The organism is Sphingobium cloacae (assembly GCF_002355855.1).
GTDB classification, from domain to species: Bacteria; Pseudomonadota; Alphaproteobacteria; order Sphingomonadales; family Sphingomonadaceae; genus Sphingobium; species Sphingobium cloacae.
On the sequence record NZ_AP017655.1, the window covers coordinates 1,827,501 to 1,881,320 of the forward strand.

The 53,820-nt window shown below is 66.5% G+C and carries 64 protein-coding genes (2 of these 64 running past the window's edge); 27 read left to right on the forward strand and 37 right to left on the reverse strand.

Features of this window, described 5'->3' with window-relative positions; all coding sequences use genetic code 11:
• The 4 genes in view from SCLO_RS08935 to cobU are tightly spaced (each overlapping or abutting the next) and all read left to right on the forward strand, a layout consistent with a single transcriptional unit that may run on beyond the window.
• Nucleotides 1-1,802: the 3' portion of a TonB-dependent receptor plug domain-containing protein gene (locus tag SCLO_RS08935; RefSeq protein ID WP_066514787.1), read on the forward strand. Its footprint begins 133 nt before the window's first position; 1,802 of the gene's 1,935 nt are visible here — the last part of the coding sequence; the start codon falls outside the window, past its left edge; the stop codon is at nt 1,800-1,802.
• Nucleotides 1,802-2,209 (forward strand): DUF1636 domain-containing protein, encoded by a 408-nt coding sequence (locus SCLO_RS08940; RefSeq protein WP_066514789.1) that lies wholly within the window; start codon nt 1,802-1,804, stop codon nt 2,207-2,209. The genes SCLO_RS08935 and SCLO_RS08940 overlap by 1 nt, the downstream gene beginning before the upstream one ends.
• Nucleotides 2,206-3,222, forward strand: coding sequence for a nicotinate-nucleotide--dimethylbenzimidazole phosphoribosyltransferase (gene cobT / locus SCLO_RS08945; RefSeq protein ID WP_066514790.1), 1,017 nt, complete (start codon nt 2,206-2,208; stop codon nt 3,220-3,222). The genes SCLO_RS08940 and cobT overlap by 4 nt, the downstream gene beginning before the upstream one ends.
• On the forward strand, nt 3,219-3,746 hold the full coding sequence (gene cobU / locus SCLO_RS08950; protein WP_066514791.1) for a bifunctional adenosylcobinamide kinase/adenosylcobinamide-phosphate guanylyltransferase: 528 nt from the start codon (nt 3,219-3,221) through the stop codon (nt 3,744-3,746). The genes cobT and cobU overlap by 4 nt, the downstream gene beginning before the upstream one ends.
• On the opposite strand, the gene SCLO_RS08955 is transcribed toward cobU, so the two are convergent.
• Nucleotides 3,679-4,761, reverse strand: coding sequence for a hypothetical protein (locus SCLO_RS08955; protein ID WP_066514795.1), 1,083 nt, complete (start codon nt 4,759-4,761; stop codon nt 3,679-3,681). The two genes, cobU and SCLO_RS08955, sit on opposite strands and share 68 nt — an antisense overlap.
• Before the next feature lie 86 nt (nt 4,762-4,847).
• Here SCLO_RS08955 and cysD point away from each other — a divergent pair, with 86 nt between their 5' ends.
• The 4 genes from cysD to SCLO_RS08975 all read left to right on the forward strand — a co-directional run bounded on the left by cysD (nt 4,848) and on the right by SCLO_RS08975 (nt 8,990).
• Nucleotides 4,848-5,777: a sulfate adenylyltransferase subunit CysD gene (cysD, locus tag SCLO_RS08960; protein WP_066514796.1), complete on the forward strand. Its 930-nt coding sequence runs from the start codon at nt 4,848-4,850 to the stop codon at nt 5,775-5,777.
• Nucleotides 5,777-7,693 carry a sulfate adenylyltransferase subunit CysN gene (cysN, locus tag SCLO_RS08965; RefSeq protein WP_066514798.1) on the forward strand — a complete coding sequence of 639 codons (1,917 nt, stop codon included), beginning with the start codon at nt 5,777-5,779 and terminating at the stop codon, nt 7,691-7,693. The genes cysD and cysN overlap by 1 nt, the downstream gene beginning before the upstream one ends.
• A gap of 99 nt (nt 7,694-7,792) precedes the next feature.
• Nucleotides 7,793-8,401, forward strand: coding sequence for a 5'-methylthioadenosine/S-adenosylhomocysteine nucleosidase (locus SCLO_RS08970; RefSeq protein WP_066515146.1), 609 nt, complete (start codon nt 7,793-7,795; stop codon nt 8,399-8,401).
• A 241-nt stretch (nt 8,402-8,642) separates the two neighbouring features.
• Nucleotides 8,643-8,990: a hypothetical protein gene (locus SCLO_RS08975; protein ID WP_066514800.1), complete on the forward strand. Its 348-nt coding sequence runs from the start codon at nt 8,643-8,645 to the stop codon at nt 8,988-8,990.
• 159 nt (nt 8,991-9,149) lie between these two features.
• Here SCLO_RS08975 and SCLO_RS08980 read toward each other — a convergent pair whose 3' ends face one another.
• From SCLO_RS08980 to petA, 4 genes are all read right to left on the reverse strand, one after another.
• The gene (locus SCLO_RS08980; RefSeq protein WP_066515148.1) at nt 9,150-9,686 is read right to left on the reverse strand and encodes an adenine phosphoribosyltransferase; all 537 of its coding nucleotides are present in this window, start codon (nt 9,684-9,686) and stop codon (nt 9,150-9,152) included.
• 75 nt (nt 9,687-9,761) lie between these two features.
• The gene (locus SCLO_RS08985) at nt 9,762-10,610 is read right to left on the reverse strand and encodes a cytochrome c1 (protein ID WP_066514802.1); all 849 of its coding nucleotides are present in this window, start codon (nt 10,608-10,610) and stop codon (nt 9,762-9,764) included.
• A 15-nt stretch (nt 10,611-10,625) separates the two neighbouring features.
• A complete protein-coding gene (locus SCLO_RS08990) occupies nt 10,626-11,918 on the reverse strand; it encodes a cytochrome b (protein WP_066514804.1) in 1,293 nt (430 codons plus the stop codon).
• An 11-nt stretch (nt 11,919-11,929) separates the two neighbouring features.
• Nucleotides 11,930-12,496, reverse strand: a complete 567-nt coding sequence (gene petA / locus SCLO_RS08995) for a ubiquinol-cytochrome c reductase iron-sulfur subunit (protein WP_066514805.1) — start codon at nt 12,494-12,496, stop codon at nt 11,930-11,932.
• A 206-nt stretch (nt 12,497-12,702) separates the two neighbouring features.
• Here petA and SCLO_RS09000 point away from each other — a divergent pair, with 206 nt between their 5' ends.
• From SCLO_RS09000 to SCLO_RS09010, 3 genes are read left to right on the forward strand one after another with little or no spacing between them, the layout of a single operon-like run.
• The gene (locus SCLO_RS09000; RefSeq protein WP_066514806.1) at nt 12,703-13,161 is read left to right on the forward strand and encodes a tRNA (cytidine(34)-2'-O)-methyltransferase; all 459 of its coding nucleotides are present in this window, start codon (nt 12,703-12,705) and stop codon (nt 13,159-13,161) included.
• The gene (hemF, locus tag SCLO_RS09005; protein ID WP_066514807.1) at nt 13,158-14,009 is read left to right on the forward strand and encodes an oxygen-dependent coproporphyrinogen oxidase; all 852 of its coding nucleotides are present in this window, start codon (nt 13,158-13,160) and stop codon (nt 14,007-14,009) included. Before SCLO_RS09000 ends, hemF begins: the two co-directional genes overlap by 4 nt.
• Before the next feature lie 5 nt (nt 14,010-14,014).
• Nucleotides 14,015-14,599, forward strand: a complete 585-nt coding sequence (locus SCLO_RS09010; protein ID WP_066514809.1) for a GNAT family N-acetyltransferase — start codon at nt 14,015-14,017, stop codon at nt 14,597-14,599.
• An 8-nt stretch (nt 14,600-14,607) separates the two neighbouring features.
• Here SCLO_RS09010 and SCLO_RS09015 read toward each other — a convergent pair whose 3' ends face one another.
• Nucleotides 14,608-15,396 (reverse strand): hypothetical protein, encoded by a 789-nt coding sequence (locus SCLO_RS09015; protein ID WP_066514812.1) that lies wholly within the window; start codon nt 15,394-15,396, stop codon nt 14,608-14,610.
• Nucleotides 15,397-15,469: 73 nt separating this feature from the next.
• On the opposite strand from SCLO_RS09015, the gene lipB reads away from it, so the two are divergent.
• The 3 genes from lipB (at nt 15,470) to SCLO_RS09030 (ending at nt 17,294) form a co-directional block, all read left to right on the forward strand.
• A complete protein-coding gene (gene lipB / locus SCLO_RS09020; protein ID WP_066514813.1) occupies nt 15,470-16,174 on the forward strand; it encodes a lipoyl(octanoyl) transferase LipB in 705 nt (234 codons plus the stop codon).
• A 59-nt stretch (nt 16,175-16,233) separates the two neighbouring features.
• Nucleotides 16,234-16,527: a hypothetical protein gene (locus SCLO_RS09025; RefSeq protein WP_066514818.1), complete on the forward strand. Its 294-nt coding sequence runs from the start codon at nt 16,234-16,236 to the stop codon at nt 16,525-16,527.
• 74 nt (nt 16,528-16,601) lie between these two features.
• Nucleotides 16,602-17,294, forward strand: a complete 693-nt coding sequence (locus tag SCLO_RS09030) for a hypothetical protein (RefSeq protein ID WP_066515150.1) — start codon at nt 16,602-16,604, stop codon at nt 17,292-17,294.
• 54 nt (nt 17,295-17,348) lie between these two features.
• On the opposite strand, the gene queE is transcribed toward SCLO_RS09030, so the two are convergent.
• The 25 genes from queE to SCLO_RS09155 all read right to left on the reverse strand — a co-directional run bounded on the left by queE (nt 17,349) and on the right by SCLO_RS09155 (nt 38,834).
• Nucleotides 17,349-17,996, reverse strand: a complete 648-nt coding sequence (gene queE / locus SCLO_RS09035) for a 7-carboxy-7-deazaguanine synthase (protein ID WP_066514820.1) — start codon at nt 17,994-17,996, stop codon at nt 17,349-17,351.
• 12 nt (nt 17,997-18,008) lie between these two features.
• Nucleotides 18,009-18,701 carry a 7-cyano-7-deazaguanine synthase QueC gene (gene queC, locus SCLO_RS09040; protein WP_066514821.1) on the reverse strand — a complete coding sequence of 231 codons (693 nt, stop codon included), beginning with the start codon at nt 18,699-18,701 and terminating at the stop codon, nt 18,009-18,011.
• 38 nt (nt 18,702-18,739) lie between these two features.
• Nucleotides 18,740-19,147: a DUF3617 domain-containing protein gene (locus SCLO_RS09045; RefSeq protein ID WP_066514822.1), complete on the reverse strand. Its 408-nt coding sequence runs from the start codon at nt 19,145-19,147 to the stop codon at nt 18,740-18,742.
• Nucleotides 19,148-19,277: 130 nt separating this feature from the next.
• Nucleotides 19,278-20,186, reverse strand: coding sequence for an Hsp33 family molecular chaperone HslO (gene hslO / locus SCLO_RS09050; RefSeq protein WP_066514824.1), 909 nt, complete (start codon nt 20,184-20,186; stop codon nt 19,278-19,280).
• Nucleotides 20,187-20,289: 103 nt separating this feature from the next.
• Nucleotides 20,290-21,219, reverse strand: a complete 930-nt coding sequence (gene argF, locus SCLO_RS09055) for an ornithine carbamoyltransferase (protein WP_066514826.1) — start codon at nt 21,217-21,219, stop codon at nt 20,290-20,292.
• 101 nt (nt 21,220-21,320) lie between these two features.
• Nucleotides 21,321-22,517 (reverse strand): aspartate aminotransferase family protein, encoded by a 1,197-nt coding sequence (locus SCLO_RS09060; protein ID WP_066514829.1) that lies wholly within the window; start codon nt 22,515-22,517, stop codon nt 21,321-21,323.
• A gap of 154 nt (nt 22,518-22,671) precedes the next feature.
• On the reverse strand, nt 22,672-23,067 hold the full coding sequence (locus tag SCLO_RS09065; protein ID WP_066514832.1) for a flagellar export chaperone FliS: 396 nt from the start codon (nt 23,065-23,067) through the stop codon (nt 22,672-22,674).
• An 18-nt stretch (nt 23,068-23,085) separates the two neighbouring features.
• Nucleotides 23,086-24,492, reverse strand: a complete 1,407-nt coding sequence (fliD, locus tag SCLO_RS09070) for a flagellar filament capping protein FliD (RefSeq protein ID WP_066514836.1) — start codon at nt 24,490-24,492, stop codon at nt 23,086-23,088.
• A 104-nt stretch (nt 24,493-24,596) separates the two neighbouring features.
• The gene (locus SCLO_RS09075) at nt 24,597-25,055 is read right to left on the reverse strand and encodes a hypothetical protein (protein WP_066514838.1); all 459 of its coding nucleotides are present in this window, start codon (nt 25,053-25,055) and stop codon (nt 24,597-24,599) included.
• An 88-nt stretch (nt 25,056-25,143) separates the two neighbouring features.
• Nucleotides 25,144-26,277: an EscU/YscU/HrcU family type III secretion system export apparatus switch protein gene (locus SCLO_RS09080; RefSeq protein WP_066514840.1), complete on the reverse strand. Its 1,134-nt coding sequence runs from the start codon at nt 26,275-26,277 to the stop codon at nt 25,144-25,146.
• A 3-nt stretch (nt 26,278-26,280) separates the two neighbouring features.
• The gene (fliR, locus tag SCLO_RS09085) at nt 26,281-27,063 is read right to left on the reverse strand and encodes a flagellar biosynthetic protein FliR (RefSeq protein ID WP_066514842.1); all 783 of its coding nucleotides are present in this window, start codon (nt 27,061-27,063) and stop codon (nt 26,281-26,283) included.
• The gene (fliQ, locus tag SCLO_RS09090) at nt 27,060-27,332 is read right to left on the reverse strand and encodes a flagellar biosynthesis protein FliQ (protein ID WP_066514847.1); all 273 of its coding nucleotides are present in this window, start codon (nt 27,330-27,332) and stop codon (nt 27,060-27,062) included. Before fliQ ends, fliR begins: the two co-directional genes overlap by 4 nt.
• 10 nt (nt 27,333-27,342) lie before the next feature.
• On the reverse strand, nt 27,343-28,077 hold the full coding sequence (fliP, locus tag SCLO_RS09095; RefSeq protein ID WP_174521942.1) for a flagellar type III secretion system pore protein FliP: 735 nt from the start codon (nt 28,075-28,077) through the stop codon (nt 27,343-27,345).
• Nucleotides 28,078-28,117: 40 nt separating this feature from the next.
• On the reverse strand, nt 28,118-28,381 hold the full coding sequence (locus tag SCLO_RS09100; protein ID WP_066514852.1) for a FliO/MopB family protein: 264 nt from the start codon (nt 28,379-28,381) through the stop codon (nt 28,118-28,120).
• Between the two features lie 84 nt (nt 28,382-28,465).
• Entirely contained in the window at nt 28,466-28,801 is a 336-nt protein-coding gene (fliN, locus tag SCLO_RS09105) for a flagellar motor switch protein FliN (RefSeq protein WP_066514855.1), read from the reverse strand.
• A complete protein-coding gene (locus tag SCLO_RS09110; RefSeq protein WP_066514860.1) occupies nt 28,798-29,682 on the reverse strand; it encodes a flagellar motor switch protein FliM in 885 nt (294 codons plus the stop codon). The genes fliN and SCLO_RS09110 overlap by 4 nt, the downstream gene beginning before the upstream one ends.
• A gap of 50 nt (nt 29,683-29,732) precedes the next feature.
• Nucleotides 29,733-30,365: a flagellar basal body-associated FliL family protein gene (locus SCLO_RS09115; RefSeq protein ID WP_066514861.1), complete on the reverse strand. Its 633-nt coding sequence runs from the start codon at nt 30,363-30,365 to the stop codon at nt 29,733-29,735.
• Nucleotides 30,366-30,391: 26 nt separating this feature from the next.
• Nucleotides 30,392-32,026 carry a flagellar hook-length control protein FliK gene (locus tag SCLO_RS09120; protein ID WP_066514863.1) on the reverse strand — a complete coding sequence of 545 codons (1,635 nt, stop codon included), beginning with the start codon at nt 32,024-32,026 and terminating at the stop codon, nt 30,392-30,394.
• A 1-nt stretch (nt 32,027) separates the two neighbouring features.
• Nucleotides 32,028-32,453, reverse strand: coding sequence for a hypothetical protein (locus tag SCLO_RS09125; protein WP_066514864.1), 426 nt, complete (start codon nt 32,451-32,453; stop codon nt 32,028-32,030).
• A complete protein-coding gene (locus SCLO_RS09130) occupies nt 32,450-33,778 on the reverse strand; it encodes a FliI/YscN family ATPase (protein WP_066514865.1) in 1,329 nt (442 codons plus the stop codon). Before SCLO_RS09130 ends, SCLO_RS09125 begins: the two co-directional genes overlap by 4 nt.
• A 13-nt stretch (nt 33,779-33,791) precedes the next feature.
• On the reverse strand, nt 33,792-34,442 hold the full coding sequence (locus tag SCLO_RS09135) for a FliH/SctL family protein (protein WP_066514867.1): 651 nt from the start codon (nt 34,440-34,442) through the stop codon (nt 33,792-33,794).
• Nucleotides 34,429-35,448: a flagellar motor switch protein FliG gene (gene fliG, locus SCLO_RS09140; RefSeq protein WP_066514869.1), complete on the reverse strand. Its 1,020-nt coding sequence runs from the start codon at nt 35,446-35,448 to the stop codon at nt 34,429-34,431. The genes SCLO_RS09135 and fliG overlap by 14 nt, the downstream gene beginning before the upstream one ends.
• Nucleotides 35,441-37,192 carry a flagellar basal-body MS-ring/collar protein FliF gene (gene fliF / locus SCLO_RS09145; RefSeq protein WP_066514871.1) on the reverse strand — a complete coding sequence of 584 codons (1,752 nt, stop codon included), beginning with the start codon at nt 37,190-37,192 and terminating at the stop codon, nt 35,441-35,443. The genes fliG and fliF overlap by 8 nt, the downstream gene beginning before the upstream one ends.
• Before the next feature lies 1 nt (nt 37,193).
• Nucleotides 37,194-37,562, reverse strand: coding sequence for a flagellar hook-basal body complex protein FliE (fliE, locus tag SCLO_RS09150; protein WP_066514874.1), 369 nt, complete (start codon nt 37,560-37,562; stop codon nt 37,194-37,196).
• A 12-nt stretch (nt 37,563-37,574) separates the two neighbouring features.
• On the reverse strand, nt 37,575-38,834 hold the full coding sequence (locus SCLO_RS09155) for a sigma-54 interaction domain-containing protein (protein WP_066515153.1): 1,260 nt from the start codon (nt 38,832-38,834) through the stop codon (nt 37,575-37,577).
• Nucleotides 38,835-39,152: 318 nt separating this feature from the next.
• Between SCLO_RS09155 and SCLO_RS09160 the strand changes: the two genes are divergently transcribed.
• The 3 genes from SCLO_RS09160 (at nt 39,153) to mdoH (ending at nt 43,612) form a co-directional block, all read left to right on the forward strand.
• Nucleotides 39,153-39,971, forward strand: coding sequence for a flagellin N-terminal helical domain-containing protein (locus tag SCLO_RS09160; protein WP_066514875.1), 819 nt, complete (start codon nt 39,153-39,155; stop codon nt 39,969-39,971).
• Nucleotides 39,972-40,175: 204 nt separating this feature from the next.
• On the forward strand, nt 40,176-41,660 hold the full coding sequence (locus SCLO_RS09165; RefSeq protein ID WP_066514876.1) for a glucan biosynthesis protein: 1,485 nt from the start codon (nt 40,176-40,178) through the stop codon (nt 41,658-41,660).
• Between the two features lie 59 nt (nt 41,661-41,719).
• Complete coding sequence (mdoH, locus tag SCLO_RS09170; protein WP_066514883.1) at nt 41,720-43,612, forward strand: glucans biosynthesis glucosyltransferase MdoH; 1,893 nt, start codon at nt 41,720-41,722, stop codon at nt 43,610-43,612.
• A 7-nt stretch (nt 43,613-43,619) separates the two neighbouring features.
• Here the strand turns inward: mdoH and SCLO_RS09175 are convergent, their stop codons facing one another.
• The 6 genes from SCLO_RS09175 to SCLO_RS09200 form a co-directional block, all read right to left on the reverse strand.
• Entirely contained in the window at nt 43,620-43,961 is a 342-nt protein-coding gene (locus SCLO_RS09175) for a hypothetical protein (RefSeq protein WP_066514886.1), read from the reverse strand.
• Nucleotides 43,962-44,086: 125 nt separating this feature from the next.
• Nucleotides 44,087-44,395 carry a hypothetical protein gene (locus SCLO_RS09180; RefSeq protein ID WP_066514889.1) on the reverse strand — a complete coding sequence of 103 codons (309 nt, stop codon included), beginning with the start codon at nt 44,393-44,395 and terminating at the stop codon, nt 44,087-44,089.
• Nucleotides 44,396-44,399: 4 nt separating this feature from the next.
• A complete protein-coding gene (gene flgM / locus SCLO_RS09185) occupies nt 44,400-44,678 on the reverse strand; it encodes a flagellar biosynthesis anti-sigma factor FlgM (RefSeq protein ID WP_066514892.1) in 279 nt (92 codons plus the stop codon).
• A 44-nt stretch (nt 44,679-44,722) separates the two neighbouring features.
• Nucleotides 44,723-45,232: a flagella basal body P-ring formation protein FlgA gene (locus tag SCLO_RS09190; RefSeq protein ID WP_174521943.1), complete on the reverse strand. Its 510-nt coding sequence runs from the start codon at nt 45,230-45,232 to the stop codon at nt 44,723-44,725.
• Nucleotides 45,233-45,361: 129 nt separating this feature from the next.
• Entirely contained in the window at nt 45,362-45,856 is a 495-nt protein-coding gene (locus tag SCLO_RS09195) for a flagellar motor protein MotB (protein WP_066514894.1), read from the reverse strand.
• The gene (locus SCLO_RS09200) at nt 45,853-46,521 is read right to left on the reverse strand and encodes a MotA/TolQ/ExbB proton channel family protein (protein WP_066514896.1); all 669 of its coding nucleotides are present in this window, start codon (nt 46,519-46,521) and stop codon (nt 45,853-45,855) included. Before SCLO_RS09200 ends, SCLO_RS09195 begins: the two co-directional genes overlap by 4 nt.
• Before the next feature lie 252 nt (nt 46,522-46,773).
• Here SCLO_RS09200 and flgB point away from each other — a divergent pair, with 252 nt between their 5' ends.
• The 10 genes from flgB to flgK all read left to right on the forward strand — a co-directional run.
• Nucleotides 46,774-47,133, forward strand: a complete 360-nt coding sequence (gene flgB, locus SCLO_RS09205) for a flagellar basal body rod protein FlgB (protein ID WP_066514904.1) — start codon at nt 46,774-46,776, stop codon at nt 47,131-47,133.
• Between the two features lie 2 nt (nt 47,134-47,135).
• On the forward strand, nt 47,136-47,546 hold the full coding sequence (gene flgC, locus SCLO_RS09210; RefSeq protein WP_066514907.1) for a flagellar basal body rod protein FlgC: 411 nt from the start codon (nt 47,136-47,138) through the stop codon (nt 47,544-47,546).
• On the forward strand, nt 47,543-48,199 hold the full coding sequence (locus SCLO_RS09215; RefSeq protein WP_066514910.1) for a flagellar hook assembly protein FlgD: 657 nt from the start codon (nt 47,543-47,545) through the stop codon (nt 48,197-48,199). Before flgC ends, SCLO_RS09215 begins: the two co-directional genes overlap by 4 nt.
• A 31-nt stretch (nt 48,200-48,230) precedes the next feature.
• The gene (locus SCLO_RS09220) at nt 48,231-49,076 is read left to right on the forward strand and encodes a flagellar hook-basal body complex protein (RefSeq protein WP_066514912.1); all 846 of its coding nucleotides are present in this window, start codon (nt 48,231-48,233) and stop codon (nt 49,074-49,076) included.
• A 34-nt stretch (nt 49,077-49,110) separates the two neighbouring features.
• Nucleotides 49,111-49,854, forward strand: a complete 744-nt coding sequence (locus tag SCLO_RS09225; protein ID WP_066514914.1) for a flagellar basal body rod protein FlgF — start codon at nt 49,111-49,113, stop codon at nt 49,852-49,854.
• A 51-nt stretch (nt 49,855-49,905) separates the two neighbouring features.
• Nucleotides 49,906-50,694, forward strand: coding sequence for a flagellar basal-body rod protein FlgG (gene flgG, locus SCLO_RS09230; RefSeq protein WP_066514922.1), 789 nt, complete (start codon nt 49,906-49,908; stop codon nt 50,692-50,694).
• A gap of 8 nt (nt 50,695-50,702) precedes the next feature.
• Nucleotides 50,703-51,383: a flagellar basal body L-ring protein FlgH gene (locus SCLO_RS09235; protein ID WP_083948994.1), complete on the forward strand. Its 681-nt coding sequence runs from the start codon at nt 50,703-50,705 to the stop codon at nt 51,381-51,383.
• Between the two features lie 71 nt (nt 51,384-51,454).
• Nucleotides 51,455-52,519 carry a flagellar basal body P-ring protein FlgI gene (locus SCLO_RS09240; RefSeq protein ID WP_066515158.1) on the forward strand — a complete coding sequence of 355 codons (1,065 nt, stop codon included), beginning with the start codon at nt 51,455-51,457 and terminating at the stop codon, nt 52,517-52,519.
• On the forward strand, nt 52,519-52,830 hold the full coding sequence (locus tag SCLO_RS09245; RefSeq protein WP_066514927.1) for a rod-binding protein: 312 nt from the start codon (nt 52,519-52,521) through the stop codon (nt 52,828-52,830). Before SCLO_RS09240 ends, SCLO_RS09245 begins: the two co-directional genes overlap by 1 nt.
• Nucleotides 52,827-53,820: the 5' portion of a flagellar hook-associated protein FlgK gene (gene flgK, locus SCLO_RS09250; protein WP_066514934.1), read on the forward strand. Its footprint extends 350 nt past the window's final position; only the first 994 of its 1,344 coding nucleotides appear in the window; the start codon lies at nt 52,827-52,829; its stop codon lies beyond the right edge, outside the window. Before SCLO_RS09245 ends, flgK begins: the two co-directional genes overlap by 4 nt.

Below are 53,820 nucleotides of genomic sequence, written 5' to 3' on the forward strand. Positions count from 1 at the left end.
TCGCATGGGATAAGATCGCTTCCAGCATCACCGTGCTCGACCAGCAGGCGATCGAGCAGGCGCAACCGCTCGCCATCACCGATATATTGGTGCGGACGCCCGGCGTCAGCCTGTCGCGCAACGGGGGCTATGGCACCGCGACATCGATCCGGATCCGGGGCGCCGATGCGGGCCAGAGCGTCATGGTGATCGACGGCGTACGAATTTCCGATCCTTCCTCCATTGCGGGCGGCTATGGCTTTTCCAATCTGTTCGCCGACGACATCAGCCGGATCGAGATATTGCGCGGGCCGCAATCGATCCTGTGGGGCAGCGACGCCATCGGCGGCGTGGTCAATGTCCAGACGGCCCGGGCCGCCAAGGCGCTGGAAGGCAGCTTTTCCTTCGAAGGCGGATCGCGCGACACGATCAACGCCCGCGCGGCGGTCGGCGGCGCGAGCGAGCTGATCGACTGGCGCGTCGCCGGATCGACCTTTTCGACCGACGGCATTTCGGCCCGGTCCAACGGAACGGAGAAGGATGGATATCGCCGCCGCGCGGCGAGCGGCACCGCCACGGTGAAGCTGTCCTCCGCGATCTCCGTGGACCTGCGCGGCTATTGGGCGAAAGGGCGCAATGATTTCGACGGCTCGGCGGGCGATACGCCGGACTATGGCGCGACGGAGGAATGGACGCTCTACGCGGGATTGAACCTGGCCCTGCTCGACGGACGCTTCACCCATCGCATCGCGATTCTGCAAAGCGAGACGGACCGGCAGAATTTCAATCCCGCACGGACGCTGCGGGCCATCAATTTCGATGCGCACGGCCGGGTGCGCCGATATGAATATCAGGGCATGTTCCGACCGTCCGACATGATCCAGTTCGTCTTCGGCGCGGAGCGGGATGAGCAACGCATGACCACCGCCTCGCCCGGCGACAGCCTCGCGCCTTATGCCCTCACCCCGCGCCGCACCGATACCGACAGCCTCTATGGCGAAGTGCGCATCACCCCGGTCACGGGCGTGACGCTGAGCGGCGGGGCGCGGCGGGACCATAACAGCCGTTTCGGGCACAACACGGTCTTCAGCGGCGGGGCGGTCTGGTCGATCGATCAGGGCAATACGATAGTGCGCGCCAGCTATGACGAGGGTTTCAAGGCGCCGTCCCTCTATCAGCTGTTCAGCGATTACGGGTCGGCCGACCTGCGCCCGGAAAAGGCGAAGGGCTGGGAAATCGGGCTCGAACAGGCGGTCGGGAAACTGCTGCGCCTGTCCGCCACATGGTTCGATCGCGATACCGACAATCTGATCGACTTCGCCCGGTGCCCGACCACCGGCACGCTCCCTTCGCAATGCTATATTCCGGGCACCACCACGGAACGCTTCGGCTATTACGCCAATACGAAGAAAAGCCAGGCGCAGGGCCTCGAACTGTCCGGCTCGCTGGAATGGCGCGACCTGTTCGCGAACGCCAATTATAGCTGGATCAAGGCGGAGGACCGCACGCCCGGCGATACCTATGGCCGCCAGCTTCAGCGCGTTCCCCGCCACATGGCGAACGGCGAGCTGGGCTATCGCTTTCCCTTCGGCTTGAGGACAAGCGTGGCGGTCCGCTATTCGGGCGAGACCTACGACCGGGCGACCGGCACGGCGAAGCTGGGAGACTATTGGCTCGCCGACCTGCGCGCGGACTGGCAGCTGCTGCCCGGCCTGTCGCTCTATGGCCGGGTCGAGAACCTGTCCGACAAGCAATATGAGACGGCGAGCGGCTACGGAACTCTGGGCCGCAGCTTCTATGCCGGCATCCGGAGCCGGTTCTGATGCTGAAGCCGGTGGAAGCGGGCCCGGCCGTGGTCGTGTGCAACACTTGCCGCCTCTCGCCCGACCGGCGGGAGGATGCGGACGGACGGCGCGGCGGCGCGCTGCTCGTTCAGGCGTTGCGCCGGGTGCAGGCCAGCGACCCCGCATTCGCGGAGGTCGCGGTGCAGGAAATGCCCTGCCTCTTCGCCTGCCAGCGCCATTGCGCCGTCCATATCCGCGCGCCCGGCAAGGTCGGCTATGTGCTGGGCGACTTCACGCCGGATGAAGAGGCCGCCCGGGCGATCCTGACCTGGGCCGCGCTTCACGCCCAAAGCGCCGAGGGCGTCGTGCGCTATGCCCAATGGCCCGAAGGCGTGAAGGGCCATTTCATCACCCGCACGCCGCCGGAAGGGTTTGTCTGCTCATGATCCGCTTTCCCGATCGTGCCGCGTTCACATCGGCTCTGAACGCCCTGCCTCATCCCGACGCGCTCGCCATCGAAACGGCGGCGGCGCGGCAGGCCCAGCTCACCAAGCCACCCGGATCGCTCGGGCGGCTGGAGGACATCGCACTGTTCATGGCCGGGTGGCAGGGCACGGCCCGCCCCCGGCTGGACAGGATTCGCGCCGCCGTCTTCGCGGGCAATCACGGCGTGGCGGCGCAGGGGGTCAGCGCCTTTCCCCCCGCCGTCACGGCGCAAATGGTCGCCAATTTCCAGGCGGGCGGCGCGGCGATCAATGCACTGGCGCGCGTTTGCGGGGCCGATCTGCACGTCGTGCCGCTGGACCTGGAACGCCCGACCGGCGACATCAGCGTCGAGCCGGCCATGAGCGAAGCGGAATGCTTCGAAGCGTTGAATGCCGGCGCCACCATGGTCGGCGGGGACATCGATCTGCTGTTCGTCGGGGAAATGGGCATCGCCAACACCACGCCCGGGTCCGCGCTCTGCGCGCAAGCTCTCGGGGGCGACGCAAGCCTTTGGGTCGGGCGCGGAACGGGCGTGGACGATGCCGGAATCGGACGCAAGATACGCGCCGTCTCCCGCGCGCTGGCGCTCCATGGGTCCGCCTGCGACACGCCTTTCGAAACGCTGCGCCGCCTGGGCGGTCGGGAGATCGCGGCCATGGCGGGCGCCATTCTGGCGGCGCGGATGGAGCATGTCCCCGTGCTGCTGGACGGCTTCATCTGCTGCGCGGCCATCGCGCCCCTGGCGGCGGCCGTTCCTTCTTTCACGGACCATTGCCTCGCGGCGCATTGCTCGGCGGAAGCGGGCCATGCGCTTCTTCTGAAACGGCTGGGGCTCAAGCCGCTGCTCCATCTTGACATGCGGCTGGGGGAAGGATCGGGCGCGGCCGTCGCGACGCAGGTCGTCCGGTGCGCGCTCGCCGCGCATCGGGAGATGGCCACCTTTGCCGAAGCCGCCGTGGCAGGGGCGCTATGAGCGGGCGGAGCCTGCTGGTGCTGGGCGGCGCGCGCTCGGGCAAGAGCCGCTATGCGCAGGCGCGGGTGGAGCAGATGGGCAACGCCCCGGCCTTCATCGCGACCGCCCAGGCTTATGATGCGGAGATGGCGAACCGCATCGCCCGGCACCGCGCCGACCGGGACAGCCGCTGGACGACGTTCGAGACGCCGCTCGACCTGCCGGAAGCCATTGCCGACGCCGCGCGCAAGGCCGATGCCGTGCTGGTCGATTGCCTGACGCTCTGGCTGTCCAACCTGCTGCTCGCGGAAAAGGATGTGGATGCGGCCGGCGCGGCGCTGGAACGGGCCATCCTCGCCTGCCCCAGGCCCGTCGCCCTGGTGGCGAATGAAGTGGGGTTCGGCATCGTTCCCGATAACGCCCTCGCCCGCCGCTTCCGCGACGAAGCGGGATGGCTGAACCAGAGGCTGGCGCGGATCAGCGACGAGGTGGTTCTGGTGGCGGCGGGCCTGCCGATGATTCTGAAGCCGCCGCCTTCCCCCTGACGCACGCCGAAAGCAGGCGGATCAGGCCGCCCTGTCCATGCGTCCCGGTCTTGCCATATATGCGCTTGGAATAGTTGCGCGCCGTTTCGATGGTGAGGCCCAGCGCCCCGGCCGCCTCCGCGATGCCGCCCCCCGCCGCCAGGCGCGCGGCGAAGGACGCCTCGCTGGGCGTCAGACGGAACAGATCGGCAAGGATCGCCGCCTCCGCGCCGCGCCCTTCCCCTTGCGGCAGGGCGCGGATGCGGATGCGGCATCGCGCCTCGGCGAGCGCCCATCCCTTTCGCTCCGGCGGCGGGGTGACAAGCATCTGCATCGGCGGATCGTGCCATAGCCATCCGGCGCGTGGCGCAACCGGCTTGCCGCCCGCGATCGCCTGTTCCAGCAGTTTCTCCGCTTCGGGAAGAAGCAGGCGCAGCCGGCCGTCCGCGGCCCTGCCCATGATCCGCCCCTGCGCGACGAGCGCCACGGTCGCGGCGTCTCCATCCAGCAGCCGCGCCTGCCCGTCGACCAGCAGCCAGCCGCCGCCGAAAAGCGCCAGTTCCCGCTCCGCCAGCGCGATGCGGGCGCTTTCCCGCTCCAGCCGCCCGCCGGTCCGTCCCGCGATGACCAGATGGGGGGCGAGACCCGCCAGCAAGGCGGAATCGCTGGCGCTGAAATCCGCCCCTTCGCGAAAGACGGAGAGGGTGAGATCGCCCGCCTCCGCCAGCCCCACCCGCATATGCCGCGCCGGGGCCGGGGAATCACCGTCCAGTTCCGCCCCGGCATAGACGCGGCCCGGCCGCATCCTGTCCCTGGGCGGCTCGGGCGGAACGAAGCCGGCGGACAGACGGCGGTCACGCGCCTGCCCGGCAAGGCTCCATCCCTGCCCGCCCGGGGGCCGCACCGCGACCTGCGCCAGATCGGCCCGCAGGCGCGCGAGCAGGCGGAGAAGGAAAAGCCGCCAGGGCTCCTCCTCCAGCATGCCGCCATACAGGGCGGTCAACAGCTCATTCTCGTCCGTCCGCGTGAGCGCCACCGGATACCTCCCATATGGGAGGTGTGTTGGCGCGTCGGATGCTTATGTCAAGCGCCAGCCTATCGTGAAGGAAAGAAGCCCGCCTCATGACCACCGCCACCGGACCACTGGACGCGACCCGCCTTACCCATTTGCAGCGCCTGGAAGCCGAAAGCATCCACATCATGCGGGAGGTCGTGGCCGAGGCGGAAAAGCCCGTCATGCTCTATTCGGTGGGCAAGGACAGCGCCGTCATGCTGCACCTCGCCAAAAAGGCGTTCTACCCTTCGCCCCCGCCCTTCCCGCTGCTGCATGTCGACACGACATGGAAGTTCCGCGCCATGTACGACCTGCGCGACAAGGCCGCGAAGGATGCGGGCATGGAACTGCTCGTCTACCATAATCCGGAGGCGAAGGAGCGCGGCATCAACCCCTTCGACCATGGCCCGCTCCACACCGACATGTGGAAGACCGAGGGGTTGAAGCAGGCGCTCGACCTCTACGGCTTTGACGCGGCCTTTGGCGGCGCGCGCCGCGACGAGGAGAAGAGCCGGGCGAAGGAGCGCATCTTCTCCTTCCGCACGGCCAGCCACCGCTGGGACCCCAAGGCGCAGCGGCCCGAACTCTGGCACCTCTACAACGCCCGGAAGAACAAGGGCGAATCGATGCGCGTGTTCCCGATCAGCAACTGGACGGAACTCGACATCTGGCAATATATCCACCTCAACGACATTGAGATCGTGCCGCTCTATTTCTCCGCGCCGCGCCCGACGGTGGAGCGCGACGGCTTGCTCATCATGGTGGATGACGACCGCTTCCCCCTGAAGGACGGGGAGGAACCGCAGGTGCGCTCCATCCGCTTCCGCACCTTGGGTTGCTATCCGCTCACCGGCGCGGTGGAGAGCGAGGCGGCAACATTGCCGGAGGTCATCCAGGAAATGCTCCTGACCACCACCAGCGAGCGGCAGGGCCGCGTCATCGACAAGGATGGCGGCGACGCCAGCATGGAGAAGAAGAAGCAGGAGGGCTATTTCTGATGTCGGACATGCTGACCAACGATCCGGTCTACCGGACCGACGCCCTCATTGCCGAGGATATCGAAGCCTATCTGGACGTGCACCAGCACAAGACGATGCTGCGCTTCATCACCTGCGGGTCGGTGGACGACGGCAAGTCGACCCTGATCGGGCGGCTGCTCTATGATTCGAAGATGATCTTCGAGGATCAACTCGCCGCGCTGGAAGCCGACAGCAGGCGCGTCGGCACGCAAGGGCAGGAAATCGACTTCGCCCTCCTTGTCGACGGCCTCGCCGCCGAGCGCGAGCAGGGCATCACCATCGATGTCGCCTATCGCTTCTTCGCGACCGAAAAGCGCAAGTTCATCGTCGCCGACACGCCCGGTCACGAGCAATATACGCGCAACATGGTGACGGGCGCGTCCACGGCGGACCTAGCCGTCATCCTGATCGATGCGCGCAAGGGCGTGCTGGTCCAGACGCGGCGGCACAGCTACCTTGCCCATCTGATCGGCATCCGCAACATTGTGCTGGCGGTGAACAAGATGGATCTGGTCGATTACGATCAGAGCGTGTTCGACGCGATCGTGAAGGACTATGCCGAATTCGCGAAGTCCATCGGGATAGAGAATTTCGTCGCCATGCCGATCTCCGGCATCCGGGGCGACAATATCACGACCCGCAGCGCCAACACGCCCTGGTATGGCGGCCCCACGCTGATGGAGCATCTGGAGACGGTGGAGGTCGATGCGACCGCCGACCTCGCCAAGCCCTTCCGCATGGCGGTGCAGTGGGTCAATCGCCCGAACCTCGACTTCCGGGGTTTCTCCGGCCTCATTTCGACCGGCACGATCCGGCCCGGCGATGCCGTGCGCGTGCTGCCTTCGGGCAAGACCAGCACCGTCACCCGCATCGTCACGCTGGACGGCGATCTGGAAGAAGCCGTCGCGGGCCAGTCGGTGACGCTCTGCTTCGCGGACGAGATCGACTGCTCGCGCGGCGACGTGATCGCCATCGCCGACGATCCGGTGCAGGCCGCCGACCAGTTCGAGGCCACCATCGTCTGGATGGACGAGAATGAGCTGCTGCCGGGCCGCCCCTATTGGCTGAAGATCGGGACGCAGACCGTCACCGCCACCATCCAGCAGCCCAAATATCAGGTCAACGTCAACACGCTGGAGCATCTGGCGGCGAAGACGCTGGACCTCAATGCCATCGGCGTCGCCAACCTGTCGACCGACCGGGCGATCCCGTTCGAACCCTATGCGCAGAATCGCGATCTGGGCGGCTTCATCCTGATCGACAAGATGACCAACGCCACCGTGGCGGCGGGGATGATCCACTTCTCGCTGCGCCGCGCGGACAATGTCCACTGGCAGGCGACCGACGTGACGCGCGAACATCACGCGCAGGTCAAGAACCAGAAGCCCGCCGTGCTCTGGCTCACCGGCCTGTCGGGCGCGGGCAAGTCCACCATCGCCAACATCGTCGAAAAGAAGCTGGCGCGGATGAACCGCCACACCTTCCTGCTCGACGGCGACAATGTGCGCCACGGCCTCAACAAGGATCTGGGCTTCACCGATGCCGACCGGGTGGAGAATATCCGCCGCGTGGGCGAGGTGGCGAAGCTCATGACCGACGCGGGCCTCATCGTCATCACCGCCTTCATCTCCCCCTTCCGGGCGGAGCGCGACATGGTGCGGCAGATGATGCAGCCGGGCGAGTTCGTCGAAATCCACATCGACACGCCGCTGGAGGAAGCGGAGAAGCGCGACGTCAAGGGCCTCTACAAGAAGGCGCGGTCGGGCCAGCTCAAGAACTTCACCGGCATCGACAGCCCCTATGAACCGCCCGCCGACCCCGAAATCCGCATCGACACGACCGCGATGACGGCGGAGGAAGCGGGGGAGGAAATCGTGCGGCGCCTCATTCCCTGACGGTGCCTGACAATCCTTGAAGAGGGGCCGTTCTCCTGCGAAGGGAGCGCGTCCGCTCTTTCGTTTCCGTCATGGGGAATGCCGATGCCCGCCTGTGAGATGATCGCGAATCGCCGCATCCTCTTCGTGATGGCGGCAGAGCCCGAATATGGCCCGCATCTGCGCCAGCGCTTCACGCCGCTGATGACCGGCGTGGGGCCGGTGGAAGCCGCTATCGCGATGGGCATCGCCTTGCATCAACTCGACCGGCAGGGGACGCTGCCCGATCTCGTCCTTTCGCTCGGATCGGCGGGTTCGCGCATTTGCGCGCTGGGCGAGATCTATCAGATCGCCAGCGTTTCCTGGCGCGACATGGACGCCTCGCGAATCGGCGTGCCCAAGGGGGTGACGCCTTTCCTCGACCACCCCGTCGACATGCCGTTGGTGACGCCCCTCTCCCTGCCCATGGCGCGCCTCTCCACCGGCGCGAATGTCGTCGGCGGAGAGGAATATGCCGCCATCGACGCGGACATGGTCGACATGGAAACCTTCGCCATCGCGCGAGCCTGCCAGCGATTCGACGTGCCGCTGATGGGGCTGCGCGGCGTGTCCGACGGGCCGGGCGAACTGAACCATGTGTCCGGCTGGCGGGAACTGCTCTCACTGCTGGACGAGCGCCTCGCCGCTGCGGTGGACCTGTTGCCGGATGCCCTCAGCGCGCAGGAATGAGAGACAGGCCGAAGCGACGTATTATTCTGCAAAATTCACGGCCTTGCGATGGCTGGTCTCGACCAGAAATTGCCGTTCCGACGTGAGAATCAGCAGTCCATTTCCAGACATAGATTTTGAGACGGGTTTACAGATGCCAAGAGCAGGAGGACCGGCTTTCCGAGGCTGGAAGATTGCTTTATCTGAAAATGCAGCATTTTTGGGATTTGCGCCGCCTGCCCCCAGTATAGAAGGATGCAATATGGCTTCAGAAATCGACTCCAACCGCATCATAACGTCTTTGAAGGAGTGGGCGAGCGAGAGCGAGCAGGCGCGCCTTTGGCTCTCGACAGGGAAGAACGGGGCGGAAGTCTCGTCATTCGTTGAAGCTCAAGAACAGCTATTTACCGATACCGGTTTGGGTGACGAACTGGAGAAAAGGCGTCCTGTTTTCAGCGATGCCATTGACGATCAATTGCGATTTTTTAGCGACATGTTGTCGAATATAGACAGCAATCGCACGCCGCTAGAAATCATCCACGATGATCGCATGAGCGAGGTTCGAGCCGCTGCGCAGCGGCTACTCACGCTGATAGAAGGCAGCATCTGAAATAGCGAAAGGGTTTTTCCCCGATCATCCCGGAATCGGCCGTTTTCTATCGTCAGCGCCTGAAAGACGACATTCCGCTTACCACCCCTAACCGCCTCTCACACCGGGGTTTGCAAAGCACACCATCGCCATTTCATTGACGCCCTGCGTGGACCGCGTTCAGTGTCCCGCAAAGGTCATGATCGCCGCTGTCGCCACGCCATCCGCTTCCAACGCCTGTCTGCCGCCCAGATCGGGCAGGTCGATGGCGAAGATCGCCATCAGCACCTCCGCGCCCTGCTCGCGCAGCAATTGCGCGGCGGCCTGCGCCGTTCCGCCCGTCGCTATCAGATCATCGACCAGCACGACCCGCGCGCCCGGCGGCACCTGCCCTTCATGCAGTTCCAATCGGTCCGTGCCATATTCCAGCACATAGTCGATCCCCACGATCCGCCCCGGCAGTTTCCCGGCCTTGCGGACCGGGACGAACCCCTTGCCCAGCGCATAAGCGAGTGCGGCCCCCAGAATGAAGCCCCGCGCTTCCACCCCGACGATCAGGTCCGGATCGAGCGGCCGCGCTATCCCCGCCATGCCATCGACCAATTCCCGCAAGCCCGCGCTATCCGCCAGCAGCGTGGTGATGTCGCGGAACTGGATGCCCGGCTTGGGAAAGTCGGCAATGGTGCGGACCAGACCGGTCAGGCCGTCGATGCTCATCTGTTCCTCGCAAGAAAAAGGGCGCGATCCCTGCGGACCGCGCCCTATCATTTCAGAGCTTGCGGCGTTCCGCCATCAGGCCGCCTTCTTCTTGTCCGCCCAGATATTCTGATAGGACATATAGGCAAGGCCGGTGGCGATCAGCAGGAAGATGATCGTCGCCAGACCCGCGCGGCGGCGGTTTTCCAGCTTCGGCTCGGCCGTCCAGGTCAGGAACGCCGCGACGTCCTGCGACATCTGGTCGACCGTCGCCTTGGTGCCGTCGCCATAGGTCACCTGATCGTCGGCCGTCAGCGGCGGCGCCATGGCCAGGTTCAGGTTGGCGAAATAGGGGTTGTAGTGCAGCCCCTCCGGCGTCTTGGCGTCCGGGAATTCCTTCAGCAGTTCCGCCGGCTGCGCCTGGAAGCCCGTCAGCAGCGAATAGACATAGGCGCTGCCGTGATGGCGGGCCTTGGTCATCAGCGAGAGGTCCGGCGGGATCGCATTGTTGTTCGCCGCCGCCGCCGCGACATTGTTCGCGAAGGGCTTGGGGAAATAATCGGCCGGAACCGGATCGCGGGTCGACATCTCGCCCGTCTTGGGATCGACGTCGGGGGTCTTGATCGCCCATTGCTTGGCGATCGCCTTGATCTCCGCCTCATTATAGCCCAGCGCCTTCAGGTCGCGGAAAGCGACATAATGCAGGCTGTGGCAGGCCGAGCAGACTTCCTTGAACACCTGGAAACCGCGCTGGAGCTGCGCCTGGTCGTACTTGCCGAAAGGCCCGTCGAACGAGAAGGACACATGCTTGGGAGCCTTGTGGAACTCATGCTCCACGGTCTTGGCCGGCGGGTCGGTGACATAGGCCACCGCGCCCACGAGGAAGGAGATCAGCAGCCAGCCAGCGAAGAAGAGGCCGACGAGAAATGCGCCGATGCGAACCATGGTTGTTTCTACCCCTTATTCGGCCGGGACCGCGGCGGCTTCGCCGTCGGCATGGCCATGTTTCGCGAGGACCGCCTCGGTGATCGAGTTCGGCAGCGGCAGCGGCTTTTCAAAGCGCGAGATCAGCGGAAGGACGATCAGGAAGTGCGCGAAATAATAGGCCGCGGCGACCTGCGAGATCATCACATAGGGCTCTTCCGCCGGCGCGCCGCCGCAATAGCCCAGGATCAGCACGTCAAGGATGAGGATCCAGAAGAACTTCTTGAAGGTCGGCCGATAGCTGCCCGAACGCACCGGGGATGTGTCCAGCCAGGGCAGGAAGAAGAGCAGCAGGATCGACGCGAACATCGCCAGCACGCCCAGCAGCTTGGCGGGAATGAAGAAGAAGTCCACCGTGAAGGCGCGCAGGATCGCGTAGAAGGGCCAGAAATACCATTCAGGCACGATATGCGCCGGCGTCGAAAGCGGATTGGCCTCGATATAATTGTCCGGGTGGCCGAGGAAGTTCGGCGCGAAGAACAACAGGATGGCGAAGAGGATCAGGAACACGCCCGCCCCGAAGCCGTCCTTCGCCGTATAATAGGGATGGAACGGCACCGTATCCTGCGGGCCCTTCACTTCCACGCCGGTCGGGTTGGAGGAACCCGGGATATGCAGCGCCCAGATGTGCAGGATCACGACCGCCGCGATCACGAAGGGCAGCAGGAAGTGCAGCGAGAAGAAGCGGTTGAGCGAGGCGTTGCCGGGCGCGAAACCGCCCAGCAGCCAGGTCTGGATCGGCTCGCCCACCACGGGGATCGCGCCGAACAGGCCGGTGATGACCTTCGCGCCCCAATAGCTCATCTGCCCCCAGGGAAGCACATAGCCCATGAAGGCGGTCGCCATCATGAGGAGGAAGATGACGAGGCCGAGCAGCCACACCATCTCGCGCGGCGCCTTGTAGGACCCGAAATACAGGCCGCGGAAAATGTGCAGATAGACCACGATGAAGAAGAAGCTCGCGCCGTTGGCGTGGGCGTAGCGCATCAGCCAGCCCGCATTCACGTCGCGCATCGTCTGCTCGACGGTGCCGAAGGCGACCAGCGTGTTCGCGCCATAATGCATGGCCATCACCACGCCGGTGACGATCTGGATCACCAGCGCGAGGCCGGCGAGCACACCGAAGTTCCAGAAATAATTGAGATTGCGCGGAACCGGATAACCGGCGCCGACCGCATTGTAGACGAGGCGCGGAAGCGGCAGCTTCTCGTCGACCCACTGCATCAGCGGGTGCTTGGGAGTATATTGCTCAGCCCAGGGAAAGCTCATCGTTTCTTACCTCAGCCTACAAGGATGGCGGTGTCGGAAGTGAAGCTGAACTTCGGCACTTCCAGGTTCTTGGGCGCGGGGCCCTTACGGATGCGGGCCGCCGTGTCGTAGGACGATCCGTGGCAGGGGCAGAAATAGCCGCCGAACTCACCGCGATTCTCGCCCTCGCCCGCACCCAGCGGCACGCAGCCCAGATGGGTGCACACGCCCATGGTGATGAGCCACTGCTTCTTGCCGTCGACGGTGCGTTCCTCCAGCGTCTGCGGATCGCGCAGGGTGGACACGTCTACCTTGTCGGCCTCCGCGATTTCCTTGTCGGTCAGGTGGCGCACGAACAGGGGCTGCGACCGGAAGGTCGTCTTGATCGCCTGTCCCGGCTGGATGGCCGAAAGATCGACTTCCGTGGACGCCAGCGCGAGCACGTCGGCGCTGGGATTCATCTGGTCGATCAGCGGAAGGACGACGGCGACAGCCCCGACCCCCGCGAAACTCACCGCGGCGATGTTGATAAAATCGCGGCGGCGCACTCCGTCTCCGCCGGCTAGTAGTTCGCCGTCCGTATCTTCAACGCTCGCCATGCACCTCAACCCTTGCAAGAACGTCCCTGGTCACGCCGCATTGCCGTTTCCGGCCCTGATTATCAAGGAATTCGGGTGCTCATACGCGACGGCCCCGCTTTCCCCCTGGCGTGGTTCGCGGGCCTGATAACCCCAGGAAGCGCATTTTGCCAACAGCAATTTAGGCATGGCTATGACAATTTGCCGCGCTGCTCTATGCGCGCGCCATGCGTATTGCCCTCTATCAGCCAGAGATTGCCGGGAATGTCGGCGCCATTTTGCGGCTTGCCGCCTGTTTCCAGGTGCCCGTGGACATCATCATGCCGACCGGATTCGCCTTTTCCGATTCCCGCCTGAAGCGCGCGGCGATGGATTATGGCGAAGCGGCGGAAGTAACCCGGCACGTGAATTTCGACGCCTTCGACCGGCAGCGCCGCGCCGAGGGCCGCCGCCTCGTCCTCATGAGCAGCCATGCGTCGGAGCGCCTGCCCGATGTCGCCTTTCGGGAGGATGACGTGCTGCTGATGGGATCGGAAGGCGCGGGCGTGCCGGTCGAGGTGCGCGACATGGCCGACATTCGGGTGCGGATTCCGATGGCGCCGGGATTTCGGTCCTTGAACATTGCCGTGTCGACGGGCATCGCGGTGGCCGAGGCCCTTCGCCAGACTGGAAAGTTCCCGCAATGACATTGACGCTCGATTCCCGGCAGCAGGCCGCCCGCGACTGGTTCGAATCGCTCCGCACCCGCATCTGCGCCCAGTTCGAGGCGATCGAGCGGGAAGCGGGAAGCGATGCCCGCTTCACCTTCACCCCGTGGGACCGCGAAGCGCCCGGCCTTGCTCCGGGCGAAGGTGGCGGCGGCGTGCGCGGCGTGATGAAGGGCAGGATATTCGAGAAGGTCGGCGTCAACGTCTCCACCGTGGGCGGCGCCTTCGCCCCCGAATTCGCCAGGACCATCCATGGCGCGGGCGAAGACCCGTCCTTCTTCGCGACCGGCATCAGCCTCGTCGCCCATATGGCCAATCCGCATGTGCCCGCCGTGCATATGAACACGCGCTATCTGGTGACGAGCAAAAGCTGGTTCGGCGGCGGCGCGGACCTCAATCCGCCCCTGCCGCGCGAAGAGGACAGCGCGCATTTCCACGCCACGCTCAAGGCGGCCTGCGACGCCCACGATCCGGAATATTATCCCCGGTTCAAGGCATGGGCGGACGACTATTTCTTCATCCCCCATCGCGGCGTGCATCGCGGCGTGGGCGGCATCTTCTACGATCATCTGGAGGGCGATTTCGACGCGGACTTCGCCTTCACCCGCGCCGTGGGCGAATCCTTCCTCGAAGCCTTCGCGCCCATCGTGCGGCGGCGGATGAACGAAAGCTGGTCGGAGGAGGAATATCGCGCGATGCTCGAATGGCGGGGCCGCTATGCGGAATTCAACCTCGTCCATGACCGGGGCACGCTGTTCGGCCTCAAGACCGGCGGCAATATCGACGCGATCCTCATGAGCCTGCCGCCGATGGCGAGCTGGAGCTGACCTCGATGAGCCTGACGCCGGTGGAGCGGGGACAGGTCGCCGCCATCGTCACCCATCTGGAAATGCGGGATCGGCCCAGGCCCGCGCCGATCCCGCCCGCGCCGCTGCGGCTGGTGCCGTGGAAGGAACCGAAGCTGGACGCCTATCGCGCGCTGTTCCGCCGCGTGGGCGAACCGTGGCTCTGGTTCTCCCGGCTGGTGATGGATGACGCCGCCCTTGCCGCCATCATCCACGATCCCACCGTCGCCATCCATGCGGTCACCGACCCGCGCGGCGTGGAAGTGGGCTTGCTGGAACTGGATTTCCGTTCGCCGCCCGATTGCGAGCTGGCCTTTTTCGGCCTTGTCCCCGACCTCACCGGCAAGGGTTTCGGCGCATGGCTGATGGCGCAGGCCAAGACGTTGGCGTGGCGCAAGGATGTCCAGCGCTTATGGGTTCACACCTGCACGCTCGACAGCCCGGCGGCCTTGGGCTTCTACCGCAAGCACGGCTTCACGCCCTTCGCGCGGGAGGTGGAGATTTTCGCCGACCCTCGTCTGGCGGGCATATTGCCGCGTGACGCCGCCCCGCACGTGCCCTTGCTGGATTGAGGAGCCCCTCAGCGCGCCTCCAGCTGGCGATAGATGCGGGCGGTGATGACCATCAGATAGACATTGGCCGCCCCGGCGGCGAGCGCCACCGCGATGTCGCCGATGGAACGCCCCGCTTCCTTGCCGAGCATCAGCGTGCCCACTATGCCGAAGATCGCCTGCACCGCGATCTGGATCACCAGGATCACGATAAGCGCGACGACCAGGAAAACCGCCAGCCGCCCCACTTGCCCGCGCGTCATGGCGAATGTCTCGCGCAGCGCGGCGATCACGCCCGGCCGCCGGTCGATGATGACGGCGCTGAGCGGCAGCATCCGGGTGCTGACATAGATCATTCCCGCCAGCATCACGATCGCCGCCAGCGCCACGCCGCCCGCCTTGCCGACCGCGACCGACAGCAGCCCGCCGATCATCGCCGCCGCGAACAGGATGAAGAGCATCCCCGCCCCCACGATCAGCGACGCGCCCAGCACCGCGGGCAAGCGTCCGATCGACAGCCGCAGCGCCTCCGCCACGCTGATCCCCGGCCGCAGCGCCAGCGCATAGATGGCGAGCGACCCGATCAGCATGATGATGCCGCCCAATATCATGGCCAGCTTCACCGTCCCCGGCAGCGGCGGCAACGACGCCAGCGTCTGGCCCGGCGCCATCTGCATGTAATCGGGCGGGATCATCAGTTGCAGGATCGCCATCGGCACCGACAGGAACAGCAGGGCGACGGGGAACAGCAGGCTCCCTTCCCGCTTGATGAAGGCCAGGCTGTCTTCCCATGCCTTGCCGATCGACAATGCCGCCATATCTTGTTCGCCTTCGTCCCGGTCAATGCGCTGGAGACTTGATCGCTCGCTTCGCCCAAGTCAAGGAAAGGCCATGGCTTCCCCTTCTTCTCTTTCATCCGCCGCCGACCTCGTCGAATGGCGCGTCGATCCGGCTCCGGCCGATTATCCCGCGGCCCTCGCCGATATGGAAGCGCGCGCGTCGGCGATCTTCGCGGGAGAGGCGAGGGAGCGGGTCTGGCTGCTCCAGCATCCGCCGCTCTATACGGCGGGCACCAGCGCCGATCCGGCGGAACTGCTCGACCGGCGCTTCCCCGTGCATGACGCCGGGCGCGGGGGGCGCTATACCTATCATGGGCCGGGGCAGCGCATCGGCTATCTCAACATCGACCTGCGCCAGCGCGGGCGCGATGTCCGCAATTTCGTCCATCATCTCGAAGGATGGATGATCGCGGCGCTCGGCGATCTGGGCGTCGCGGCGCGCCGGGCGGAAGGACGCATCGGCATCTGGACCGACGACGAACGGGGACGGGAAGCGAAGATCGGCGCGCTGGGCATCCGGGTGCGCCGCTGGGTCACGCTGCATGGCTTTTCGATCAACGTCGACCCCGACCTGTCCCATTTTGGCGGCATCGTGCCGTGCGGGATCAGCGCCCATCCCGTCACCAGCATGGCCGCGCTGGGCTGCAAGGCCGGAATGGCGGAGCTGGACGCGGCGCTGAAGGCCCGTTTCCCGGCTTTTCTGGGCCATCTCGGCCGCTGCGGCCCGGGGGTTGAGCAATGCGGAACGGACCGTTAGGGTCGCCGCTTCGCCGGGCGGGGGGCTGCCGGGCAACATCATCGAACCAGGAGACCCGGATGCGCGCAAAGGCGAGGATATGGATCGGCATGGCCCTTTTGAGCGGCAGCTTCGCCCTCATGGGTTGCAGCGGCGGGGAGAAGACCGGCAACGCCGTGCAGATGAAGGACATGGAAGTGGTGGACGGCACGACGACCGACGCCATGACCGATCTGGACGGCGTGCAGAGCGAGGGCACGCCCGCCGCCATGCCCAATGCGAGCAACGCCAGCGCGGCCGCGCCCGCCAGGCCGCGCAAGGAGCCGGCCGGCGAAACAGCCGAATCGGATGCGGAAGTGGTCGCCGACCAGTAAAAGATTACGCTCACGCCCTAGTGACCGAAGCGAAAAGCGGTGTTATCCCGCCCTTCTTCGGAGAAGGATTTTCGATGACGTTTCGTTTTGCCGCCCGCCGCCTGCTTCCCGCCCTGGCCCTGGCCGCCGCATCGCTTTCGGCGCAGCCTGCCGCCGCGCAATTCTACTGGTCGCCCCCGGACATGAGCGCGCCGCCGCTGACGGACGATCAGGCCGCGACCGCGCTCGGCCTGCCGGGCGCCACGGCGGCGGAAATCCGCGCGGGCATGGTGTGGAACCTGCGCGCGGCGCTGAACGTCGCGGCCCTGCAATGCCAGTTCGAACCGACCCTGCTCGCGATCAGCAATTATAATGCGATGATCGCCCATCATGACGCGGAACTCGACGCGGCGATGGCGACGGTGCTGGGCTATTTCCAGCGCACCGTGGGCAAGGGCAAGGCAGGCCAGTCCGCCGCCGATCAATATGGCACGCGCATCTATTCCGGCTATTCGACGGTGCAGGCGCAGCGCGGCTTCTGCCAGGCGGCTGCCGAAATCGGGCGTCAGGCGATCTTCGCGGATCGCGGCAAGCTGCATGAAGTGGCCCGCACCGGCCTGGCGTCGATCAAGAAGTCCCTCGTCGTGGCGGGCGAGCAATATTATGGCGTTCCGGGCCACGACTATGTGGTGGCCCTGCCTTCCTTCGACAAGAAATGCTGGAAGAAGGACAAGCTGACCCCCGCCTGCCAGCAGCAATGGGAAGCCCGCGCCAACGCGCCGCGTTGATGGTCGCGCACGGCCGTGCTCCCGATGGCGGGAGCATGGACCGGACCATCGGGTTTACCGCAATCCCAGATATTTATGGGACTGGAGCGTCAACCGCCAGCGCGGGCGCTCCATGACGAAGGCGATCGCCGCCTCGACATTCCGCGCCGCATCGGCATCGTCGAGCGGCTGCACCAGCAGGTGATCGAACGCCCATCGCTCCATCGCCTCGACCTCCGCGCGCGAATGTCCGCCGCCCGGCTGCGGCCAGACCAGCTTCAGTTCATGGCCTTCGCGCTGGACGACCTCGCTGCCCGCCTTGGGGCTGATGCACACCCAGTCGATTCCCGGATGAGCCGGCAGCGTCCCGTTGCTTTCGATCGCGATGGTGAAGCCGCGCCCATGCAACGCATCGACCAGCGCATCGTCGATCTGCAACATCGGCTCGCCGCCTGTCAGCACGATGTAGCGCAGGTCCGGCCCCGGTCCCCAGAAACCCTCCGCCGCATCGGCCAGCGCTTCGGCATCCGCGAACTTGCCGCCGCCGTCGCCATCGGTGCCGACGAAATCGGTGTCGCAAAAGCGGCACACGGCATCGGCGCGGTCCTGTTCGCGGCCCGTCCAGAGATTGCATCCGGCAAAGCGCAGGAACACCGCGCGGCGTCCGGCATGGACCCCCTCCCCCTGAAGGGTCAGGAACATCTCCTTGACCGCATAGCTCATCGCATCCCGCCTTCAGGGCCGCGTCGCATAGCGCGTGGGATCGGGCAGGCCCGCTTCCGCAAATCCCTTGGCGCGCAACCGGCAACTGTCGCACAGGCCGCAATGCCGGCCGTCCGGCGTCGGGTCATAGCAGGACCAGCTCATCCCCGCGTCCAGCCCCAGCCGATCCGCCTCGCGCGCGATGTCGGCCTTGCTCATATGCTGCAACGGCGTGTTGATCCGGATGGGATGGCCTTCCACCCCCGCCTTGGTCGCGAGCGCCGCCATCTTCTGGAAGGCGTCGATGAATTCCGGCCGGCAGTCGGGATAGCCCGAATAGTCCAGCGCGTTCACGCCGATGAAGACCTCATTCGCCCCCGAAGCCTCCGCCAGCCCCAGCGTCAGCGCCAGGAAGATCGTGTTGCGCGCCGGGACATAGGTCACCGGGATATCCGCGCCCACGCCCCCCTTGGGCACGGCGATGTCCGCCGTCAGCGCCGATCCGCCGAAAGCGGTCAGGTCCAGCGGCAGGACGATGTGCGACATCGCGTTCAGCGCCCTGGCGATGCGCGCGGCTGCCTGCAATTCCACGCGATGCCGCTGGTTATAGTCGATCGTCAGCGCCAGCACATGATAGCCCGCCTCGCGGGCGAGCCCGCCGGCGACCATGGAATCCAGTCCGCCCGAAAGCAGGACGACAGCGAATTTTCCTTTATTTGCGGCCATGGCTGACGCGCTACCGCTCCATCACCCCGCGCGCAAGCCTAGCGGCACGCACCGACGCGCCGTGCTTCCAAAGTGCGCGAAAAGGGCGCGCCGTTCGCCACGCCCTGCGATCGGACCTGCACCAGCCGGGGCGTTTCCACGCGCACGTCGGTGCGTCCTCCGCCCGCCTGCGCGCAGTCATAGGTGACCGAAGCAGCAGTGGGCTCATCCTTCACGACGAACAACCGGCACTGGCTGCGCGGATGTTCCGTCTGGAGAAGCTGGCGCGGGTCGCGCACGCACATCCGGCGCTGGCCGGCATCCTCCCTGTCCAGGGAGCGCAATTCCCATTCGCCCGGCTGCACCGTATCGAGCGCCGACAGCCGCGGCGGGCCCGCCGCAAGCGGCCCCGTCGCCATCGTCAGCGCCATCCCGGCGGCCAGCACGCGCAATCCCATCGTCACCATAGGTCCTCAATGCCCTTGTCGCGCTTCGACGCGAACCGATCGCGCGATACGCAGCCCCCGATATCGAAATAGCGTCCAATTGCGGCAATTTGATAGCCCCGCCACGATGGCCCTGCCCTATTGTGGGACATCAATGCCGCACGAAACTGTCGAGCGCGAGCGGGAAGAGCCGCGAGCAGAAAGCGCAATCGACACCGATCACCCCCTGCTCGTCCGCCATTTCCGCGCGCTCCGCTTCGGAAAAGCGCCCGATCACGTCGCGGATATGATCCAGATCGCAGCGGCACCCCTTGGTCAGCAGCGACGGCTCCGTCACCCGGACCTCCTGCTCCTCATGGAAAAGCCGCCAGATGAGGTCGGTCAGCGGCAGCGCGTCGTCGGTCAGTTCTGCATCCTTGAGCGTGACGGCCAGCGCCTGCACATGCTCCCATTCCGGGTGGTCGTGCCGGACATGCAGTCGCTCGCGCCCAACTTCGCCTTCGGGCAGATGCTGGAGCAGCATGCCCGCCGCGAAGCATCCCTGACCGGCTTCATGCCGGGTCGCGATCTGCATGACGCTGGGAATCTGTTCGGACTGGAAGAAATAATGCTCCGCCGCCTGCGCCAGCGAATCGCCGTCCAGCGGCACGATCCCCTGATAACGCTCGCCCGTGACCGCCTGATCGAAGGTGATGGCCAGATACCCCTTGCCGAACAGCCCGAACAGCGTGGGATCGCTCCCCAGTTCGGCCAACCGCTCCGCATCGAACTTGGCATAGCCGCGCAATTCGCCCGCCTTGTAGTCGGCGACCAGCAGGCTGACGACGCCGTTCTCCGTCTGGGCCTGGAGCGTCAACTGCCCGCCCGCGTCCTTGAGCGTGCTGCCCAGCAGCGCCGCCAGCACCAGCGCGGACGCCAGCAGCCGCTCGACCGGCGGCGGATAGGCATGGGCGGCGAGGACATCGTCCAGCACCGGCCCCAGCCGCACGACCCGCCCGCGCACATGGCGCGAGGGGATGGTGAAGCCAAGGGCTTGGTCGACATGGGCGGAAAAGGTCAAATCAGGCTCCGATGATCCCGGCCTTCCATCGGCGGGAAGAATATGGCGGCGTCCCTGCGGGACAGGATTTCGTCCCGTCCAGATAGGGACGCCGCCGCAAAACTCAACCGAGCAGGCCGAACGCCCAGAGCAGCACCGACTTCTGGGCATGGATGCGGTTCTCCGCCTCATCCCAGATCAGCGACTGCGGGCCGTCGATGACTTCGGCCACCACCTCCTCGCCACGATGGGCGGGCAGGCAGTGCAGGAACCGGGCGTCCGCCTTGGCCCCGGCCATCAGCGCCGCCGTCACCTGATAGGGCATCATGGCCTTGAGCTTCTCGTCGGCATGGTCCTGCCCCATGGAAATCCACGTGTCGGTGACGACGACATCCGCCCCCGCGACCGCCGCCTGCGCGTCCCGCGTCAGGGTGATGTCCGCGCCCCTCTCCCGCGCCGTCGCGGCGAAGGAAGGATCGGGATCATAGCCCTGCGGCACGCCGATGCGGACGTCGAACTTCAACAGCCCCGCCGCCTCGACGATGGAATGCAGCACATTATTGCCGTCGCCCAGCCACGCCCACTGGCTGCCCGGCAGCGCCAGCCCATGTTCCACCACGGTCAGCAGGTCCGCGACGATCTGGCAGGGATGCGACAGGTCGGTCAGGCCGTTGATGACCGGGACCGAAGCATGATGCGCCATTTCCTCGATCTTGGCATGGTCGTCGGTGCGGATCATGATCGCGTCGCACATGCGGCTGAGGACGCGGGCCGTGTCCGCCACCGTCTCGCCCCGCCCCAACTGGCTGGTCGCGCCTTCCAGGATCAGCGAATGGCCGCCCAGTTGCCGGATCGCCATGTCGAAGGAGACCCGGGTGCGGGTCGAATTCTTCTCGAAGATCATCGCCAGCGTGCGTCCGGCAAGCGGCGCGTCGGCGTCCGCCGCGCCCTTGGGCCACCCCTTGCGCGCCGCCTTCCGGTCGATGGCGTCGGCGATCATCGCGGCGATGGCGTCGCCGCCCGCATCGGTCAGGTTCAGAAAATGTCTGGTCATGTCAAAACCCCATTCCAACCCCCGTTCGCTTCGAGCCCAGTCGAGAAGCCTTGCACGGCATCCCTCGATAATTCGAAACGAACGGACGGGGATGATTGGCGTCAGGCCGAAGCCGTCTCCGCAAAGCTCCGCGCGCCGGCGGAAATCTTCTCGATGCATTCGGCGATATGGCTTTCCCCGATGACGAGGGGCGGCAGGATGCGGACGACATTCTGCCCCGCCGATACCGACAGCAGGCCATGATTGTCGCGCAGATGCCCGACAAAGGCGCGCGCGTCGTAGCTGTCCTTCATCCTGACGCCCAGCATCAGCCCCATGCCGCGCACATCCTCGAACATGCCGTCATGATTGGGGATCAGCTGCTCCAGCGCGGACCGCAAACGCGCGCCCATCGCCTTCACATGGTCGAGGAAACCGTCGGCCAGCACTTCGTCCAGCACCGCCATCCCCGCCGCCATGGCCAGCGGATTGCCGCCATAGGTCGACCCATGCGTGCCGAACACCATGCCCTTGGCCGCTTCCTCGGTCGCAAGGCAGGCGCCCAGCGGAAAGCCCGCGCCGATGCCCTTGGCCACCGCCATGATGTCGGGCGCGACGCCATATTGCTCATGGGCAAAGAAAGTGCCGGTCCGCGCATAGCCGCACTGCACTTCGTCTAGGATCAGCAGCAGGCCCTTCTCGTCGCACAGTTTCCGCAAACCCGTCAGGAATGCCTGCGTCGCGGGCATGACCCCGCCTTCGCCCTGCACCGGCTCCAGCAGGAAACCGGCGGTGTCGTCGTCCACGGCGGCCGTCGCGGCCTCCAGGTCGTTGAACGGCACCACCGTGAAACCGGGCAGCAGGGGTTCGAAACCGTCGCGCATCTTGGGCTGGCTGGTCGCCGAGATGGTGCCCAGCGTCCGCCCGTGGAAGGCGTTGTCGAAGCTGATGATCTTGTGCCGATGGCCCTCGCCATTGACATAGTGATAGCGGCGCGCGGTCTTGATCGCGCACTCGACGGCTTCCGCGCCCGAATTGGTGAAGAACATCGTGTCGGCGAAGGTCGCGTCGACCAGCCGCTGCGCGAACTTCTCGCCCAGCGGCATCCCGTAAAGGTTCGACGTGTGCATCAGCGTCGCCGCCTGATCCGCGATCGCCTTCACCAGCTTCGGATGGCCATGACCCAGCAGGTTCACCGCGATGCCGCTCGCAAAGTCCAGATAGCGCTCGCCGCGCTCGCCGATCAGGTAGCAGCCTTCGCCTCGCACCGGACGGACATCGCACCGGGGGTAGACGGGCATGAGCGGCGTAATCGACATGATGCTTCCCTTTCCTGGGTCAAGGATGATGCGTCCGATGGACATTTCGCAGAACGCAAAAAGGCGGCCCCCGCCGGGCCGCCCTTTGCGAGAGCCGCCTATACAAGGGCACCCTTGAGGGCGCAACCCCGCACAGGCGGACGGGATGGATGGCTCAGCCGATCCGGTCCCACGCCTCCGCGATCTCGCCGATCATGGCGCGGGCCTGCTCGACGGCCGCGACGTCGCGCTCCTTCGCGCCCACCAGCAGCAGGCGGCGCGCCTCGCGATAGATCTGCGCAAGGCCGACCGCGATGTCCCCGCCCGTATCGAAATCGAGGCTCGATTCCAGCGCGAAGAGGATCGACATCGCCCGTGCCTGCTTGTCCGACACCTTCAGCCGGTCGTCCTGCCGCTCGGCCAGCACGGTGGCGTCCAGCGCGATCAGCAGTTCGTCGAACAGGATCTTCACCAGCGCATGAGGGCTCGCGCCTTCCGTCCGCGCGCCCGAATGGACCGCCGCATAGCGCCGCGCCGCCACATTGCCCGCATATCCCTGATTGTAGAACATCGCCCCTTGCGTCCCTGCTTAATTGTCGCTGTTGTTCCATGCGTCGATCTGCTGCTTCAGATAGCTCTGCGTCGCCTTGATCGCCGTCAGCCGCGTTTCCATGGCCGTGTAGATTTTCGTGAGCTGCGCCTGATAGTCGGTCATCTGGTCGCTCAGCTTCTCCAGCTGTGCCGACAGGCTCTTCGCCAGCGTCTCATATTTGCTCTGCGCGCTGGCGAGCGGACCATCCTTCTTCTGGATATTGTCGCGCACGCTGTCCATCAGCCCGGCGAGGCCCGGATTGCTCGCGGACTTGACCGTCGGATTGAGCAATTGCGTGATCGCCGAAGGATCGGCCGCCATCGCCTTGTCCAATATCTTCGTGTCCAGCGCCAGCGTGCCGTCGCGATTGGTCGTGACGCCCAGGTCGGCCAGCGTCTTGTAGCTGCCGGTGGTCGACAGCGCCGCCGATGTCATCTGCGAAAGCTGACGCTTCATGTCGCGGATCGACGATTCGCCGTTCAGCACGCCCGCGCTGGAGGAGTCCGCTCCTTTCGCCGTCGCTATATTCAGCGCCTTCATCAGCGTGTTATAGGCATCCACGAACTCGACCATCAGGTCGCGCATCGATGTGGTCGGCTCGGTCGTGGCCAGCGTGACGGAGGTGCCCGGCGACGCCTTGTTGAGGTCGATCCGCAGATAGGGAATGGCCGTATCGATCGTGTTGGAGGCATAATGCTGCTCCACCCCGTCCAGCAGGATGACCGCATCCTGCGCGGCGGAGACCGACGCGAAGGAGGAGCCGCTGTTCGGGCCCGCCTTCGACCAGGCGAATTTCTCCAGTTCCGGGCTGTCGGCGCTCAGCGAAAAATCGTTCGCCTCGCCGGTCTTGCCCTTCATCACCAGCCGCGTGCCCTGCGTGTCGGTGACGAGCGAGGCGGTGACGCCCGCGCCGCTGCCGTTGATGGCGCTCACCAGGTCGGCATAGGTGCTCGACGCGGTCAGCTCGATGTCCTTCGACGCGCCGCCCACCGTCAGGGTGAGCGTGCCCGCGCCTGTCAGCGTCGTGGCCGACACATTCTGGTCCGGGGCGGTCGCCAGCGTGCGCCCGGAGGCGAGCTGCTGCACCTGAAGCTGGGCGGGCAGGCCCTGCGGCGTGCCGCCCGGCAAGGCGCTGACGGAGGCGATGCTGGCGTCGTTCGACGCGGGCACGCCGGAATAGCCGGTGCCCGCAAGCAGGCTGTTCAGCGCATCAGCAAAGGCATCGAGCGATTTGGAGGCCGACCCCAGCGCGGATATGCGCGCGCTGTTCAGGCTCTGGCGGTCGGTGATGACCTTCTGCTTGGGATCGCGCGCGGCGCTGACCAGGCTGTTGACCAGCGCGGTCGTATCGATGCCGGACCCGACGCCCAGGGCTGTCGAAATGCTGCTGCTCACCGAAGTCATATGCCCGTCCTTTCCATTGCAAGAACGGCCCTAGCGCCAAGACCTTTAGGAAAGATTTTCAACACCGCCGCCCATCGCCGGACAGGCGGATGAAGGGGCTTCCGTCAGACCGCCGTGGACAGGATCTGGTCCACCGTCCCGCGCTTCATATGCGCCTGCGCCGCATGGGCATAGAGCGACTGCTCCGCCATGCGCCGCGCCAGCGACACCGTGCTTTCCACCGCTTCCTTGCTGGCGGGCGGCAGCGGCACGATGACGATCGGCGTCGGCAGCATCGACTGGATTTCCGAGGCGGCCTCGTCGACCGTGACCTGCGCATTGCCCCGCACATGCGCCATGATGTCGGCGATTTCCGCATGGATGCGCGCATATTCGGCGGCACTGGCGACCTCTTCGTCGACAGCCATCCCGTCGGCCGGCGGCAGGACGGGCGCCCGCCCGCGCGAAGCGGCCGCATTGCCGTCGTCCGGCCTCACGGCCACGGACGGGGCAGCCGAAACCGCCGGCACGCCCTTGGGCCGGTCCACGGGGGATATCTCGGTCTTCGACAGATAGTCGTTCATAACGCACATTCTAATGCGTCCCCATGAAGGGAATACGGACGAGTTCGCCTAAACTTTAATTCACCATGTCGTTTTTTTGGGGGGCCGCTCAAACCTTCCGGCCGTCGGCATCGAACCGCAGATCCTCGGGCACGGTGATGAAGGGCCGGTCCATCTCGCTCGCCATGCGGTTTTCCACGCGGAAGACGAAGGCCAGCACGGTCGCGACCGCCATATACAGCCCTTCATCGATGACCTGCCCCGCCCGCGAGGTGAAGTAGATCGCGCGCGCCAGTTCCGGGAATTGCATGACCGGCACGCCATTCTGGTCGGCCAGGTCGCGGATCGCCGCCGCGATGGCGTCGCAGCCCCGCGCCACGACGATGGGCGCGGCGTCCTGCCCCGGCTTGTAGCGCAATGCGACCGCGAAATGCGTCGGGTTGGTGATGATGACGCTGGCTTCGGCCACCGCCTTGCGGGTCGATCCGCTCAGCACCTCATATTGCTTGCGACGGATATGCCCCTTGAGTTCGGGCGATCCTTCGCTTTCCTTGTTCTCGTCCTTGATGTCCTGCTTCGACATGGCGAGCCGCTTGCCGCGCTGGAAAATCTGCGCGGGCACGTCGATCCCGGCGATCAGGAACAGCCCGCCCGCCATGATGAGGCAGGTCATGATGAACATGTCGCCGAGGCTCGCCATGGCCGGGGCGACCCCCGCCTTGCCCAGCCCCACGATGGCGGTCAGCCGGTCCCAGATCACCCACACCCCGATGGCACCGAGCAGGGCGACCTTCGCCATCGACTTCACCAGTTCGATGAGGCCGTTGACGCCGAACATGCGCTTGAGGCCCGAAGCCGGATTGAGCTTCGACGCCTTGGGCGCGAAGGCCCCCGGCCTGAACCCCAGCGACCCCAGCAAGGCAGGCGCGGCGATGGCGGCGATCAGCGTCGCCAGCAAGATGCCGCCCACCGGCAGCGCGATCCCCGACAGCAGCGCCATGCCCCGGTCGGCGGGCGCGAAGTCCACGATGTCCTCCCGCCGGAACCGCAGCGCCTCGATCATCATGTGCGACAGCGCCTCGACGATCGACGGCCCGGTGATCGCCAGCCACGCGATCCCCGCCATGACCACCAGCGCCGTCGCCAGTTCGCGCGACTGGAGGATGTCGCCCTTCTTGGCGGCATCCTGCAATTTCTTTGGTGTCGGCTTTTCGGTCTTTTCGCCGCCATTCCCCTCCGCCATGGCTCAGCGTCCTTCCGAAATCGACCGGGCCTGCTCCAGCCCGGCCTTGAGCGCGGCGGCGATCCCCTCGCCCATCACCGGCGCGGCGACGGCCAGCAGCACCAGCCCCGCCATCAGCGCGACCGGCATCCCCACGGCGAACAGGTTGAGCGACGGCGCGGTCCGCGCCAGCATCCCCATCACGATCTGCACCAGCACCAGCGCGAAGCCCACCGGCAGCGCGATGGTGACGCCCGCGCCCAGCAGCGCCCCGCCGAACTCGACGATATGCCACACCGCATCGTTGCTCAGCATCGCGCCGCCCGGCGGCATCGCCTGATAGCTTTGCACCACGAAGCTCACCAGCATCAGATGCCCGTCCATCGCCAGCAGCAGGAAGGTCGCGAGGATCGAAAGGAATTGCCCCACCACCTGCGTCGACTGGCCCGATTGCGGATCGACCATGGCGGCAAAGCCCAGCCCCATGGAGTTGGCGATGGCTTCCCCCGCCACCAGGGCGGCGGCATAGCCGATCTGCACCGCGAACCCCATGGCAAGGCCCGCCAGCACCTCGCCCGCCACCAGCATCACGCCCTCGAAACTGGCGATACCGTCCTGCGGCAAGTGGATCGGCACGGCGTTGAGCGCGGCCATCCCCAGCGCCAGCGACAGGATCAGCCGCAACTGGATCGGCACCGCCTGCGATCCGAACACCGGCGCGGCGATGAACGCCGCCCCCGGCCGGATCATCGCGATCAGCCAGATCCACAGCTGCGTCTCCACATTGGCGAAGCCGGGCGCGATCATTGGAGGAGGTCCGGTATCCGGTCGAATATCTCGCGCGTGAAGTCCGCCACCAGCACCATGATCGACCCGCCGAACAGGGCCAGCATCGCGCACACGACGATGATCTTGGGAATGAAGCTGAGCGTCTGTTCGTTGATGGAGGTCGCGGCCTGCACCATGCCGATCAGCACGCCCGCGATCAGCGCCGGAATCAGGATCGGCGCTGCCGCCAGCGCCGTGATCCACAGCGCCTGCTGCGCCAGTCCCAGAAAGAAATCGGCGTTTTCCATCGGCCCGCCCCTAAGTCGCGAACGACCCTGCCAGAGAACCCATGGTCAGCGCCCATCCGTCCACCAGCACGAACAGCAGCAGCTTGAACGGCATGGAGATGATCGTGGGCGACAGCATCATCATGCCCAGCGCCATCAGCGTCGACGCCACGACAAGGTCGATGATGAGGAACGGCAGGAAGATCATGAACCCGATCTGGAACGCCGTCTTGAGTTCGCTCGTCACGAAGGCGGGCAGGAGGATCGAGAAGGGGATGTCGGCGGACGACCGGAAAGCGGGCGCCTCGGCCATGTTGGCGAAGAGCTTGAGGTCCGTCTCCCGCGTCTGCTTCACCATGAAGCCGTGCAGCACCTTGCCCGAACGCCCCACCGCTTCCTCGATGGGAATCTGCCCCTTGCCATAGGGATCGAAGGCCTGCGTGTTGATCTGGTCGATGAAGGGCCGCATCACGAACAGCGACAGGAACAGCGCCAGCCCCACCAGCACCTGGTTGGGCGGCGTCTGCTGCAAGCCCAGCGCCTGCCGCAGCAACGACAGCACGATGATGATGCGCGTGAAGCTGGTCATCATCAGCACCAGCGACGGCAACACCGTCAGCAGGCTCATCAGGACCAGGATTTGCAGGCTCAGCGACAACGGACGGCCATCGCCCGAAATCTGCCCCATGGCGCGGGAAAGCGCGCCGCCATTGTCGACCGGAGCAGCAGTGGGCGCGACCTGCGCCAACGCCGGATGGGCGAGCATCAGCCCGCCCAGCAGCAGCGCCAGTCCGACCAGGAGGGTCTTAGCGCGCACGGAAAGGATCGCCTTCCGCGATCTTCTCGATCCGGCCGCGGGTGACGGAGAGCAGGATCTTCTTCCCCTCGAACTCCACCACGGCGAGCTTGCCGAACGTCCCCATCGGCAACGCCTCCAGCAGCTTGAGCGTGCGCCCGTCCTGTCCCGCCATCATGCCGGGCTGATATTTGCGCCACAGCCACAGCGCGCCGAAGGCCATGCCGCCGACCAGCGGCAGCAGGATCAGCAGTTTGACGAAGTACCAGAACATGAAGCGGCCCCGCGACTATGGTTAATGCGTCATGCGATCCGAAAGAACGGCCCGCAACGCAAGCGAAAATGCTTGCGAGCGCGATCAGCCGCGCCGCTCGACGCCCGCCAGGCGGGTTTCGGTGGCGGCGATGTCGACGATGCGGATGCCATAGCGGCCATTCACCGTCACGACCTCTCCCTTGGCGATCAGCGCGCCGTTCACCATGATGTCGAGCAGGTCGTCGGCCTGCCGGTCCAGCTCCACGATGGCGCCTTCGGCCAGGTCCATGACCTCGGCCAGACGCAGCGAGGTCGATCCCACCTCCACCGACATGCGGACGGGAATGTCCGCCAGCAGCCGGAACTGGCGATTGGCGGCCATGCCGACCGCCGCATCCTCTTGCCGCTCCATGCGCGGGGCTTCCATCATGTCGCTCATTGATCCGATCCTTGTGCCAGTTTTTCGATCTGGAAGGCCGCGCGGCCATCCTGTTCACCTATGGTCCCGTGCGCCACGATGCGGTCGCCGACGATCAGCGGCAGGCTGCGCCCGATGGTCACGGGAATGACGTCGCCCGCCTTCAACTGCATGAGGTCGGCGAGCGAGAGATTGGGCCGCGCCAGCACGGTGCGGGCGGGCAGGCGGATGTCCTGCATCCGGCGGGCGATGCGCGCCTGCCAGACGGGATCGACATGCTCTTCGTCGGCGGGCACGCGCGCGCCCATCAGCGCCTCCACCCCGCGCAGGGCGGACAGCGGGAACAGCAGGTCGATCGGCCAGTGCCGGTCGCGGCTGAGGCTGAGCGTGAAGCGTTGCAGCACCATCTGGTCGCCCGGCTGCGCGGCGGCGGCAAAGCCAAGCCCGGTTTCGCGCGCGACCAGACCGGCGTCCAGCGCGATCACGTCGCCCCAGCATTCCACCAGCCGCGTCACCAGCGCCTCGGCGATCCGCGCGATCAGCCGGTCCTCGGTGGGCGTGAATTCCCCCTTGGGCGGAATGGGCCGGTTGCCGACCCCGCCATAGAAGCAGTCGACCAGCACCGAAATCATCGCCGCGTCCATCCGCAGCAGCATCTGCCCCTTCAGCGGCGCCAGCCGATAGAAGGACATGCTGCAAAAAGGCGGCAGGTCGGCGGACCATGCGCCGAACTCCAGCACGCGCGTCGCCTCGGCGGTCACATGCGGGCGGACGCCGGAAATCGGCTCGATCAGCGCGCGGATGCGCCGGCCGAGCTTCTCGCCCAGCCGGTCCAGCCCGGACAGCATGACCGGAGCCTGCGATTCCCCGCGCCCGAATGCATAGGATTGAACGTCTTCCATGAAAGTCCCCAGCCCGTGGCGTCAGGGGACTTCCCGACGTTCAGGCAGCCCTATTGAATAACGAAATTGGTAAAATAAACGTTATCGACGCCGCCATAACCCGTCTTTTGCTTCAAAACATCGTTGATGACGGCCCTGATCTTGCCCTGAAGCTGCTGCTTGCCCTCCGGCGTCGCCAGCATGGCTTCGGGCTGCTGCGCCAGCAGCATCAGTATCTGGCTGCGAATCGCCATCTCATGCGTCTTGATCGCCTCGATCACGCGCATGTCGTAATAGGTCGACACGGCGATGGCGATCTGCGCGAAGGCGTCGCTGTCCGACATGTTGGACGTGAAGGGCGTCTGGAGCTGGAAATAGGTCGCCTGATAGGCCGCCGGATTGGCGGGCGTGGGCAGGTCGATGCCCTTGCCCGGCGCATGGCCTTCGCCCGCCGCGCCGCCCGCTGCATGGCCTTCGCCGCCCATGCCGTGCGCCTTGGCGATGTCCTCGGCATTTTCGCCCGCCAGCACCAGCACGGGCTTGTTCGGATCTTCCTTGGGGCCCTGTTCCTTGTGGGAGAAGAAGCCGGCCGCATACAGCCCGCCGGCGGCGCCCGCGCCCCCGACCAGCACGGCGATGACGAGCAGGAGGATCATCTTCATGCTCCCGCCCTTCTTCTTTTTGGGCTTCGCCTCGTCACTCATCGTTCATGTCCCCTGGAAACGGTCGATCACGCATAGCGCGCGCGGCGGATGTCGCCCGCGCCCTCGCCTGCGTCCTTTTGGTTAATAACGGCCCGGTCGGCGCTGCCTTTAAGCCCGGAAGCGGAATTTTCCCGCCCCTGCCCATGCCCTTGCCGCTCGGACTGGGCCATGCCCTGCCAGCCCGAAGCAGCCCCCTGCGAAGAGGATTGCTGCCCCGACGGCTGCTGTCCCGCGCTGTCCGGGCGAGCCGCCTCGGCGACATGCGGCGCGCGTTCGATGCGGACATCCGAAATCCGCACGGCCGCCAGCCCCGCGTCCAGCCGCAGGCGGTCGCTGTCCTGCTTCAACGCAAGCTCCGCCGCTTCATGGGCCACGGTCAGGCTGACCGCCGCGCCGTCCGCGCCCTGCCGAATATCGACCTGCACCGGCCCCAACTGGCTCGCGTTGATCTGGAACCGTCCCCGCGCGCCATTCTGCGCCAGCCCGGCAATGTCGCGCGCCAGCCCGTCGATCCACTGGCCCGACACGCCCATATCCACCACCTGTGCGCCCAGACTGGCGCCCAGATCGGCGGAGGGCGGAGCCACCACCGGAAGGACCGGCGCGCCAGCCGCCGTCAATGGCGGCAAAGGCGCGGCGGTCCAGGCACCATCGGGCTGGGCTATGGCGGCGACGGCGGTGGCCGGGTCGACCGTCACCGGCTTCCCCTCCCGCGCGCTCTTAGGCTGCGGCATGGCGACGGCTTCGGCGCGAGCGCCTTCGACCGGAACCCGCGAAAATTGCTCGCGCACCATCTGGAGCAGCGAAAGCGCCTCCGACCGCGCCAGTGTCGCGGCGAGCGGCGAGGCATCGTCCGATGGAGCAACCGGCACAGCGCCACCCTCCATTAGGATAACCGACGGCTTGTTCGGTCCCTTCCCGCTATCCTTCACCGTCTCCGCCATGGGCAAGGCGGCAACATTCGCCTGGCTTTGCGGCCCCCCCACCGCTCCCTTTTCCGCATTTTCAGCGGCAGACGGCGGAACCGACGCAACCGGCGCGGTCTGCGCCTGCGCCGATGGCTCCCCTGCGACAGGCCCGGTCTGCGCGGCCGGCCAAGCGGAAATCCTTTCGGGCGGCGCGGCTCGCACCGTCACCTCGGCCATCGCGTCCGCCTCCGAAGCCGCCGGTTCCTGGTACGGGGAAGCCGCCACCGTCACCGCCACGACAGGCGGAGCGGCCAAAGGCGCGGGCGTCAACGGCGGCGGCGCGTCCGAAGCGTCTCCCGCCACCTTCTCCACCTCGTCATCGCCGGCCGAAGCCTCGCCTTCGCCGGGCGCGGCAACCGCTTCCGCCACAGCTTGCGTCGGTGCGATCCGCTCCGGCGCTTGTTCCGTGCGGGCCTTGGGCTTGCCTTGCACGCCCTGCGCCGTCCCCTCCGCCTCCGCGGGAGAGATCGGGAGCGGCTGCATATCGGCTTCACCCCCGACCGCCACCGCATCCATCACCGGAGCCGGAACGCCGGCGACAGCCCCGCCCCCTTCCTGCATCGATCCGCTCAGCAGCGCCGCGAAATCCACGTCCCCCGTCGCCGGAGCCGCGCCCGCGCCATCGCCCGTCCCCGGCATCTTCATCGCCGCGGAGGAAAACAGCAGCGTCTTGAGACTGGTCAGCATGTTCATGTCACGCATCTCCCCTGCGCTGCATCCGGCGATAGCGGGGCAGCGCCACCAACCGGCTTTCGCGCCACTCTTCCAGGTCCGCTTTCGCACGGTCCTTCAATCTGGTTGCGATTTCCTTATCGCGGTTCGCCGCGAGGCTGAGATTTTCCTTCGCCTCCACCTTGCGCCGCGCATCGTAGAGCGCGCCGTCGAGCTGCCGTCCCGCCTGTTCCAGCCGCCCGGCCAGTTCCTGCATCGCGGCAAAGGACGCGCCGTTCGCGGCCCCTTCCGTATGGAACAGGTCGCTCCGCACCCGCCGCAGGCGCTCGGCGTTAAGGGCGATCCCCTCCGCCTCGTCCCGCGCCCTTGCTGTTTCGGCGGCCGCCATGGCATGTTGCACATGGCGCACGCGCAGCACGCGGTTGCGGCGGGCGACAAGGCCCTTCACGCCCCGAACTCCGCCATCAGCGCCTCAGCACTGGTCGAAAGGTCGACCCGGCTTTTCTGGTCTTGCCGGATGAAGTCGAGTATCTCCTGCCGCCGCTCCACCGCCTCGTCGATGACCGGATCGTTGCCGGGACGGTATGCGCCCATCAGGATCAGGTCGCGATTCTCCTCATAGGCCGCCCAGAGCCGCCGATAGGCCGCCGCCGCCATGCGATGATCGTCCGGCACCACGTCCGCCATCACGCGCGAGAGCGACTTGCCGATGTCGATGGCCGGAAAGATCGCCTGTTCCGACAGATGGCGCGACAGCACATAATGGCCGTCCACGATGGCCCGCGCCGCGTCCACGATCGGATCGTCGGTATCGTCGCCATCGGCCAGCACCGTATAGAGCGCCGTGATCGACCCGCCGGACCGCGCATCGACACCCGCCCGCTCCACCAGACGCGGGATCAACGCCAGCGCGGAGGGCGGATAGCCCTTCATCGCGGGCGGCTCGCCCAGCGCAAGGCCAATCTCCCGCTGCGCATGGGCGCAGCGCGTCAGGCTGTCGAGCAGCAGCAGCACCTTCTTGCCCCGCGCCCGGAAATATTCGGCGATGGCCGTCGCCCGCGCCGCCGCGCGCAGGCGCAGGATCGGGGGATGGTCGGCCGGGACCGCGACGACGACGCTCTTGTGCATCGCGCCCTTCAATTTGGTTTCCAGGAAGTCGCTGACCTCGCGCCCGCGCTCGCCGATCAGGCCCGCGACGACGATGTCGGCTTCCGCGCCCTGGATCATCTGGCCCATCAGCACCGATTTGCCCACGCCCGACCCGGCGATGATCGCGATCCGCTGCCCCCGCCCGGCGGTCAGCAGCGCGTTCACCGCGCGCACCCCCAGGTCGAACGGCTCGGTCACGCGCCCGCGATCCAGCACATTCCCTTTGACGCCGTTCAGCGGCCAGCTTCCCCCGGCGATGATCGGCCCCTTGCGGTCGAGCGGCTGGCCCATGGCGTCGATCACCCGCCCGATCAGCCCTTCGCCGACCTGCACCCTATTCGCCTGGCTGTCCGGCTCCACCCGCGCGCCATTTTCCAGCGGCGCGTCATTGTCGAGCGGCACCAGCAGCGTGCGTTCGCCGCGAAAGCCCACGACCTCCGCCCGGCACACCGTGCCGTCCGCCGCGATCACCCGCGCGCCCGCGCCGATGGGGCGGCGGAAACCCGTCACCTCCAGCATCCCGGCATCATGACTCACCAGTCGGCCCACATGGCGCGGCTGCCGGTTCTGCACCTGCAAATGATCGAACAGCGTCTCCGCCTGCGCGAGCGCGGCGCGGATCATGCCCAATTTCCCTTCATGAACGGCCCTCCATGTCGTCCAGCAGAGCGCGCAAACGCGCCAGCCGCACGTCCGGCCCGTCCTCGACCCAGCCGTCGGCGGTATCGAGCCGCACGCAGCCCCGGCTCATGGACGCATCGCCCACCAGCTTCACGCCGATCCGCGAGCCTTCCACCAGCGGTATGTCGTCGGGATGCAGGTGGAGCGCGCTCTTGCCTTCATTGTCCTCGACAAATGCGGCGATGCCCTCGCACCGCTGTTGCAGCAGGCCGGAATCGATCTCCACCTCGCCCACGATCTGCGTCACCAGGCGAATGACCGTGGCGGAAAGCATCGTCGCCAGCGTCCCGCTCGGCGCGGGCGTCAGCATCTCCAGCGCCTCGGCCAGCCGGTTGCGCGCCTCCGCGTCCGCCGCCATGCCTTCTTCCGTCACGCGGCACCCTTCGTCGAACCCCATGGCGAAGGCTTCGATCCGCGCCTGTTCCATGGGATCGGCGTCCGGCTCGGCATCGGCCTGCGCGGCCATCCGCATCGCCTGCGTCTGCGCGCCCGCCGGCGCGGTGTAGAGGCTGCGGAATCCGCCGCTTTCCACGCGCGACACGCCCGCAATGGGCACGCTGGCGACGGCGGCATCGCTATCGAGCGTCCAGACATTAGACAAAATCATTCCCCTTGCCGCCCAGCATGATGGTGCCCGCGTCGGCCATGCGCCGCGCGGTGCCGATGATGAGCTTCTGCGCGTCGATCACTTCGGCAAGGCGGATCGGTCCGCGCTCCTCGATCTCGTCGGCGATGGCCTGCGCCGCGCGGGCGGACATGCAGGCGAAGATCTTCGCCTTCAGCACCTCGTTCGCGCCCTTCAACGCCACGACCAGCACCTGGCTGTCCACCGTCCGCATCAGCGTGCCCAGATTCTTGTCGTCCATGTCGATGAGGTTGTCGAAGACGAACATCTCCTCCTCGATGGTCTGGGCGATCATCTTGTCCCGCTTGGCCAGCGCCTTGATGATGCGCTGTTCATTATCCTTGCGGACGTTGTTCATGATCGCCGCCGCCTCGACGGTGCCGCCGCGCTGCGACGCCGCGCCCTGCTTCTTGGTCGCGGGGCCGCGCATCAGAAGCTGCTCCAGATCATCGAGCGCCTCGTTGGAGACCGGCCCCAGCGTGGCGATGCGATAGACGATCTCCTCCTGATATTCGGCCGGCAGCAATTGCAGCACGTCGGCGGCGACGGGCGCTTCCAGATGGGCGAGCACGATGGCCATGATCTGCGGATGCTCCGCCTCGATCAGGGCCCCGATCTCCTTCGCGTCCATCCATTTCAGCATCTCAAGCTGGGTCGAGCGGGTCGGCGGCGTGATCCGCGCGAGAATGGTCTCCGCCCGCTCCTCGCCCAGCGCCTTGGTCATCGCGCCCCGGATATGCTGGGTCGCGCCATAGCCGATCGTGGTGCGCTTCTTCGCCTTGGTCACGAAATGGTCGAGCGCCTGGTTGACCTCGTCCACCTCGACATCGGCGACGTCATACATGGCGTTGCCGAGCTGGCGCACTTCCTCCGGCTCCAGCCGCGAAAGGATCTGCGCGGCCTCATCCTCGTTGAACAGCATCAAGAGGACGGCGGCGGCGGCGCTGCCCTTCAGCGCCGAAGGGGTGACGGAAACGGCCTCAGGCATTTTCCTTCTTCCCTTCCTTCAGCAGGTCGCGGACGACCAGGGCGGCCCGGTCCGGGTCCTGCTTCACGAAATTGCGGATCAGGTCGGCGCGCTGCGCATAGTCGGGCGCCGAGGAGATCATGTCGAGCGTGATCGGACGCCCCTCGCCCGGATGCTCGGCCGCCTGACGGTGGAGTTCGCCCGAAATCTCGCGCCCCATGCGCTGGCCGTTCTCGGCGGCCTGCGCGGCGGCGGCTTCCTGCGCGGCGGCCCGGCGCTTGAGCAGCGGACGGCCGATCCCGAAGATCAGCAGCAGCGCGACCAGCAGCGCGGAAACATTGCGCACCAGCGGCGACACCCAATCGGCTTCATACCAGGGGGCCTTCACTTCCTCCGCCTTGACGAAACCGCGCGAGGACAGCGCCACCACGTCGCCACGCGCCTGGTCGAAACCGACCGCGCCCTTCACCAGCGCCTCAAGGGCGGCGATTTCCTGCGCGCTGCGCGGCTTGCCGTCCGCGCCATTGTCCAGGGCGACCGCGATCGACAGGCGCTTCACCGTGCCCACCGCGTCGCGGATGACGGACACTTCGCGGCCCAGTTCGAAATTGCGGTTGAACGTCTCTTCCGTCTTCATCAACGGATTGGGCGGCGTGCCCGGCTGACCGGCGTTCTGGCCGTTCTCGGTCTGCCCCTGCTGCACGGCCTGCCCGTTGGGATTGGTCTGCGTCACGGTCGGGTTGACCGGTGCCTGATTGCTGAGCGCGCCGGGGATGCCGCCCGCCTCGCCATTGCCCTGACCGCGCGGGTCGGACTGCCAGCTGCCCTGTTCGCTGCGAAGCCGCGCCTCGTCCTGCGGATAGGTTTCGCGGGTCGCCTGCCGTTCGGAAAAGTTGAGTTCGGCATGCACCTCGGTCGAAAAATTGCCCGCGCCCAAAATCGGCGTCAGCAGCGCGATCACCGACTGGCGATAGCGGTCCTCGACCTTCCCCTGCACCGCCAGTTGGCGGTCGTCGGCGGAGTTCGCGTCATTGTCGCTCAGCAGCCGGCCATTCTGGTCGACGACCGAAATATCCTGCGGATTAAGCTCCGGAATGGAGGACGCGACCAGATGCACGATGGCGCTCACCTGCTGGTCGGTCAGCGTCCGCCCCTGCGCCAGACGCAGCATGACGGAGGCCGACGGCTTGGCCCGGTCGCGCAGGAACACGCTGGGCGGCTCGACCGCCAGATGCACCTTGGCGCTTTCGACAGAATCGATCGCCTCGATCGTGCGGGCCAGGTCCATTTCGCGGGCCGAACGCAGCTTCTCGCCTTCCACCGCGCGGCTCGCGCCCATGGGCAGGCTGTCGATCATGCTGTTGCCGTCGGGCGCGCTCTTGGGCAGCCCTTGCGCGGCCAGCATCATCTTCGCCTTGAAATAATCGTCCTGCCCGACCGTCATCGCCCCGCCATTGTCGAAGCTGTAGCGGATGCCATTCTGGTCCAGCACCTGCGCCACCGCCGACTTGTCGGCATCAGGCAGGGCCCGGAACAGGTCGCGCTGCGGCGGTTCGCGCAGCGCCAGCCAGGCCAGCCCCGCCAGAGCGACCACGCCCAGCAGGCCCAGCAGCGGCAGGCTCTTCGCCACTGCGGGCTGTTTCATGAAGCCGGTGAAGCGCGCCTTCAGCGCATCGACGCCCTTGGCGCCGCCACCGAACGAGGCCGCCGGAAGGGCGGGAGCGGCGGCCGCGCCGCCATCTATGGTAAGTGCGTTCTCGCTCATATTACACCGGCATGCTCATGATGTCCTTGTAGGCGGACAGGAGTTTGTTGCGGACCTGAAGGGTGGCTTCGAAACTGACCGACGCCTGCTGCTTGGCCAGCATGACCGCGGCGATGTCCGTCGTTTCCCCCCGTTCGAAGGCGGCGGCGGCTTCTCCCGCCTGGCTTTGCAGGCCATTGACCTGATCCAGCGCGGATTTCAGCGCCTCGGTAAATCCGCCGGGCCTGGTCGCGTCGGTCCCGCCGACGCCGCCCGCTCCGCCAGCCGCGCCGGCATTGCCGGTCTGAGCGACGTCGCGCAGCGCGGCGTTCTTCTGGAGGATGGCGTTGCGGATCGCCATCACGCTGTCGGTGGGAGAGATGCTGCTCATCGGCTATTCTCCTCAGGCGGCGGCCAGTTCGCGCATCTCGGCCAGCCGATAGCGCAGGGTCCGTTCCGAAATGCCCAGCTTCCGCGCGGCGGCGGCGCGATGCCCGTCCGTCTCGCGCAGGGCGAGGCGGATCGCCTCCAGCTTGGACAGGCGCGCCACGTCGCGCAGCTTCACCGGCTCGTCGGGAACCAGGACCGGCGCGGAATGGCGCACCGGCTGCGGCGCGGCGGCCAGATGCAGGTCATCGGCGTCGATCCGCGCCCCGTCGCGCAGCACCAGCGCGCGTTGCAGCACATTGCCCAGCTCGCGGGCATTGCCGGGCCATGCATGATCCTCCAGCTTCGCCAGCGCATCGGCGGTCGGCCAGACGAAGGCGTCCTTCGCCAGATCCTGATGCCGCAGCAGCATGGCGGCGGCGATCGCGGCGATGTCGCCGGGGCGCTCGGCCAGCGGGCGCAGTTCCAGCGGCATGACGTTCAAACGCCAGTAAAGGTCTTCGCGGAACCGCCCGGCGGCGCATTCGTCGGCAAGATTGCGGTTGCACGCCGCGATCACGCGGACATTCACCGGCACCGGATGCGTCGCGCCGACGGGCAGCACTTCGCCCTCCTGCAACGCCCGCAGCAGCTTCGCCTGCAAGGCCAGCGGCAGTTCGGCGATCTCGTCGAGGAACAGCGTGCCGCCGTCCGCCGCCAGGAACAGCCCTTCCGACGCATTGGCCGCGCCGGTGAAGCTGCCCTTCTTGTGGCCGAACAGCATCGCTTCCATCATGGTTTCAGGAAGGGCGGCGCAATTGACCGCGATGAAGTCGCCCGACACGCGGCCCGACTGGGCGTGCAGGAAGCGCGCCATGCCTTCCTTGCCCGTGCCGGTGTCGCCCTGGATCAGCACCGTCGCGTCGCTGCGCGCCACGCGGCCCGCCAGCGTCATCAGCCGGGCGCTGCTATTGTCGCCCACGGCGGGGATGGTATCGGGACGGGCCAGCTCCGCGATCAGCGCGAAGGCGAAGCCCATATCCTCCAGGCCAAAGGCCACGCGGGCCGGCAGGCCGTTGGCGGCCGGCACCAGCGAAGGCGCGCCCTCGACGATGGTGATGAGGATGTCGCGATGGGTCGCATGGGCGATCTCCGTCGCCAGCAGCACGCGGCGTTCGTCCCGCTCGCGCGGCGCGGCGGCATCCACCGCCCGCACCGCGAAAAAGGCATTTTCAAGCCAGTGCTGCAACCCCGGAACCAGCGCGCAGACCCTTTGGCTGACGTCGAGAGACGACATGCTCATTCCCCATCATTGCGGCTGTCCGGCGCCCCCGCGCTTTCCAGCCCCCTTTCGATAGGCCGTTTTTGCGCCTCTCATGGTTATCATATGGTTAACTTCGCTTGTCCCTTGCCGCCGACCGGCAATTTTTTTCCGCCCCGGCAAGGCCCTTTTCCCGGCTTCTTATATACGCGCGCGCGTAAGGGACGGTTTTTTTGGCTATTTTCGAAAAAAATGCATGTCCCCCTAAAAGCTTTTTCCGCCCCGCCGTTATCCCCTTTCGAGGCCGCAAGCAGCCTGATGGCAGCGACCTGAAGTGAAACGAAAGGGAACATCATGACTGTTATCGGAACCAACTCTTCCGCTCTGCGCGCCACCAACGCTTCGACCGCGTCGAGCAAGGCGCTCAGCACCGCGATGGAACGCCTGTCCACCGGCAAGCGCATCAACAGCGCGAAGGACGACGCCGCCGGCCTCGCCATCGCCTCGACCATGACCTCGCAGATCCGCGGCATGACGCAGGGCATCCGCAACGCCAATGACGGCATCTCGCTGGCGCAGACGGCGGAAGGTTCGCTGGGCGAAGTCAGCAACATGCTGCAGCGCATGCGGGAACTGACCGTCCAGGCGCTGAACGGCACCAACGACACCAATTCGAAGGCGAACATCACGTCGGAACTCGACCAGCTGTCGACCCAGATCAGCAGCGTGATGACGAACAGCAAGTTCAACGGCATCGCGCTCTTCCCGACGACGGCGGCGACCATCACGATCCAGGCCGGTTCCAGCGCGTCCGACTCGGTTTCCATGTCGGTGGGCGGCATCGATCTTTCGGCCGTCGTCGGCGCCAGCGCCGCGACCGTCAGCGCCGGCACGGCCACCACGGCCACCCTGGCGCTCTATGACACGGCGCTCCAGTCGGTCTCGACCGCCCGCGCCAATCTCGGCGCCGTGCAGAGCCGCCTGGAATCGACGGTGAACAGCCTGACCGCGAACGTCACCAACCTGTCCGACGCCCGCAGCCGGATCGAGGACGCGGACTTCTCGTCCGAGACCACCGCTCTCGCCAAGGCGCAGATCCTGAGCCAGGCTTCGACCGCGATGCTCGCCCAGGCGAACCAGAGCCAGCAGAACGTCCTGAAGCTCATCAGCTAAGGCAAGGAATTGACCGGATGGGGCCTGGCCGCCTCATCCGGCCGAAGCCAGCCCCGGCACATCAACAGTCCCCACCGTGCCGGGGCCAGCACCTTTCGATCACGGCCAGAATGGAGAAGCCTCCGTCCCCCCGGGCGGAGGCTTCATCGCATTTGCGCGCTCTTGCCGCTTGCAAAGCGCGGCGGCCTTCCCATGATGGGACCCATGACCATGATCGACCGGCGCGCGATGATCGCCGCCTCCAGCGCCGCCCTTCTCCTCCCCCGCCCGCTTTTCGCCCAGGGCCGGAACGACGCCTTTTCATGGGACATGCTGGTCGCCATGGCCCAGCGCCTCGCCCGCGCGCCCTATAAGGAAACGCCGCTCCACCCCGGCGCGGCCAAGGTCGATTATGACGCGCTGCATCAGGCCCGCTTCCGGGAAGAGCGCACGCTCTGGGGCGACCTGCCCGGCCATACCGGCATCCGCTTCTTCCCCCTGAGCGCCAACGCCGCCCAGCCCGTCGCGATCACCATCGTGGAAAATGGCCGCGCCCGCCCTCTCGCCTACGATCCCGCCATGTTCGAGACGCCGCCCGGCAATGCGGTCGCGGCGCTCGGCCCCGACGCCGGTTTCGCGGGCTTCCGCATCATGAACGCGGCGCGCGACGGGGACTGGCTCTCCTTCCTGGGCGCCAGCTATTTCCGCGCCCCCGGCCCGCAGAAACAGTTCGGCCTTTCCGCCCGCGCCGTCGCGATCAACACCAGCATCGCGGGCAAGGAGGAGTTTCCCCGCTTCACCCGCTTCTGGCTGGAGCGCACCGGCCCCGACAGCGTCACCGTCCACGCCCTGCTGGACGGCGCGTCGATCACCGGGGCCTTCCGTTTCGTCAACCGCTACACGCCGCAGGGCGTCCGGCAGGATGTCAGCGCCGCCCTCTTCCCCCGCCGTCCCATAGAGGAACTGGGCCTCATGCCCATGACCAGCATGTTCTGGTACGATCAGGCGAACCGCATCCAGGGCACCGACTGGCGGCCCGAAATCCACGACAGCGACATGCTCGCCATCGCCAGCGCGGACGGCACGGCGCATGGTCGCCCGCTCGTCAACCCCTCCGCCCCGCGCGTCGATGTCTTTGAAGAGAGCAATCCGGCGGGCTTCGGCCTGCTCCAGCGCGACCGCGACTTCAGCCATTATCAGGATGACGGCGTATTCTACGACCGCCGCCCCTCGCTCTGGGCCGCGCCGTCGAAGAAGCTCGGCGCGGGCGAGGTCCGCCTCTACGCCTTCCCGACCGACAGCGAATATACCGACAATATCGCCGCTTACTGGACCCCTTCCGCCGCCGTCCGTCCGGGCAGGCGGATCGACGCCAGCTACCGGCTCGACTGGTCGGCGGCGCAGCGGCCCGCCTCATCCACCGCCGCATGGGTCACGGACGTGTGGCGCGGGCGCGGCGATCAGCCGGGCCACGACCGGCTGGTCATCGACTTCGCGGGCGTGAAGGAGGCCAAGCCCGAAATCTGGGCCGACGCCGCCCATGGGACGCTTCTGAAAAAAGCCGGCTATCCCGTCCTGGGCCAGCGCGATCTCTTCCGCGTCGTGCTGGATGTCGCGCGGCAGGGCGGCGGAGCGACGGATATTCGCGTTCAACTCCGCTCCGGCAATCGCGCCATCAGCGAATATGTGCATTATCCGCTGGGCGCATGACCGGAACCCTTGGGGAAGGCGGGGGTTGTGCCTGCGGGGCAAAAGGATACGGAACGGGAATGAAGGGCACGGACGGCATGAAGCCGGCGCATGAACAGCCAAAAGGCGCATCCGTGACGCGGGCCTTCGAACAGGTGCCCGCCGAAATGCCGCTGGCCATGCCGGTGCAGGATTTTTCCGCCGCCCCGGAAGGCGTGCCCGCGCGCCCGCTCAACATCGATCTTTGGGCGCGGCGGCTGCTGGTCGTGCTGCTCGCCCTGCTCCCCGCCTCGATCGCCGCGCATGAAATGCGGATTTCCATCGGCCTCGACGGCATCTCGCTGTGGGAAGGCATTTATCTCGCCCTGTTCATACCGCTTTTCGCGTGGATCGCCTTCGGTTTCGCGACCAGCTTCATCGGTTTCCTGCTGCTCACCATCGGCCGGGGCCGCGGCGTCCAGCCCCGCCCGCTTCGCCCCGGCGATCCGTTGCGCGGCCAGACCGCCATCCTCCTCCCCGTCTGCAATGAGGATTTCCTGGGCGTCCTCGGCCGCCTCTCCATCATGGAGCGGTCGCTGACCCAGGTCATGGGCGGCGAGCGTTTCGAATTTTTCATCCTGAGCGATTCCAACCCCGAAAATGGCGAGATCGAGCGGGAAGCCTATCAGGCGATCCGCCACAGCTTCTCCCGCGCCGTCCATTATCGCCGCCGCGCGCTCAATGTGGGGCGCAAGCCGGGCAATATCGCCGAATGGGTGCAGCGTTTCGGCGGCGGCTACGATCATATGATCGTGCTCGACGCCGACAGCGTGATGAGCGGGCAGACCATGGCCCGCCTCGCCGCCGACATGGAGCTTCACCCGCATCTGGGCCTGATCCAGACCGTTCCCACGGTCGTCGGCGCCTCCACCCTCTTCGCCCGCTGGCAGCAATTCGCCAGCCGCCTCTTCGGCCCGATCTCGGCGGCGGGCATGATCTGGTGGGCAGGGTCCGAAGGCATGTTCTGGGGCCACAACGCCATCCTGCGCGTCCGCGCCTTCGCGGAAAGCTGCGGCCTTCCCGAACTGCCCGGCCGCGCGCCCTTCGGCGGCCACATCATGAGCCACGACATGATCGAGGCGGCGCTGCTGCGGCGGCGCGGCTGGGACGTGCACATGGTGACGGCGGACGACAGTTTCGAGGAATTTCCCCCCTCCCTGCCCGACCTCGCCACCCGCGACCGGCGCTGGTGCCAGGGCAATATCCAGCACGTTCCCCTGATCGCGAAGATCAAGGGGCTGCATCCGGTCAGCCGCTTCCAGCTTTTCGTCGGCGCATCGGCCTATTGCACCTCGCCCTTATGGCTGGCGCTGATCCTCGTCGTGCTGGGCGGCGCGGCGTCCGGCCTCTGGCCCGCGAGCGCGGTGCTGCCGTCGGGCAGCCTGCTCGCCCTGACGGCGGTGCTGCTGTTCGGTCCCAAGCTGCTCTCGATGATCTGGGCGCTGGCCGACCCCGCCCGCCGCATCGGCTTTGGCGGCGCGGCGCGGATGGGCCGGGGCGTGCTGCTCGACATCCTGCTCTCGATCCTGATGGCCCCTGTCAGCATGTTGACGCAGACGATCAACCTCTTCGGCATCCTCATGGGCCGCAAGAGCGCATGGAACGGCCAGACCCGCGACCGCGACGGCATGGCGATCGTCAGCGCGATCTGGCTCTTCAAATGGCATATCCTGCTGGGCGTCGGCCTGACACTGCTCGCGATCCGGGGCAATACGCCGCTGGGCTGGATGCTGCCGGTGGTGGCGGGCCTGATCCTCGCCCCGCTGCTCGCCGCCGTCACCGCGCGCAAGGGCCTTGGCCGCAAGGCGGATGAGCACGGTCTCTTCCAGGTGCCCGAACCCTGGTGGCGCACGCAAAGCTACCGCCCGCTCCGCTACCGCCTGAGCGTCCACGGCAAGACCATCACGCCGACCTGGCCCGCGAATGACGGGTGAGGGGTGGTTAGCCGCCGTTTCGCTTGATGGTTTTGTCGATCAATCGAAAATGAAAGAGATGAACCGCGATGAAGGTCGCGCCGATCATTATCGTAACGGGCAGGACCATATTTTCCTGCCCTGCCCTTGGCCTGACGTTCAGGGCAAGAACCGCGATGAATGCCAGCATGCCGGTGGCCAAGGCTGGAACGAGACTGAGAGCCAGAGCGCGAGGCGCGGTCCAGTTTACGGCTCCAGTAAGTGACCATTGCATGGGTAAGCGTTCATGATGCCGAAAACGGGCATTGGCCCAAATGGACAAGCCGGCGAGTATCACTGCGAAGATGACGGCGAGGGAAAGCACGATCATAGCTATTTGATATCACCGGACCGGATGTCTGCAAATGGCCGAAATCAGCCATCCCGACCCAACAACAGTTCAAACAAAAAAAGCGCCCGAAGGCGCCCCATCCATCACCGCAAGACTAAAGAACCCTACCGTCCGTAAACCAGCGGGGCCGTCTCCGATCCATGGGCCGCCAGCAGGGCCAGCTTCTGATTCGCCTGGTCGGACAGCACCCGCGTGCGCACCCGCGCCATTTCCAGCAGCGGCATGATGGCCTTCAGCCGATCCGCCACCGCCGGTTCCGATCGCCACACGCCGACCGCGCGGACCGCCTCCGCCGCCTGGCCGATCCTGACGCTGGCCGCATCGATGGCGGCGGCGTCCGATCCGTCGAGCACCGCCCGCAAATCCTCGCAGGCGCCGTGCAGTTGATCGAGTGCGGCAAGGCCCAGCGGCACGATCTTATCCCGCGACCGGCAGGTCGAGCGCCAGCATCCGTTCGGCGATGGCCGAAGCATTGACCGGATAATGGCCCGAAGCGATGGCCGCCTTGATCGCCGCGACGCGATCCATGTCGACCGGCGCGCCTTCCGCCGCCATGCGGGCGGCCGGGCTGGCCGAAGCCGCGGATGAAGCGGAGGCCTGTTCCGTGCCGGTGGAAGCCGCGCGCGTCTTGCCGCCTTCCCGGATGCGGGATGCTTCGACGGCGGCGCTCAGGCTCTGGCCAACTGACTTGATCATGGGTTCAATCCTTCACTCGTCCCATCGCTCTATAACGGACAAGTTCAAAAATCATTAAATCCCGGAATGCGCACCATGCCCATATCCACGACCTGCGCCAATATGGGCGAGGATTTCTTGTCCTCGCGCACCCGGATCGTCTCTCCGATCGCGCCGTCCTCGTCCGCGACCATCATGCGCGACACGCTGAACGACGCGTTGCCCGCCATCAATTGCACGGGATCGCCGCGCTTGACCACCGCTTCCTTCGGCTGGACCCGCGCGGCGGCGGTATAGCGCGCCACCGGCCCGGACGCCGCCGCCGCCGCGCCGCCGGGGACCAGAGGCACCCGGATGCGCCATCCCAGCGCGTCGCACTTCACCATCGCCGCGCCGAAAACCGGCCCTTCGACACTGGGCGTCGTCGGACAGGCCGCCAGTTTCAGCCGCCTGTCGACCGGCGCGGCAGGACCGCCCGGCTCGCCCATATTGGCTCCCGCGGTCATCGCGACGAGGCTGTCGATCCGGTCCAGATTCTCGAATTTCTGCTGCGCCAGCACCGGTGCGGCGCTCATCATGGCAAGGGCGGCAAGGCCGAAAGCGGGCAGTTTCAACACGATCAGTCTCCGAAAAAGCGGATGTCCTTTCATGTATTGCAGCAATTTCCGTGCCAGTCGGCCACACGCCCCCCGTGCTCCTGCGCCTCACCCAGGCTGCGGCGCGATGCGGATGACCTGTCCCTGCCCCGCTTTCCCTTCGGCCTGGTCCAGCCCCCGGATCGACAGGCGGCTCTCGGCGATCCCCTCGGCCCGCAAGGCCCGCGCCACCGCGCCCAGCCTTGCCGCCGCCAGATCCCAGTCGTCGAACCGCTGCCGCGCCGCGTCCGTGCCGTGGCTGCGCACTTCGATCCCGCCGCCTTCGCGCGAAAACTCATGGGCGATCGCGGTCAGCCGCGCCTTGCCGGTGCCGGTCAGCAGCGCCTCGCCCGGCACGAACAGCTCCGCCGCGCGCAGCTCGATCCCGTGCCGCATCGGCCGCCCGCCAAATTGCTGGCTGAGGCCCGCCAGCATCACGTCGCGCCGCTGCCCGCTCGCCTGCAACAGCACGAAGAAGGCCAGCAGCAGCAACAGCAGATCGGCAAAGCTGATCGCCCAGCGGTTTCGCCGGGCCATGGCGGAAGGAGGCGGCGCGGCGCTCATGCGACTTCGCGGATCGACGCGCGGCGCAGCGGCGCATTCTCGCGCCGCGCGATGGCCAGCATCCGCTCCACCGCTTCCCGCTGCCAAGCCAGCTCCCGCTCGGAAAGGTCGGCCAGCCGCGCCGCGATGGGGGCCGCCACGATATTGGCGATCACCACGCCATACAGCGTCGTCAGCAGCGCCAGCGCCATGGACGGACCCAGCTTCGCGGGATCGTCCATCGCCGCGAACATGCCGACCAGGCCGATGATCGTCCCCGCCATGCCCAGCGCGGGCGCGGCGTCGGCGATGGACAGCCAGACGTTGCGGGCCGCCGCATGGCGCTGCCCGCGATCCGCGAGCGCCTGCGCCGCCCATGTCTCGAACTGTTCGATCCGCTCGCAATTGGCGAGCCGGCGCGCGGCTTCGGAAAGGAAGGGACTGGCGGTCTTCACCCGGTCGGTGCAGGACAGGCCGCGCAACTGCGCCACCTGGTCGATCTTCAGCATCGCCGCCCGCGCCGCGTCGCGATCCCGCGCCGGACGGGCCGTCACCAGCGGCCCCAATGCCGCGAAGGCGCGCGCGAAAGGCGCGCCGCCATTCTGCAACAGCGCCACCAGCCCGATCCCCGCGACCATCGCCAGCAAGGTCAGCGGATCGAACAGATGCCCCCATATTCCCGTCATGATACATCGCTCCATCCGGACCCGGCAAATGTCTGCCGCCGCCCGGCAAAAAATTGCCGCCTTTGCCGCCCGTGCAAGCCAATCCCCCGGATTTCCGCCGTTTCAGCCCTTGCCGTCGCGTCACCCACGCAAATTGGCACGGCTCTTGCGAATATCAGGCTGGATTGCCCGCACTGCACGCCATCAGGCTTCAGAACGGCGCGGCGATCGAAACTTTTAGGCCCCTCGGGGCAAAAAGACGGAAGACGGAAAATGTCGCTGGAAGACGGTCTGTTCGGGATCCATGGAAAGGCGCTGGCGCTTCGCTCGCAGCGCCTGTCCCTGCTCGCGTCCAACATCGCCAACGCCTCGACGCCGGGCTACAAGGCGCGCGACATCGACTTCGACGCCGCGCTCAAGGAAGCCACCGGCGCCGCCGGCGGCAGCGTGTCGAAGGCGGTCGACGACGCCATGGGCTACCGCGTCCCGCTCCAGCCCAGCCTCGACGGCAACACCGTCGAACTCAGCACCGAACAGACGCTGTTCGCGGAGAACGCCGTCAAATATCGCACGACCCTTTCCTTCCTGGAAGGTCGCCTCAACACCATCACCCGCGCGCTGAAGGGAGAATGAGCATGAGCGGCTCCGGTCCCATGAACGTGTTCGACATCGCCGGCCGCGCCATGAGCGCGCAGCTGGTGCGCCTCAACACCACCGCCTCCAACATGGCGAACGCCGGCAATGTGTCGGGCAGCGCGGCGGAAGCCTATCGCGCGATCAAGCCGGTCTTCCGCTCCGTCACCGACAGCCCCGGCGTGTCGACGGTGAAGGTGGAGAATGTCGTCACCACCAATGCCCAGCCGGTCAAGCGCCACGATCCCAATCACCCGCTGGCCGACGCCAATGGCGATGTGTGGGAAGCGGCCGTGGATAGCAGCGCCGAGCTGGTCGACATGATCGAGACCGCCCGCATGTACCAGAATAACGTGCAGGTGCTGAACACCGCCAAATCCCTGATGATGGAAACCATAAGGATCGGCAAATGACCGCCACTTCCGTAACCGACAGCGCGGGCATCCCCGTCTACAATCCTTCGTCGATCAAGGCGACCGGCAAGTCGGAGATGGGCCAGATGGATTTCCTGCGCCTGCTGACGACCCAGATGCAGACGCAGGACCCGTTCGAGCCGATGGACAATTCGCAGATGGTGGCCCAGATGGCGACCATCACCAACTCCACCGGCATCGCGGAAATGAACGCGACGCTCAAGGGCCTCGCCTCGCAGCTTGGCGGATCGCGCCTCGGCGACGCGGCCAGCTGGATCGGCAAGTCGATGCTGGTCGAAAGCAAGATCGTCGCGCCGGATGTCGCGGGCCAGTATATCGGCCAGCTCACGCTGGGCAGCGACGCGGAGAATGTCTCGGTCGACCTGGTCGACGGCAACGGCAACACGGTCCGGACCATCGACCTCGGCGCGCAGTCCAAGGGCGATGTCAACTTCTACTGGGACGGCAAGGACGACACGGGCGAAACCGTCGCCACCGGCCCGCTCCAGATCAAGGTCAACGGCGCCTCGCCCAGCCGGGTCGCCAGTTGGGCCACCATCGCCGCCGTCCAGTCGCCCGCGGACGGCAGCGCGTCGAAACTCATCACCGCGCTCGGCACCTACAGCCCGTCCGACGCCATCAGTCTCGCCTAACCCCCATCCTTTTCACCCAAGGAGCAACGCCATGTCCTTCTACATCTCTCTTTCCGGCCTCAAGGCGGCGCAGACCGACCTTTCCACCACGTCCAACAACGTCGCCAACGTGGGTTCCAACGGGTTCAAGCGCAGCCAGGCCCATTTCGGCGACATCTTCGCCGCCGCGCCCATGCAGACCACCACGCAGGTGTCGGGGCAGGGCGTCCGCGTACTGGGCATCTCCCAGCAATTCACGCAAGGCACCCTGGAGCAGACGTCCAAATCGCTGGATCTGGCCATCACCGGCGATGGCTTCTTCACCGTGAAGGGCGCGGACGGCACGGTCAGCTACACGCGCAACGGCTCCTTCGCGGTCGATGACGACCGCTATGCCGTCGACGCCACCGGCGCGCGCATCCAGATATTCGCCGTCAATCCCAGCACCGGCGCGCTCGTCACGCCGCCGACCAACGCGACCACGCCGGCGGCCCTGACGGACCTCGTCATTCCCACGACCCTTAATGGCGTGGCGAACGGCCCGCAGCTGAACAGCGTCGGCGTATCGAAGGAAGGTCTGGTATCGGCCATCTATGCCGATGGCAGCACCGTCTATCTGGGTCAGGTCGCAATGGCCTCCTTCAACAGCCTGGAAGGCCTGCGCCAGCAGGGCAACGCCCACTGGACATCCACCGTGGCGAGCGGCGAGCCGATTCTGGGCACCGCCAATCAGGGCATGTACGGGGCGCTTGAGACCGGCATGCTGGAACGCTCCAACGTGGACATCACGGAGGAACTGGTCAGCCTGATCTCCGCCCAGCGCAACTTCCAGGCGAACGCCAAGGCGATCGAGGCGGCGAACACGCTGTCGACCACCATCGTCAACATGCGCTCGTAACGGCGCGGCGCCCGCATAAGGACAGGAAAACCCCATGGACCGGCTCGTCAACACGGCACTCACCGCGATGCGCGGCGCGATGGCGCGGCAGGCGGCGATTTCCAACAATCTCGCCAACGTCAACACCGTCGGCTTCCGCGCGGAAATCGCCAATGCCGAGACGCGCTGGATTCAGGGGTCCACTTTCGACACGCGGGCGCAGCAATCCGAACAGGTGATCGCCGCCGACATGGCGCAGGGGGCGGTCACCGCCACCGGCAATCCGCTGGACGTGGCGATGAATGGCGACGCGCTGCTCGCCGTGCAGGCGCAGGACGGCAGCGAAGCCTATACGCGCCGGGGCGACCTCAAGCTCACCGACAGCGGCCTCCTCACCACCGGCGACGGCCTGCCCGTGCTGGGCGAAGGCGGCCCCATCACCCTGCCGCAGATGGACAGCCTGTCCATCGCGCAGGACGGCAGCATCTGGGGCGTGCCGCTGGGCGGCGACCCCGCCAATCCGCAACGCGTCGACGGCCTGAAGCTCGTCAACGCCACCGGCTCCTCCATGGCCAAGGGCACGGACGGCCTGTTCCGCGAAACGAACGGCGGCGCTCTGCCGCAGGACCCGCTCGCGACCGTCACCGCCGGTTCGGTCGAAGGATCGAACGTCAACGCCACCGCCGCCCTCGTCCAGATGATCGAGGCCAGCCGCGCGTGGGAAACGCAGGTGAAGATGATCGACACCGCGAAACAGCTCGATGACGGGGGCGCATCGCTCATGCGCCTGGATGGTTAATTTGGCACGAACCTTGCTTCATTACAGGCAGGATCACGGAGACAAGAGACGATGACCAACGCAGCCCTTCATGTCGCCCGCACCGGCCTTGACGCGCAGAACACGAAGATGCGCGTGATCGCCAACAACCTGGCGAACGTCAACACCACCGCCTTCAAGCGCGACCGCGCCGATTTCGAAACCCTCGCCTATCAGCAGATGGTGGCGGCGGGCGCGAATTCCGACACGGAAAACAAGTTCGCGACCGGCCTCAATCTCGGCTCGGGCGTCGCCATGCAGGGCACCAGCAAGATCAACACGCAGGGCACCTTGCAGCAGACCGGCAACGCGCTCGACATGGCGATCGAGGGGGCGGGCTTCTTTCAGGTGCAGCGGCCCGACGGCTCCATCGCCTATACCCGCGCGGGCAATTTCACGACCACGGCCGAAGGCGTCGTCGTCACCAGCGACGGCCTGCCGCTGATCCCGCAGATCACCGTGCCCGAAGGGACGACCGGCCTTACCGTCGGCAATGACGGCACCGTTTCCGCGACCTTGCAGGGACAGACCGAAGCGACCCAGCTCGGCCAGGTCGAACTCGCCAGCTTCATGAACGCCTCGGGGCTTCAGCCCATCGGCGGCAACCTGCTGCTCGAAACGGCGGCCAGCGGAACGCCGCAGGTCGGCGTCGCGGGCCTCGACGGGCGCGGCCAGATCCGGTCGGGCAATCTCGAAACCTCGAACGTCAACGTGGTCGAGGAGCTGGTCGACATGATCGAGACCCAGCGCGCCTATGAGGTCAATTCCAAGATGATCAAGGCGACCGACGAGATGCTCCAGTACGTCAACCAGCAGTTGTGAGCCGGATGATGCGCGTCCTTTCCGCCTCCGTCATCGCCCTCTCGCTGGCCGCCCTCGCCGCCTCCCCCGCCATGGCGGGCAAGAAGAAGCGCGCGGAGGAACGGCAATTCTATGCCCCCACCGTCGTGCAGCAGGCCCCCGCGCCCGCCGCCAACGGCTCGATCTTCCAGGTCTCGATGGGCTACACCCCGCTCACCAGCGGCGCGCGCGCCACGGCCGTGGGCGACATCATCACCATCGTTCTCGTCGAACGCACGCAGGCGACCAAGAGCAACAGCGCCGACACCAGCCGCAGCGGCAATATCGGCCTGACCCCGCCGACCACCGGCGTGCTGTCGAAGCTCTTCTCCGCCAGCGACGTCGCCATGGGCGGCCAGAACGGCTTCACCGGCAAGGGCGCGGCCACCCAGTCCAACGCCTTGAACGGCGAGATCACCGTGACCATCGCGGCGGTCTATCCCAACGGCACGATGCTGGTGAAGGGCGAAAAGGCCCTGACCCTCAATCGCGGCGACGAATTCATCCAGATCAGCGGCCTCGTGCGGCAGGCGGACATCAGCCCGGACAACCGCATCGCGTCCACCCGCGTGGCCGACGCGAAGATCATCTACACCGGCAAGGGAGAGATCGCCCGCGCCAGCCGCCAGGGCTGGCTGCAACGCTTCTTCTCCGCGATCAGCCCCTTTTGAAATAGGAGATTTCCAACATGCGCCATCTCCTACAGCCGCTGCGAAACATCGTTTGCCTCGCCATCTCGTTCATGGTTTTGCTCCCCGTCCCCGCCCATGCGGAACGGATCAAGGACCTGGGCACCTTCCAGGGCGTCCGTCCGAACCAGCTTACCGGCTACGGCATCGTGGTGGGTCTGGCAGGCACCGGCGACGACAGCCTCGACTATGCGACGCAGGGCATGAAGGGCGTCGTCTCGCGCTTCGGCCTCACCCTGCCGCAGGGCGTCAACCCGGCGCTCAAGAACGCGGCGGCGGTCCTCGTCACCGCCGACCTCCCCGCCTTCGCCAAGCCCGGCCAGCGCCTCGACGTCACCGTCTCCGCGCTCGGCAAGGCCAAGTCGCTGCGCGGCGGCACGCTCATCATGACGCCCCTGCGCGGCGCGGACAATGAAATCTACGCCATGGCGCAGGGCAACCTCGCCGTCGGCGGCCTCGGCGTCTCGGGCGCGGACGGCAGCCAGGTATCGGTCAACGTTCCCTCCGCCGGGCGCATCCCCAGCGGCGCGACGGTCGAGCGCGCGGTCGCCACCGGCTTCGACACCGCGCCCACCCTCACCTTCAACCTCGCCGAAGCCGACCTCACCACCGCCCTGCGCGTGGCGGACGGCATCAACCGCACCTTCGGCGACCAGCGCGCCCAGGCGATGGACGCCGTCTCGGTCGCGATCGCCGCCGCGCCCGGCGCGCAGGACCGCATCATGATGATGGGCATGATCGAGAATATCGAGGTCGCCCCCGCCGATGCCCCCGCCCGCGTCATCGTCAACGCGCGCACCGGCACGGTCGTCATCAACGGCGCTGTGAAGATCCATCCCGCCGCCGTGGCGCACGGAAAACTGACCGTCTCCGTCAACGAAGCGCCCCGCATCGTCCAGCCCGCCCCCTTCTCCCGCGGGCAGACCGCGGTCGAGCCATCCAGCTCGATCCAGATCGACGAACAGAAAAAACCGATGGTCAATTTTAAAGGTGGCGCGTCTCTGGCCGATATAGTGAAGGCGGTCAACGCCATCGGGGCTTCCCCGGCGGACATGGTCGCGATCCTCGAAGCCTTGAAACAGGCGGGCGCGATGAAAGCCGATCTGGTGGTGTTGTGATGCAGATTTCGAATGTGACCGGAACCTCCGCCCCGCAGGGCGGCTCCACGGACAAGGCCGCGTTGCAACAGGCGGCAAAGCAGTTCGAGGCGATCTTCCTGCGCCAGATGATCGGCGCGATGCGCTCGTCCAGTCAGGGCGAGGGCCTGCTCGATAGCAGCGCATCGGACCAGTTCCGCGACATGGCCGACGCCCGCACCGCCGACAGCATGGCGCAGAAGGGCAGCCTTGGCATCGCCGAGCTGCTGCTGCGCCAATTCGGCGGCAACACGCCGTCCGCCTCCGCTCCCACACAGGATAAAGGCGCATGAGCGACCTGTTCGTCATCGGCGCATCGGGCACCAAGGCCTATCGCACCGCCATGGCCGCGGTGTCGGAGAATATCGCCAACGTCAATACGGACGGCTATTCGCGCCGATCGGTAAGGACCATCGAATCCGGCGCGTCGACGGCGACCATGGCCTTCTACATCTCGCGGGGCAATTTCGGGGGCACGCAGGTCGCCGGGGTCAACCGCGCGACCGATCCCTATCTCGATGCGAACATGCGCCTCACCGGCATGGCGCTGGGCAGCGCGACGGCGCGGATGCGCTGGCTGACCGACGCGGAAACCGCGCTCAACGACACCGACACGGGCGTCGGCAAGCTGATGACCGGCATGTTCCAGAACATGGACAAGCTGGCCGCCAGCCCCAGCGACACGTCGCTGCGCGTGACGACGCTCGACAGCATCAGCCGCGTCGCCGCCGCCTTCCGCCAGACCGCCGCCGACCTGCAAAGCGCCTCCAGCGGCATCGCCACCGAAGCGCGGGCTTCCGTCGCGAACATCAACGTCGCCCTCGACCAGCTCGCCAACATCAACGGCAGCCTGCTGCGCGCCCAGCCGGGCACGTCCGCCTATGCCCAGCTGCTCGACGGCAGGGACGCGGCCTTGCAGCAGCTTTCGGAAAATCTGAACGTCGACGTGAGCTTCGGCGCGCACGATTCCGTGCAGATCAGCTTCAACGGCCAGACGCTGGTGCAGGGGGACGCCGCGACCACCGTGGCCGTCACCGCCAACGCCAACGGCACGCTCTCCTTCGCGACCAGCGGCGGCACCGCGCTCACCGCGCCCGCCAACGGAACGCTGGGTGGCCTCTTCTCCGCCGCGCAGACCGTCACCGATCGCCGCGCGAACCTCGACACGCTGGCGCAGCAGTTCGTGACCGACATGAACGCCTGGCACGCGCAGGGCTACACCACGACCACCCCCAGCATGACGGGCGCGCCCCTTCTTTCCTATGGCGGCGGCGCGGCCAGCG

Bases quoted from the DNA above. Each gene is read 5' to 3' on its own strand.
- cobU (WP_066514791.1), top strand. From the start codon at position 3,219: ATGAGCGGGCGGAGCCTGCTGGTGCTGGGCGGCGCGCGCTCGGGCAAG.
- SCLO_RS09010 (WP_066514809.1), top strand. From the start codon at position 14,015: ATGAGCCTGACGCCGGTGGAGCGGGGACAGGTCGCCGCCATCGTCACC.
- petA (WP_066514805.1), bottom strand. From the start codon at position 12,496: ATGGCGAGCGTTGAAGATACGGACGGCGAACTACTAGCCGGCGGAGAC.
- fliR (WP_066514842.1), bottom strand. From the start codon at position 27,063: ATGATCGCGCCCGGCTTCGCCAATGTGGAGACGCAGCTGTGGATCTGG.
- cysD (WP_066514796.1), top strand. From the start codon at position 4,848: ATGACCACCGCCACCGGACCACTGGACGCGACCCGCCTTACCCATTTG.
- SCLO_RS09030 (WP_066515150.1), top strand. From the start codon at position 16,602: ATGACGTTTCGTTTTGCCGCCCGCCGCCTGCTTCCCGCCCTGGCCCTG.
- SCLO_RS09135 (WP_066514867.1), bottom strand. From the start codon at position 34,442: ATGATTTTGTCTAATGTCTGGACGCTCGATAGCGATGCCGCCGTCGCC.
- SCLO_RS09235 (WP_083948994.1), top strand. From the start codon at position 50,703: ATGCGCGTCCTTTCCGCCTCCGTCATCGCCCTCTCGCTGGCCGCCCTC.
- SCLO_RS08940 (WP_066514789.1), top strand. From the start codon at position 1,802: ATGCTGAAGCCGGTGGAAGCGGGCCCGGCCGTGGTCGTGTGCAACACT.
- mdoH (WP_066514883.1), top strand. From the start codon at position 41,720: ATGAAGGGCACGGACGGCATGAAGCCGGCGCATGAACAGCCAAAAGGC.
- queC (WP_066514821.1), bottom strand. From the start codon at position 18,701: ATGGCCGCAAATAAAGGAAAATTCGCTGTCGTCCTGCTTTCGGGCGGA.
- SCLO_RS09080 (WP_066514840.1), bottom strand. From the start codon at position 26,277: ATGGCGGAGGGGAATGGCGGCGAAAAGACCGAAAAGCCGACACCAAAG.
- SCLO_RS09240 (WP_066515158.1), top strand. From the start codon at position 51,455: ATGGTTTTGCTCCCCGTCCCCGCCCATGCGGAACGGATCAAGGACCTG.
- SCLO_RS09000 (WP_066514806.1), top strand. From the start codon at position 12,703: ATGCGTATTGCCCTCTATCAGCCAGAGATTGCCGGGAATGTCGGCGCC.
- SCLO_RS09190 (WP_174521943.1), bottom strand. From the start codon at position 45,232: ATGAGCGCCGCACCGGTGCTGGCGCAGCAGAAATTCGAGAATCTGGAC.
- SCLO_RS09215 (WP_066514910.1), top strand. From the start codon at position 47,543: ATGACCGCCACTTCCGTAACCGACAGCGCGGGCATCCCCGTCTACAAT.
- fliF (WP_066514871.1), bottom strand. From the start codon at position 37,192: ATGAGCGAGAACGCACTTACCATAGATGGCGGCGCGGCCGCCGCTCCC.
- SCLO_RS08990 (WP_066514804.1), bottom strand. From the start codon at position 11,918: ATGAGCTTTCCCTGGGCTGAGCAATATACTCCCAAGCACCCGCTGATG.
- cobT (WP_066514790.1), top strand. From the start codon at position 2,206: ATGATCCGCTTTCCCGATCGTGCCGCGTTCACATCGGCTCTGAACGCC.
- SCLO_RS08970 (WP_066515146.1), top strand. From the start codon at position 7,793: ATGATCGCGAATCGCCGCATCCTCTTCGTGATGGCGGCAGAGCCCGAA.
- SCLO_RS09245 (WP_066514927.1), top strand. From the start codon at position 52,519: ATGCAGATTTCGAATGTGACCGGAACCTCCGCCCCGCAGGGCGGCTCC.
- SCLO_RS09120 (WP_066514863.1), bottom strand. From the start codon at position 32,026: ATGAACATGCTGACCAGTCTCAAGACGCTGCTGTTTTCCTCCGCGGCG.
- flgM (WP_066514892.1), bottom strand. From the start codon at position 44,678: ATGATCAAGTCAGTTGGCCAGAGCCTGAGCGCCGCCGTCGAAGCATCC.
- SCLO_RS09220 (WP_066514912.1), top strand. From the start codon at position 48,231: ATGTCCTTCTACATCTCTCTTTCCGGCCTCAAGGCGGCGCAGACCGAC.
- lipB (WP_066514813.1), top strand. From the start codon at position 15,470: ATGGCTTCCCCTTCTTCTCTTTCATCCGCCGCCGACCTCGTCGAATGG.
- flgB (WP_066514904.1), top strand. From the start codon at position 46,774: ATGTCGCTGGAAGACGGTCTGTTCGGGATCCATGGAAAGGCGCTGGCG.
- SCLO_RS09165 (WP_066514876.1), top strand. From the start codon at position 40,176: ATGACCATGATCGACCGGCGCGCGATGATCGCCGCCTCCAGCGCCGCC.
- fliQ (WP_066514847.1), bottom strand. From the start codon at position 27,332: ATGGAAAACGCCGATTTCTTTCTGGGACTGGCGCAGCAGGCGCTGTGG.
- SCLO_RS08980 (WP_066515148.1), bottom strand. From the start codon at position 9,686: ATGAGCATCGACGGCCTGACCGGTCTGGTCCGCACCATTGCCGACTTT.
- SCLO_RS09100 (WP_066514852.1), bottom strand. From the start codon at position 28,381: ATGTTCTGGTACTTCGTCAAACTGCTGATCCTGCTGCCGCTGGTCGGC.
- flgG (WP_066514922.1), top strand. From the start codon at position 49,906: ATGACCAACGCAGCCCTTCATGTCGCCCGCACCGGCCTTGACGCGCAG.
- SCLO_RS09155 (WP_066515153.1), bottom strand. From the start codon at position 38,834: ATGTCGTCTCTCGACGTCAGCCAAAGGGTCTGCGCGCTGGTTCCGGGG.
- SCLO_RS09175 (WP_066514886.1), bottom strand. From the start codon at position 43,961: ATGATCGTGCTTTCCCTCGCCGTCATCTTCGCAGTGATACTCGCCGGC.
- argF (WP_066514826.1), bottom strand. From the start codon at position 21,219: ATGACCAGACATTTTCTGAACCTGACCGATGCGGGCGGCGACGCCATC.
- SCLO_RS09060 (WP_066514829.1), bottom strand. From the start codon at position 22,517: ATGTCGATTACGCCGCTCATGCCCGTCTACCCCCGGTGCGATGTCCGT.
- hemF (WP_066514807.1), top strand. From the start codon at position 13,158: ATGACATTGACGCTCGATTCCCGGCAGCAGGCCGCCCGCGACTGGTTC.
- SCLO_RS08985 (WP_066514802.1), bottom strand. From the start codon at position 10,610: ATGGTTCGCATCGGCGCATTTCTCGTCGGCCTCTTCTTCGCTGGCTGG.
- fliE (WP_066514874.1), bottom strand. From the start codon at position 37,562: ATGAGCAGCATCTCTCCCACCGACAGCGTGATGGCGATCCGCAACGCC.
- SCLO_RS09025 (WP_066514818.1), top strand. From the start codon at position 16,234: ATGCGCGCAAAGGCGAGGATATGGATCGGCATGGCCCTTTTGAGCGGC.
- SCLO_RS09195 (WP_066514894.1), bottom strand. From the start codon at position 45,856: ATGAGCGCCGCGCCGCCTCCTTCCGCCATGGCCCGGCGAAACCGCTGG.
- cysN (WP_066514798.1), top strand. From the start codon at position 5,777: ATGTCGGACATGCTGACCAACGATCCGGTCTACCGGACCGACGCCCTC.
- SCLO_RS09225 (WP_066514914.1), top strand. From the start codon at position 49,111: ATGGACCGGCTCGTCAACACGGCACTCACCGCGATGCGCGGCGCGATG.
- SCLO_RS08975 (WP_066514800.1), top strand. From the start codon at position 8,643: ATGGCTTCAGAAATCGACTCCAACCGCATCATAACGTCTTTGAAGGAG.
- fliP (WP_174521942.1), bottom strand. From the start codon at position 28,077: ATGCTCGCCCATCCGGCGTTGGCGCAGGTCGCGCCCACTGCTGCTCCG.
- SCLO_RS09065 (WP_066514832.1), bottom strand. From the start codon at position 23,067: ATGTTCTACAATCAGGGATATGCGGGCAATGTGGCGGCGCGGCGCTAT.
- queE (WP_066514820.1), bottom strand. From the start codon at position 17,996: ATGAGCTATGCGGTCAAGGAGATGTTCCTGACCCTTCAGGGGGAGGGG.
- flgC (WP_066514907.1), top strand. From the start codon at position 47,136: ATGAGCGGCTCCGGTCCCATGAACGTGTTCGACATCGCCGGCCGCGCC.
- SCLO_RS09075 (WP_066514838.1), bottom strand. From the start codon at position 25,055: ATGAACGACTATCTGTCGAAGACCGAGATATCCCCCGTGGACCGGCCC.
- SCLO_RS09130 (WP_066514865.1), bottom strand. From the start codon at position 33,778: ATGATCCGCGCCGCGCTCGCGCAGGCGGAGACGCTGTTCGATCATTTG.
- SCLO_RS09110 (WP_066514860.1), bottom strand. From the start codon at position 29,682: ATGGAAGACGTTCAATCCTATGCATTCGGGCGCGGGGAATCGCAGGCT.
- fliD (WP_066514836.1), bottom strand. From the start codon at position 24,492: ATGACTTCGGTGAGCAGCAGCATTTCGACAGCCCTGGGCGTCGGGTCC.
- SCLO_RS09015 (WP_066514812.1), bottom strand. From the start codon at position 15,396: ATGGCGGCATTGTCGATCGGCAAGGCATGGGAAGACAGCCTGGCCTTC.
- fliN (WP_066514855.1), bottom strand. From the start codon at position 28,801: ATGAGCGACATGATGGAAGCCCCGCGCATGGAGCGGCAAGAGGATGCG.
- SCLO_RS09160 (WP_066514875.1), top strand. From the start codon at position 39,153: ATGACTGTTATCGGAACCAACTCTTCCGCTCTGCGCGCCACCAACGCT.
- SCLO_RS09200 (WP_066514896.1), bottom strand. From the start codon at position 46,521: ATGACGGGAATATGGGGGCATCTGTTCGATCCGCTGACCTTGCTGGCG.
- fliG (WP_066514869.1), bottom strand. From the start codon at position 35,448: ATGCCTGAGGCCGTTTCCGTCACCCCTTCGGCGCTGAAGGGCAGCGCC.
- SCLO_RS09045 (WP_066514822.1), bottom strand. From the start codon at position 19,147: ATGGTGACGATGGGATTGCGCGTGCTGGCCGCCGGGATGGCGCTGACG.
- SCLO_RS09115 (WP_066514861.1), bottom strand. From the start codon at position 30,365: ATGAGTGACGAGGCGAAGCCCAAAAAGAAGAAGGGCGGGAGCATGAAG.